The organism is Microcella alkaliphila, assembly GCF_004216855.1.
Lineage (GTDB): Bacteria > Actinomycetota > Actinomycetes > Actinomycetales > Microbacteriaceae > Microcella > Microcella alkaliphila.
In genome coordinates this window covers 56,035-112,693 of sequence record NZ_SGXT01000019.1, presented here as the reverse complement: position 1 = coordinate 112,693, position 56,659 = coordinate 56,035, and the positions used below count along the sequence as shown (strand labels likewise).

General features: G+C 68.7%; 55 protein-coding genes and 1 riboswitch (2 of these 56 running past the window's edge). Of the genes, 25 read left to right on the top strand and 30 right to left on the bottom strand.

The features are described 5' to 3' along the window. Both EV140_RS12825 and EV140_RS12820 read right to left on the bottom strand, forming a co-directional pair. On the bottom strand, positions 1–244 hold the 5' end (the start) of the coding sequence (locus EV140_RS12825) for a type II toxin-antitoxin system HipA family toxin (RefSeq protein ID WP_130284541.1). It extends 1,001 nt beyond the left edge of the window; only the first 244 of its 1,245 coding nucleotides appear in the window; the start codon lies at positions 242–244; the stop codon falls past the left edge of the window. Beyond that, positions 241–513, bottom strand: coding sequence for a helix-turn-helix domain-containing protein (locus EV140_RS12820; RefSeq protein WP_130284539.1), 273 nt, complete (start codon positions 511–513; stop codon positions 241–243). Before EV140_RS12820 ends, EV140_RS12825 begins: the two co-directional genes overlap by 4 nt. A gap of 167 nt (positions 514–680) precedes the next feature. Between EV140_RS12820 and EV140_RS12815 the strand changes: the two genes are divergently transcribed. Continuing rightward, the gene (locus EV140_RS12815) at positions 681–2,279 is read left to right on the top strand and encodes an acyl-CoA carboxylase subunit beta (RefSeq protein ID WP_130284537.1); all 1,599 of its coding nucleotides are present in this window, start codon (positions 681–683) and stop codon (positions 2,277–2,279) included. Continuing rightward, positions 2,276–2,554: an acyl-CoA carboxylase subunit epsilon gene (locus EV140_RS12810; RefSeq protein ID WP_130284535.1), complete on the top strand. Its 279-nt coding sequence runs from the start codon at positions 2,276–2,278 to the stop codon at positions 2,552–2,554. Before EV140_RS12815 ends, EV140_RS12810 begins: the two co-directional genes overlap by 4 nt. A gap of 479 nt (positions 2,555–3,033) precedes the next feature. Here the strand turns inward: EV140_RS12810 and EV140_RS12805 are convergent, their stop codons facing one another. The 4 genes from EV140_RS12805 to EV140_RS12790 form a co-directional block, all read right to left on the bottom strand. Continuing rightward, positions 3,034–4,071 (bottom strand): hypothetical protein, encoded by a 1,038-nt coding sequence (locus EV140_RS12805; protein WP_130284533.1) that lies wholly within the window; start codon positions 4,069–4,071, stop codon positions 3,034–3,036. Further along, a complete protein-coding gene (locus EV140_RS12800; protein ID WP_198674449.1) occupies positions 4,068–5,318 on the bottom strand; it encodes a sensor histidine kinase in 1,251 nt (416 codons plus the stop codon). The genes EV140_RS12805 and EV140_RS12800 overlap by 4 nt, the downstream gene beginning before the upstream one ends. Before the next feature lie 61 nt (positions 5,319–5,379). Then, positions 5,380–6,057, bottom strand: coding sequence for a response regulator transcription factor (locus tag EV140_RS12795; RefSeq protein WP_231923939.1), 678 nt, complete (start codon positions 6,055–6,057; stop codon positions 5,380–5,382). Positions 6,058–6,170: 113 nt separating this feature from the next. Continuing rightward, positions 6,171–7,427 carry a class I SAM-dependent RNA methyltransferase gene (locus tag EV140_RS12790; protein ID WP_130284531.1) on the bottom strand — a complete coding sequence of 419 codons (1,257 nt, stop codon included), beginning with the start codon at positions 7,425–7,427 and terminating at the stop codon, positions 6,171–6,173. 43 nt (positions 7,428–7,470) lie between these two features. Between EV140_RS12790 and EV140_RS12785 the strand changes: the two genes are divergently transcribed. Next, entirely contained in the window at positions 7,471–8,112 is a 642-nt protein-coding gene (locus EV140_RS12785; protein WP_241971449.1) for a Maf family protein, read from the top strand. A gap of 102 nt (positions 8,113–8,214) precedes the next feature. Next, positions 8,215–10,026 (top strand): acetyl/propionyl/methylcrotonyl-CoA carboxylase subunit alpha, encoded by a 1,812-nt coding sequence (locus EV140_RS12780; protein ID WP_130284527.1) that lies wholly within the window; start codon positions 8,215–8,217, stop codon positions 10,024–10,026. A 136-nt stretch (positions 10,027–10,162) separates the two neighbouring features. Here EV140_RS12780 and EV140_RS12775 read toward each other — a convergent pair whose 3' ends face one another. After that, positions 10,163–10,408: a hypothetical protein gene (locus EV140_RS12775; protein WP_130284525.1), complete on the bottom strand. Its 246-nt coding sequence runs from the start codon at positions 10,406–10,408 to the stop codon at positions 10,163–10,165. A gap of 984 nt (positions 10,409–11,392) precedes the next feature. Beyond that, positions 11,393–12,832: an NAD(P)H-quinone dehydrogenase gene (locus tag EV140_RS12770; protein WP_130284523.1), complete on the bottom strand. Its 1,440-nt coding sequence runs from the start codon at positions 12,830–12,832 to the stop codon at positions 11,393–11,395. A gap of 145 nt (positions 12,833–12,977) precedes the next feature. On the opposite strand from EV140_RS12770, the gene EV140_RS12765 reads away from it, so the two are divergent. The 4 genes from EV140_RS12765 to EV140_RS12750 are packed head-to-tail and all read left to right on the top strand — an operon-like array spanning position 12,978 to position 17,388. After that, positions 12,978–13,808 (top strand): purine-nucleoside phosphorylase, encoded by an 831-nt coding sequence (locus tag EV140_RS12765; protein WP_130284521.1) that lies wholly within the window; start codon positions 12,978–12,980, stop codon positions 13,806–13,808. Positions 13,809–13,859: 51 nt separating this feature from the next. Next, on the top strand, positions 13,860–15,548 hold the full coding sequence (locus EV140_RS12760) for a phospho-sugar mutase (RefSeq protein WP_130284519.1): 1,689 nt from the start codon (positions 13,860–13,862) through the stop codon (positions 15,546–15,548). Positions 15,549–15,579: 31 nt separating this feature from the next. Beyond that, entirely contained in the window at positions 15,580–16,788 is a 1,209-nt protein-coding gene (locus tag EV140_RS12755) for a hypothetical protein (RefSeq protein ID WP_130284517.1), read from the top strand. Between the two features lie 9 nt (positions 16,789–16,797). After that, on the top strand, positions 16,798–17,388 hold the full coding sequence (locus EV140_RS12750) for a hypothetical protein (protein WP_130284515.1): 591 nt from the start codon (positions 16,798–16,800) through the stop codon (positions 17,386–17,388). 66 nt (positions 17,389–17,454) lie between these two features. On the opposite strand, the gene EV140_RS12745 is transcribed toward EV140_RS12750, so the two are convergent. From EV140_RS12745 to EV140_RS12735, 3 genes are read right to left on the bottom strand one after another with little or no spacing between them, the layout of a single operon-like run. Continuing rightward, positions 17,455–17,727 carry a PTS sugar transporter subunit IIB gene (locus tag EV140_RS12745; RefSeq protein ID WP_130284513.1) on the bottom strand — a complete coding sequence of 91 codons (273 nt, stop codon included), beginning with the start codon at positions 17,725–17,727 and terminating at the stop codon, positions 17,455–17,457. After that, on the bottom strand, positions 17,724–18,206 hold the full coding sequence (locus tag EV140_RS12740; RefSeq protein WP_130284511.1) for a PTS sugar transporter subunit IIA: 483 nt from the start codon (positions 18,204–18,206) through the stop codon (positions 17,724–17,726). Before EV140_RS12740 ends, EV140_RS12745 begins: the two co-directional genes overlap by 4 nt. Next, complete coding sequence (locus tag EV140_RS12735; RefSeq protein ID WP_130284509.1) at positions 18,203–19,321, bottom strand: adenosine deaminase; 1,119 nt, start codon at positions 19,319–19,321, stop codon at positions 18,203–18,205. The genes EV140_RS12740 and EV140_RS12735 overlap by 4 nt, the downstream gene beginning before the upstream one ends. A gap of 41 nt (positions 19,322–19,362) precedes the next feature. Between EV140_RS12735 and uriH the strand changes: the two genes are divergently transcribed. Both uriH and EV140_RS12725 read left to right on the top strand, forming a co-directional pair. Next, positions 19,363–20,310 (top strand): uridine-preferring nucleoside hydrolase UriH, encoded by a 948-nt coding sequence (gene uriH, locus EV140_RS12730; protein WP_130284507.1) that lies wholly within the window; start codon positions 19,363–19,365, stop codon positions 20,308–20,310. 189 nt (positions 20,311–20,499) lie between these two features. Next, positions 20,500–21,354, top strand: a complete 855-nt coding sequence (locus EV140_RS12725) for a DUF3800 domain-containing protein (protein ID WP_130284505.1) — start codon at positions 20,500–20,502, stop codon at positions 21,352–21,354. 39 nt (positions 21,355–21,393) lie between these two features. On the opposite strand, the gene EV140_RS12720 is transcribed toward EV140_RS12725, so the two are convergent. The 7 genes from EV140_RS12720 to EV140_RS12690 all read right to left on the bottom strand — a co-directional run bounded on the left by EV140_RS12720 (position 21,394) and on the right by EV140_RS12690 (position 29,962). Continuing rightward, positions 21,394–22,692 carry a thymidine phosphorylase gene (locus tag EV140_RS12720; protein ID WP_130284503.1) on the bottom strand — a complete coding sequence of 433 codons (1,299 nt, stop codon included), beginning with the start codon at positions 22,690–22,692 and terminating at the stop codon, positions 21,394–21,396. After that, entirely contained in the window at positions 22,689–23,096 is a 408-nt protein-coding gene (locus tag EV140_RS12715) for a cytidine deaminase (RefSeq protein WP_096422852.1), read from the bottom strand. Before EV140_RS12715 ends, EV140_RS12720 begins: the two co-directional genes overlap by 4 nt. 25 nt (positions 23,097–23,121) lie before the next feature. Continuing rightward, complete coding sequence (locus tag EV140_RS12710; protein WP_130284585.1) at positions 23,122–24,399, bottom strand: ABC transporter permease; 1,278 nt, start codon at positions 24,397–24,399, stop codon at positions 23,122–23,124. Positions 24,400–24,404: 5 nt separating this feature from the next. Next, positions 24,405–25,754, bottom strand: a complete 1,350-nt coding sequence (locus tag EV140_RS12705; protein ID WP_422386125.1) for an ABC transporter permease — start codon at positions 25,752–25,754, stop codon at positions 24,405–24,407. Then, a complete protein-coding gene (locus tag EV140_RS12700; protein ID WP_130284501.1) occupies positions 25,751–27,265 on the bottom strand; it encodes an ABC transporter ATP-binding protein in 1,515 nt (504 codons plus the stop codon). The genes EV140_RS12705 and EV140_RS12700 overlap by 4 nt, the downstream gene beginning before the upstream one ends. A gap of 231 nt (positions 27,266–27,496) precedes the next feature. Beyond that, the gene (locus EV140_RS12695) at positions 27,497–28,600 is read right to left on the bottom strand and encodes a BMP family lipoprotein (RefSeq protein ID WP_130284581.1); all 1,104 of its coding nucleotides are present in this window, start codon (positions 28,598–28,600) and stop codon (positions 27,497–27,499) included. 240 nt (positions 28,601–28,840) lie between these two features. After that, positions 28,841–29,962 (bottom strand): mannose-1-phosphate guanylyltransferase, encoded by a 1,122-nt coding sequence (locus tag EV140_RS12690; RefSeq protein ID WP_130284499.1) that lies wholly within the window; start codon positions 29,960–29,962, stop codon positions 28,841–28,843. 434 nt (positions 29,963–30,396) lie between these two features. On the opposite strand from EV140_RS12690, the gene sdhC reads away from it, so the two are divergent. From sdhC to EV140_RS12670, 4 genes are read left to right on the top strand one after another with little or no spacing between them, the layout of a single operon-like run. Further along, the gene (sdhC, locus tag EV140_RS12685; RefSeq protein WP_277871117.1) at positions 30,397–30,789 is read left to right on the top strand and encodes a succinate dehydrogenase, cytochrome b556 subunit; all 393 of its coding nucleotides are present in this window, start codon (positions 30,397–30,399) and stop codon (positions 30,787–30,789) included. Between the two features lie 2 nt (positions 30,790–30,791). After that, complete coding sequence (locus EV140_RS12680) at positions 30,792–31,238, top strand: succinate dehydrogenase hydrophobic membrane anchor subunit (protein WP_130284497.1); 447 nt, start codon at positions 30,792–30,794, stop codon at positions 31,236–31,238. 3 nt (positions 31,239–31,241) lie between these two features. Beyond that, positions 31,242–33,047 carry a succinate dehydrogenase flavoprotein subunit gene (gene sdhA / locus EV140_RS12675; RefSeq protein WP_130284495.1) on the top strand — a complete coding sequence of 602 codons (1,806 nt, stop codon included), beginning with the start codon at positions 31,242–31,244 and terminating at the stop codon, positions 33,045–33,047. Continuing rightward, positions 33,047–33,802, top strand: a complete 756-nt coding sequence (locus EV140_RS12670) for a succinate dehydrogenase iron-sulfur subunit (protein ID WP_130284493.1) — start codon at positions 33,047–33,049, stop codon at positions 33,800–33,802. Before sdhA ends, EV140_RS12670 begins: the two co-directional genes overlap by 1 nt. Before the next feature lie 75 nt (positions 33,803–33,877). Here the strand turns inward: EV140_RS12670 and EV140_RS12665 are convergent, their stop codons facing one another. Then, positions 33,878–34,327: a magnetosome magnetite crystal formation protein family gene (locus EV140_RS12665; protein ID WP_130284491.1), complete on the bottom strand. Its 450-nt coding sequence runs from the start codon at positions 34,325–34,327 to the stop codon at positions 33,878–33,880. 152 nt (positions 34,328–34,479) lie between these two features. Between EV140_RS12665 and EV140_RS12660 the strand changes: the two genes are divergently transcribed. Continuing rightward, positions 34,480–35,121 (top strand): TNT domain-containing protein, encoded by a 642-nt coding sequence (locus tag EV140_RS12660; protein ID WP_130284489.1) that lies wholly within the window; start codon positions 34,480–34,482, stop codon positions 35,119–35,121. Positions 35,122–35,151: 30 nt separating this feature from the next. Here the strand turns inward: EV140_RS12660 and EV140_RS12655 are convergent, their stop codons facing one another. Next, positions 35,152–35,412, bottom strand: a complete 261-nt coding sequence (locus EV140_RS12655; RefSeq protein WP_130284487.1) for a hypothetical protein — start codon at positions 35,410–35,412, stop codon at positions 35,152–35,154. A 651-nt stretch (positions 35,413–36,063) separates the two neighbouring features. Between EV140_RS12655 and EV140_RS12650 the strand changes: the two genes are divergently transcribed. The 4 genes from EV140_RS12650 to EV140_RS12635 all read left to right on the top strand — a co-directional run bounded on the left by EV140_RS12650 (position 36,064) and on the right by EV140_RS12635 (position 40,146). Beyond that, positions 36,064–37,140, top strand: a complete 1,077-nt coding sequence (locus EV140_RS12650; RefSeq protein WP_130284485.1) for a YihY/virulence factor BrkB family protein — start codon at positions 36,064–36,066, stop codon at positions 37,138–37,140. Positions 37,141–37,204: 64 nt separating this feature from the next. Further along, complete coding sequence (locus tag EV140_RS12645) at positions 37,205–38,050, top strand: exodeoxyribonuclease III (protein WP_198674448.1); 846 nt, start codon at positions 37,205–37,207, stop codon at positions 38,048–38,050. A gap of 92 nt (positions 38,051–38,142) precedes the next feature. Beyond that, on the top strand, positions 38,143–39,147 hold the full coding sequence (gene trpS / locus EV140_RS12640; RefSeq protein WP_241971448.1) for a tryptophan--tRNA ligase: 1,005 nt from the start codon (positions 38,143–38,145) through the stop codon (positions 39,145–39,147). Positions 39,148–39,153: 6 nt separating this feature from the next. Then, positions 39,154–40,146 carry an HAD family hydrolase gene (locus tag EV140_RS12635; RefSeq protein WP_241971447.1) on the top strand — a complete coding sequence of 331 codons (993 nt, stop codon included), beginning with the start codon at positions 39,154–39,156 and terminating at the stop codon, positions 40,144–40,146. A gap of 90 nt (positions 40,147–40,236) precedes the next feature. Here the strand turns inward: EV140_RS12635 and EV140_RS12630 are convergent, their stop codons facing one another. The 4 genes from EV140_RS12630 to EV140_RS12615 form a co-directional block, all read right to left on the bottom strand. After that, positions 40,237–41,142: a type IV toxin-antitoxin system AbiEi family antitoxin domain-containing protein gene (locus EV140_RS12630; RefSeq protein ID WP_157985661.1), complete on the bottom strand. Its 906-nt coding sequence runs from the start codon at positions 41,140–41,142 to the stop codon at positions 40,237–40,239. A gap of 288 nt (positions 41,143–41,430) precedes the next feature. Further along, positions 41,431–42,945 carry a glycerol kinase GlpK gene (gene glpK / locus EV140_RS12625; protein ID WP_130284479.1) on the bottom strand — a complete coding sequence of 505 codons (1,515 nt, stop codon included), beginning with the start codon at positions 42,943–42,945 and terminating at the stop codon, positions 41,431–41,433. A 109-nt stretch (positions 42,946–43,054) separates the two neighbouring features. After that, positions 43,055–43,759 carry an MIP/aquaporin family protein gene (locus tag EV140_RS12620; RefSeq protein WP_241971452.1) on the bottom strand — a complete coding sequence of 235 codons (705 nt, stop codon included), beginning with the start codon at positions 43,757–43,759 and terminating at the stop codon, positions 43,055–43,057. A 223-nt stretch (positions 43,760–43,982) separates the two neighbouring features. Continuing rightward, positions 43,983–45,698 (bottom strand): glycerol-3-phosphate dehydrogenase/oxidase, encoded by a 1,716-nt coding sequence (locus EV140_RS12615; protein ID WP_130284475.1) that lies wholly within the window; start codon positions 45,696–45,698, stop codon positions 43,983–43,985. 123 nt (positions 45,699–45,821) lie between these two features. Here EV140_RS12615 and EV140_RS12610 point away from each other — a divergent pair, with 123 nt between their 5' ends. The 5 genes from EV140_RS12610 (at position 45,822) to ribH (ending at position 50,493) form a co-directional block, all read left to right on the top strand. Then, complete coding sequence (locus EV140_RS12610; RefSeq protein ID WP_338418555.1) at positions 45,822–46,817, top strand: sugar-binding transcriptional regulator; 996 nt, start codon at positions 45,822–45,824, stop codon at positions 46,815–46,817. A 37-nt stretch (positions 46,818–46,854) separates the two neighbouring features. Next, positions 46,855–46,997: riboswitch (FMN riboswitch) on the top strand. Positions 46,998–47,060: 63 nt separating this feature from the next. Continuing rightward, a complete protein-coding gene (gene ribD, locus EV140_RS12605) occupies positions 47,061–48,098 on the top strand; it encodes a bifunctional diaminohydroxyphosphoribosylaminopyrimidine deaminase/5-amino-6-(5-phosphoribosylamino)uracil reductase RibD (RefSeq protein WP_241971446.1) in 1,038 nt (345 codons plus the stop codon). 3 nt (positions 48,099–48,101) lie between these two features. Then, a complete protein-coding gene (locus EV140_RS12600; RefSeq protein WP_130284473.1) occupies positions 48,102–48,746 on the top strand; it encodes a riboflavin synthase in 645 nt (214 codons plus the stop codon). Then, positions 48,743–50,026, top strand: coding sequence for a GTP cyclohydrolase II (ribA, locus tag EV140_RS12595; RefSeq protein ID WP_130284471.1), 1,284 nt, complete (start codon positions 48,743–48,745; stop codon positions 50,024–50,026). The genes EV140_RS12600 and ribA overlap by 4 nt, the downstream gene beginning before the upstream one ends. Further along, positions 50,023–50,493, top strand: a complete 471-nt coding sequence (ribH, locus tag EV140_RS12590) for a 6,7-dimethyl-8-ribityllumazine synthase (protein WP_130284469.1) — start codon at positions 50,023–50,025, stop codon at positions 50,491–50,493. The genes ribA and ribH overlap by 4 nt, the downstream gene beginning before the upstream one ends. Before the next feature lie 144 nt (positions 50,494–50,637). Here the strand turns inward: ribH and EV140_RS12585 are convergent, their stop codons facing one another. The 4 genes from EV140_RS12585 to EV140_RS12570 all read right to left on the bottom strand — a co-directional run bounded on the left by EV140_RS12585 (position 50,638) and on the right by EV140_RS12570 (position 54,013). Further along, positions 50,638–51,297 carry a hypothetical protein gene (locus EV140_RS12585; protein ID WP_130284467.1) on the bottom strand — a complete coding sequence of 220 codons (660 nt, stop codon included), beginning with the start codon at positions 51,295–51,297 and terminating at the stop codon, positions 50,638–50,640. 141 nt (positions 51,298–51,438) lie between these two features. Continuing rightward, positions 51,439–52,239 (bottom strand): ABC transporter permease, encoded by an 801-nt coding sequence (locus EV140_RS12580; protein WP_130284465.1) that lies wholly within the window; start codon positions 52,237–52,239, stop codon positions 51,439–51,441. After that, the gene (locus EV140_RS12575; protein WP_130284463.1) at positions 52,236–53,090 is read right to left on the bottom strand and encodes an ABC transporter permease; all 855 of its coding nucleotides are present in this window, start codon (positions 53,088–53,090) and stop codon (positions 52,236–52,238) included. The genes EV140_RS12580 and EV140_RS12575 overlap by 4 nt, the downstream gene beginning before the upstream one ends. Then, positions 53,087–54,013 (bottom strand): ABC transporter ATP-binding protein, encoded by a 927-nt coding sequence (locus EV140_RS12570; RefSeq protein ID WP_130284461.1) that lies wholly within the window; start codon positions 54,011–54,013, stop codon positions 53,087–53,089. Before EV140_RS12570 ends, EV140_RS12575 begins: the two co-directional genes overlap by 4 nt. Positions 54,014–54,090: 77 nt before the next feature. Here EV140_RS12570 and EV140_RS12565 point away from each other — a divergent pair, with 77 nt between their 5' ends. Next, positions 54,091–55,956 (top strand): ABC transporter ATP-binding protein, encoded by a 1,866-nt coding sequence (locus EV140_RS12565; RefSeq protein WP_130284459.1) that lies wholly within the window; start codon positions 54,091–54,093, stop codon positions 55,954–55,956. A gap of 7 nt (positions 55,957–55,963) precedes the next feature. On the opposite strand, the gene EV140_RS12560 is transcribed toward EV140_RS12565, so the two are convergent. Together EV140_RS12560 and dacB are read right to left on the bottom strand one after the other, a co-directional pair. Further along, on the bottom strand, positions 55,964–56,554 hold the full coding sequence (locus tag EV140_RS12560; RefSeq protein WP_096422905.1) for an isochorismatase family protein: 591 nt from the start codon (positions 56,552–56,554) through the stop codon (positions 55,964–55,966). A 22-nt stretch (positions 56,555–56,576) separates the two neighbouring features. Further along, on the bottom strand, positions 56,577–56,659 hold the final stretch of the coding sequence (gene dacB, locus EV140_RS12555; protein ID WP_130284457.1) for a D-alanyl-D-alanine carboxypeptidase/D-alanyl-D-alanine endopeptidase. 1,414 nt of this gene lie beyond the right edge of the window; 83 of the gene's 1,497 nt are visible here — the last part of the coding sequence; its start codon lies off the right edge, out of view; it ends in the stop codon at positions 56,577–56,579.

The window sequence follows — 56,659 nt, the reverse complement described above, 5'->3', positions numbered from 1 at the left end:
CCATCGCGGCGAGTGCCGCGCGGTTGTCACCCTCGGGCAGCAACTCGACGAACACGTTGACCCTGCGGGCGGCCCGGCGGGCCGGCGGCCGTGGAACCAGGGGAAGCGACTCAGAGACCATCGTGCTCGCGAGCCCAAAGGTCTCGATCGCGCCAGGGTCGGCGCGGAAGTCTGCTGTTCGTGGGTCTACGCCCTCGAGCCAGCCGACACGGGTTCCATACAACTCAACTGCCAGCCGTCTCATGCGTGTGTCTCGTCGTCGGCCGCCCCCGCCAACGGCGGGTCGGGTTCAGCGAACTCAGCGCTCAGGGTGACGTTCAGCATTCGCAGTGCGCGAAACAGCCGCTCAGCGTAGAGAGTCGGCTTGCCCGCCTCGATCTCCCAGACATAGCGCTGTGAGATGCCGAGTGCGTCCGCGAACTGACGCTGCGTTAGTCCACGCGCCATCCGTGCCTGCTGCAGGATCGCGCCCAGCGTCGTTGCGTCGGGCACGCGCCCCCGATAGATCGGCATGGACACTCCTTCAGACGATTATTTCGTAGTCAGAGTATGTGATGTGAATATTGTCGTCAACTGCGGTGATGTGAATATCATCGTCACGGGCACCCACAGCGCAGGCCCGCGTTTTTGTGCGGAACCACCAACGGCACCCCGCCCACGGCGGTGGATAGGCTGACACGGTGACCGACGAGACCCCCGCCCCCGACCTGTCGACCACGGCCGGCAAGATCGCCGACCTGAAGCGTCGCTACCACGAGGCCGTGACCGCGGCCGGCGAGGCCGCGATCGAGAAGCAGCACGCCAAGGGCAAGCTGACCGCCCGCGAGCGCATCGAGCAGCTGCTCGACCACGGCAGCTTCGTCGAACTCGACGAGTTCGTGCGGCACCGCACGCACGCCTTCGGCATGGACGCCAAGCGCCCCTACGGCGACTCGGTCGTTACCGGCACCGGCACGATCCACGGCCGCCAGGTCGCCGTCTACAGCCAAGACTTCACCATCTTCGGCGGCTCGCTCGGCGAGGTCGCCGGCGAGAAGATCATCAAGGTCATGGAGCTCGCCATCAAGACGGGTGTGCCGATCATCGGCATCCTCGACTCGGGTGGGGCGCGCATCCAGGAGGGCGTCGTCGCGCTCGGCAAGTACGGCGAGATCTTCCGCCGCAACACGGCGGCCAGCGGCGTGATCCCCCAGATCTCGATCATCTGCGGCCCGGCCGCCGGTGGTGCGGTGTACTCACCCGCCCTCACCGATTTCGTCATCATGGTCGACAAGACGAGCCAGATGTTCGTCACGGGGCCCGACGTCATCAAGACCGTCACGGGCGAGGACGTCGGCATGGAGGAGCTCGGCGGCGCGCTCACCCACAACCGCACCTCAGGCGTCAGCCACTACCTGGCCCAGGACGAGCACGACGCGTTCGACTACGCGCGGGCCCTGCTCAGCTACCTGCCCGACAACAACCTCGCCGAGCTGCCGCAGTACGAGTCGCACGCCGAGCTCGAGATCACCGACGCCGACCGGCGCCTCAACCAGATGGTGCCCGACAGCCCCAACCAGCCGTACGACGTGCTCGACATCATCGACCACGTAGTCGATGATGGCTCCTTCCTCGAAGTGCAGCCGCTGTTTGCGCCCAACATCGTCATCGGCTTCGCCCGCGTCGAGGGCCGCAGCGTCGGCGTGATCGCCAACCAGCCGAACGCCATGGCCGGCACGCTCAACATCGACGCCGGCGAGAAGGCCGCCCGCTTCGTGCGCTTCTGCGACGCCTTCTCGATCCCGATCGTCACCCTCGTCGACGTACCCGGCTACCTGCCCGGCACCGACCAGGAGTGGACCGGCGTCATCCGCCGCGGCGCCAAGCTCTTGTACGCCTACGCGGAGGCGACCGTGCCGCTCGTGACGGTCATCACCCGCAAGGCCTACGGCGGCGCCTACATCGTCATGGGCTCAAAGCAGCTCGGCGCCGACATGAACCTCGCCTGGCCGACCGCCGAAATCGCGGTCATGGGCGGACAGGGCGCGGTCAACATCCTTTACCGCAACGAGATCAAGGCGGCCGAGGCGAACGGCGAAGACGTCGCCGCCGTGCGCACGAGGCTGGCGAACGAGTACACGTACAACGTCGCGAGCCCGTTCCTCGCGGCGGAGCGCGGCGAGATCGACGGCATCATCGAGCCGGCGGCCACCCGCGCGGCGATCATCAAGGCGCTGCGGGCCCTGAAGGGCAAGCGCGCGAGCCTGCCGCCGAAGAAGCACGGAAACATCCCGCTGTGAACGGCACCGGCGACACCACTCGGGATGCTCGGGGCAGAGCAGACGACGACGCTGCCGTCGCGCCCGCCCTCCGCTTCGTCTCGGGCCACCCGACCGACGAGGAGGTGGCGGCCGTGCAGGTCGTCATCTCCGCGGTCGCGGCCGAGCGTGCGGGGCGCGGCGCCGAGCGGGTTGCGCCGCCCGTCAACCTGTGGGAGCGCAGCGCCCGCGTGATGCGCGCGCCGCTCTTGGCTGGTCCCGGGCGCTGGCGCGAGTCGCGCAGCCTGCGCGGCTGACGACGGTTTCCGTCGCCCCACGATCCGCGTGCGAGCGGGATATTTCGGGCCCAAACGACGAATTCCGAAGGCTAGCGCTTCGGAATCAGTCGTGTTCCGTGGGAGCGTGCACACTTTCGCCCCCTGTGGAGAACTTTGTCCCCCGAAATCCGCGGCGAAGGGCCGGAAATGCCCCCTAACGGGGGGCTCTTGTCCCCCAATCAGCCGCAAAATGTCCCCCACATGTCCCCCCAAATGCCGACTTTCCACAGGGTGGCGGGCTTGGCACACTAGAGGCACTCGATAGTGCATTACGCACATCGCCCGTCTCGATCCATTGGGTATGAGATCGATGATTGGGGGGCGAGTAAGCGACGCATTCGGGTTGCGTCACTCACTCGATAATGAGGGGCCGGAGATGGGTACTCCGGCCCCTCAATCTTTTCCCGGGCGCAGCGCCCGCCGTCGGCAGCCGAGACATCGGCCACGTGCCGGAGCCTTCACGCCGGCTTCGGAATCTCCATCCAGAGGTCGACCTCGTCGTCGTCACCCTCTTCGTCGTCGCTACCCAACTCGCTCGCGCTCGAATCCCCCGCGGGGGTCAACCCGACCACGGTGATGGCCGTCGCCGAGTCGGCGGGAGCCGTACGGGCGATGATGCGCATCGCCTGCGTCTGCGCGATCGCCTCAGCCAACTCGGTGAGAGCGCCATCCATGCTCGCCTCGTCGACATCGTCCAGGCCTCCCTCGTCGAAGAGCGTCACGACGGCGCCGCGGCGGCGAGCATCCAGCACCGCCTGGCGAACGCTGTCGTTCAAAAGGCGGCGACCGCGAATCTCATCACGGATGCCCGCCTCCAGGTACTGGCATTCGCGACGCTCCTCGTCGGTGAGGTCGCCCTGGCGCTCGGCAATGAGTTGCAGCATCGGCAGGGCCCGGTCCGTCGTGGTGCTGAGGCGCACCTGCCGCTCCGTGAGGTGAGCATCTTGAGCCGCCTGCCAGTTGGTGGCCTCGCGCTCCGCCTCGGCAAATTGCAGGGCATCACGGCTTGCGGAGGCGAGCGCGCGCGACAGGATGTGCGAGATGGCGACCCACACCACGCTGCCGATCACGCCGATGCCGATCACGGCGCCAAAACCGCCCCACACGATCGTGTGGATCACCAGAGTGGCGATGCCCGCCCACGCGAACAGGTGACGGCGACGCGTCGAGGTGATCGTCATGAGCGTGCCCACCGCGGCGACGTACCAGGTGGCGTACCCGAGCCCACCCGGCCGTTCAAGATCGAGCACGGGCGCGATCAGCAACGGAAGCGCTGCGCACACCAGCACGTTGATGGCGGCCAGCCACGTCGGCATGCGCTCCGGTTGACCGGGCGACAGGCTGACGGCCGTCGCCGCCACGTAAAGCACCATGGCGGCGAGAACCGGCAGGGGGTTCGACGGCACGTCGATCGTGTACAGGCCGAGGATGACGTGGTAGCCCGAGAACACCGCCGCGAGCGACACGATGAGGGATCGAGGGACGCCGATTCTCATGCGTCGCCCCCGTCGCCGGCCGCCGCGCCGGAGTCGCCCGCGTCGGGATCGAATGGCACAGGGCGCGTCGCCGCGGGCCAGCGCAGCGTGACCGTCGTGCCCTGCCCGGGGGTGCTCACCACCTCGGCCTCGCCGCCCCCGCTCGCGGTGCGCTCGACGATTGAGCGACGCACGCCGAGTCGCTCCTGCGGCACGGCGGCCGCGTCGAACCCGGCCCCCGCGTCGCCGACGACGATCTCGATATGGCCGGCTCGCGCACCGGTGATATGCAACCAGCGCTTTACCTCGGGGCCGCCAGCGTGCTGGGTGCTGTTAACCATGGCCTGAACTGCGGCGGAGTAGATCGACTGCGCGGTTCCCGCGGGAATGACCCGAGCATCCACGCTGCGCAGCCGAACCGAGAACGTGACCGGCATGCTGCGCGCCGCCTCGCCGATGCGATCGGCCAGCTGGCGGAAGCGCACGGTCGAGCCGTCGTCAGGGGTCACGAGCGCGGCATCCTCGAGGTGGCGCATCGCATCGGCCGCCATGCGCCCGGCGAGCTTTTGCTCGCGCGCGCCAGACGCTCGTGCGGCCGTCAAAAGGGTCGTCAAGACGCTGTCGTGCACGATCGCATCCACCTGCACGCGCTCGACCTCGGTCGCGTGCTGGCGGACCGCGCGCGAATAGCGGCTGAGCGCGGTCTGCTGAGCGGAGTCGACGGTGGAGGCGGCCACCCGCAGCATCGTCACGATGACAAGCACGGCGGCGCCCAAAATGATGGCGTAGACCGCGTTCAAGAAGCCCAGCTCAACCGGGCCGGTGCCGCCCTGCGGGAACGCCCGAATGACGCCGTACATGAGCGGGACGACGACGAGGTAGATGGTCGCCGTGCGGGTGCGGAACCCGATCGCGGCGGCCGCGGTCGCCACCGTCGTGAGCTGATACAGCCAGTGGTCACCGGCCTGCACCTGCTCGGCGTCGGAAACGAACATCGGCCAGGTCACGAGCGCCGCGATGTAGACGAACGCGACGACGCGTGCCGCGCCGACCACGAAGCGCTTCGCGATGGCGCAGAGAAGTGAGAACACGAGCGAGGCGTAGACGAGCGGAATCGCCGTGGCCGCCCACGCCGGGTCGGCGTAGGCGTACTGCTCGAGCACGGCCGGGATCGCCTGCGCGCCGAACACGATGCCGAAGCCGGCGACCGCGCGCGACAAGATCGTGTCGACCCGGCGGCGGCTGAGCGGCGCGAGCGGCGCCTTCATGTCGGGCAGGGACCGTGGCGCCTGGACGATGGCCCTCGTGAGCCCGGATGGACGATCCGGGTTAGTCGGTGTCGTCGTCATCCGTGTCGAGCCCGGGCAGGATTCCGTCTTCGACCGCGCGACGCAGCAGGTCGACCTTGGTCGGCGCGGGGCGCCCCACCTCGACATACTTCTGACGGATGCGGTCGAGATACTCGCGTGCGGTCGCGTAGCCGATACCGAGCTGCTGCGCGGCGAGCTTCAGCGGCAGGCCGCTCGCGTACAGGTGCAGGATCTCGCGCTCACGGCGACCGAGCTGCGCCTTCGCGAAGTCGCGGTCAGCGTCGATGGCGCTCGCCCACTCGAGGTTGTTCAGCACCTCGCCGCGGGCGACCGTCTCGGCCGCCTGAATCACCGTGCGGGTACTCGACGCCTTCGGGATCACGCCCGCAGCGCCAGCGGCGAGCGCCTCGCGCACGAGCGCGACACGGTCGGCAATCGAGTGCACGAGCACCGCGGCACCGAGGGTCTGCACGTCTTTGACGTTCTCGGTGACGCTCGACCCGTCGCCGAGGCTCAGGTCGAGCACCACGACGTCGACCTCGCGCCCGGCCAGACCCTCCTGCAGCTCGGCCACCGTCGCGGCGGCGAGCACGAACTCGAAGCCGGCGTTCGTGAAGGCGGCCTGCAAGCCCAGACGCACCGATTCGTGGTCGTCAACGACCGCGACTCGATGCTGCCTATCGTGCGAACCGGCCACGCGAATTACCTGACTGTCGAAGATCCTGAACCGCGCGTCTGGAGTCGTGCGTACCCGGCGCGGTCGTTCGGGTCCGACGCCGCCATGGTAGCGGGGAGGTGCGTGTGCCCGCGTCAGGCGCGCACGAGCGTGGCGACCGCCTCCAGGTGATGCGTGTGCGGAAACAGGTCGAACGCCTCCAGCCGCGCGAGCGCGTAGCCGTGCCCGGCCGCGAGCGCCACATCGCGCGCGAGCGCCACGGGGTCGCACGCGACGTACACCAGCTGGGCGGGGGCGAGGCGACCGAGAGCATCCATGACATCGCGGCCGGCGCCCGAGCGCGGCGGGTCGAGCACGACCGTCGCGGCGCGCAGCCGGGCGCGGTCCGACGCCGATGCGCTCTGCTCGAGCGAGCGCAGCCAGCGGTCGACGCGCCCCGTCTCGGCCTGCGCCCCCAGCCACTCGGCGAGGTTCTCGGCGGCGTGGTCGGTCGCGCGCGCATCGGCCTCGACGGTCGTGATCACCGTGTCGGGGCCGGCGGCGTCGGCGAACGCGGCGGCGAGCAGCCCCACCCCTCCGTAGAGGTCAAGGTTCAGAGCCCTCGGGTCGACCAGGTCGGGCACGATTGCCCGCTGCACTGCCCGCGTCAGCGCCGCCGGCGCCTCACGGTGCACCTGCCAGAACCCCGAATCGTCGAGCCGAAACTCGCGCTCGCCCACCCGCTCACGAATCAGTGACGGCGCCTGCTCGCCCACGATCAGCCGAGGCTCGCCCACCGTCGGCGCGAGCACGTCCACGGTCGGGACACCCGAAAATGTCTCCCCGAAGGGGGTCGCGGACTGCACCGCCGGCGACGCGAGCGGAACCTCGTCGACGGGCACGACGCGGTGCGAGCGCGCCGCCATCGGGCCGAGCGCGCCGTCGGGCGCCACGTGCATCCGAATGCGGGTGCGCCAGCCCAGCCCGTTCGCCGCGTCGTCACCCGGCAGCGACTGCACCGTAACCCCGGCGGCGGGATGCTCGGAGCCGGCCTCGACATCCGCCTGCGCCATGCGCGCCAACGCCTCCACGAGCACCCGGCGCTTCAGCTCGCGCTGGTGCGCGAGCGCGATGTGGCCGAACTCGGCACCGCCCGCCCGCTCGGCCGGGTCGCGCTCCACGCTCGCCGCCTGCCACACGTGCGGGCGCCGGTGCTCGCTCGGCTGCAGCGCCTCGACCGTGTCGGCGCGCCAAAAACTCTTCTTGCGCGTGTCGGTCAGCCGCGCCCGCACCACCTCGCCCGGAATCGCGTCCGCGACGAACACGACGCGGCCCTCGTGCCGGGCGACCGCCACGCCGCCGTGCGCGATGCGGTCGACCGGCAGCTCGATCTCAGTGCCCGGGGACGTCATGCGAGCCAGCCTACGGGCGGGGCAACGCGCCTACGATCGGAGCGTGCGCCTCTACCTCGCCTCCACCTCGCCCGCCCGGCTCGCCACCCTGCGGAACGTCGGCATCGAACCCATCGCCATCGCCCCCGGCGTCGACGAGGAAGCAGCCGTCGCCACCCGCGAAGCAGAACTCGGGCACCCGCTCGCCGCCGCCGACATGGTGCAGCTACTCGCGCGGGCCAAAGCCGAAGCGATCATCGGCGCCAAACCCGGAGGCGAAGAGCTCGACGGGTTCATCCTCGGCGGAGACAGCGCCTTCGAACTCGACGGCGCCATCTACGGCAAGCCGCACCGGCCCGAGGTCGCCTTCGAACGCTGGCAGGTGCAGCACGGGCGTAGCGGAATCCTGCACTCCGGACACTGGGTCATCGACCACCGCGGCGGCCAGGTGCGGGCGGCCGTCGGGCGACCCTCCAGCGCCGTCGTGCACTTCGCCACCGACATCGAAGACGCCGAAATCGAGGCGTACATCGCCACTGGCGAACCGCTGAACGTCGCCGGAGCCTTCACCATCGACTCCAAAGGCGCCCCCTTCATCGACCGCATCGAGGGCGACCCGCACACCGTCGTCGGGCTCAGCGTGCCGCTCCTGCGCGTGCTCGTGCACGAGCTCGGCGGGCGGTTCACCGACCTCTGGAACCGGTAGCGGGCATCCCGGTCGCGTTGTCGGCTCGCGCAACGCACCGCGCCCCCTTTTGTGGATGCGCGCCAACCGCCGGGTGGGGCGGCGGGCCTAGGGTAGAGAACCATGGCCCGAATTACGAAGGTGCTCATCGCCAACCGCGGTGAGATCGCCGTCCGCGTCATCCGCGCAGCCCGTGACTCAGGAATCGGCACAGTCGCCGTCTACGCCGACCAAGACCGCGACGCCCGCCACGTCGTGCTCGCCGACGAGGCGTACGCGCTCGGCGGCACCACCAGTGCTGAGACGTACCTCGTCATCGACAAGCTGCTGTCGGTCGCGCGCCGCGCCGGCGCCGACGCCGTGCACCCCGGCTACGGCTTCCTCGCCGAAAACGCCGACTTCGCCCGCGCCGTCATCGACGCCGGCCTCACCTGGATCGGCCCCTCCCCCGAGGCCATCGACGCGCTTGGCGACAAGGTGCGCGCCCGGCACATCGCCGAAAAAGTCGGCGCCCCGCTCGCCCCCGGAACCCTCAACCCGGTCGCCTCGGCTGACGAGGTGCTTGAGTTCGTCGACCAGCACGGCCTGCCCGTCGCCATCAAGGCCGCCTACGGCGGCGGCGGCCGCGGCCTCAAAGTCGCACGCACCCGCGAGGAAGTGCCCGAACTGTTCGAGTCGGCCACCCGCGAGGCGATCGCCGCCTTCGGCCGCGGCGAATGCTTCGTCGAGAAGTACCTCGACAAGCCGCGCCACGTCGAAACCCAGTGCCTCGCCGACGCGCACGGCACCGTCGTCGTCATCTCCACCCGCGACTGCTCGCTGCAGCGCCGCCACCAGAAGCTCGTCGAGGAGGCGCCGGCACCGTTCCTGACTGCTGAACAGACCGCGTTGCTGTACGACGCGTCGAAGGCGATCCTCCGCGAGGCTCAGTATGTCGGCGCTGGCACCTGCGAGTTCCTCATCGGGGCCGACGGAACCGTCTCATTCCTCGAGGTGAATACGCGACTGCAAGTTGAGCATCCCGTCTCGGAAGAGGTCACCGGCATCGACCTGGTGCGCGAGCAATTCCGCATCGCCGAGGGCGAGGCGATCGGCTACGGAGACCCCGAAGCGCACGGGCACTCGATCGAGTTCCGCATCAACGGCGAAGACCCCGGGCTGGGCTTCATGCCGATGCCCGGCCCCGTGCACGCGCTGCGGTTCCCCGGCGGCCCCGGCGTGCGCGTCGACTCGGGCGTCACCACCGGCGACGTCATCTCGGGCGCATTCGACTCGCTGCTCGCGAAGCTCATCGTCACCGGCAAAACCCGTGAGGATGCTCTCGAGCGCTCGCGACGCGCCCTCGCCGAATTTGAAGTGGCCGGCCTCCCCACCGTCCTGCCCTTCCACCGCGCCGTCGTCGACGACCCCGCGTTCGCGCCGTCGAACGGCGAGCCGTTCAGCGTCTACACCCGCTGGATCGAAACCGAGTTCGCGGGCGAGCTCGAACCCTGGAGCGGCACCCTCACTGGCGCCGAAGTCACCGGGCCCGCAGCGCGCTCGACCGTCGTCGTCGAAGTCAACGGCAAGCGCATGGAGGTGTCGCTGCCCGAGTCGCTCGTCGGCGTCGGCGGGGGCGGCTCCGGTGTCGGAGGCTCGAGCGCTGGCGGCGCCGCAGCCGGGCAGGCCCCGGCACCGCGGCGACGCGGCGGCGGCGCGGCCGCCACCGGCGGGTCGGGCGACAGCGTGTCGAGCCCCATGCAGGCCACCGTCGTGAAGCTCGCCGTCGCCGAGGGTGACACGGTGGTCGCGGGTGACCTCGTCGTCGTGCTCGAAGCCATGAAGATGGAGCAGCCGATGACCGCCCACAAGGACGGTGTCGTGGCGTCGATCGGCGCGTCGGTCGGCGAGACCGTGGCCGCGGGCCACGTCCTGCTCACGATCGCCGACGCGTAGCCGCGCGTTCCCGCTTTCGCGGCCCCTCGCATACCCGGCCGCGGCGCCCCACAGCCACAAGATGCGGCAGTTTGAGCGCAATGCGGCACAACAAACTGCCGCATCTCGCCCAGAGTGCAGCTCCTCCGCAAGATGGCTACGGGAATACGAAGCCAGCAGCACGTAGTCGCCGCTCCAGGCGCGTCGGTGAGGCCGCAACACCCCAGTCGACCCGAGTCATTCCCCGCACCTGCGCACGGATTTCGTCCTCCCGGCGCTTCTCTTCGTACACGACCTCGCTGGCTGAGCGGCCCGCCATGTAGAGAGGATCGGTGTACTTGCCCTTGCCGTCGAACTCGAGCACAAAGTCCTGATCGGGCCAGTAGAGATCGACGTAGTACACGCGACCAGAGTCACCAACGAACCGCACCTGGGGCTCTGCTGGCGGAATACCCAATAGGTGAAGAGTTGCGCGAAGCAGCGACTCCCCTGCGCTGGCTGACCTCGGATCACCCATGCTGACGACTCGCAGCGCACGAGTCCTTCCCGCGTTCAGCGCGCGTGCCTGCGCCGTCTCGACGAGAAGCTCACGGGCGAGGGGCGGCCTTGCCCACGAGGCCTCCCGTTGCCCACGAAGAGCCGCGTCAACTGCGATGAGCCCGTTAGCAAGGCTCTCTGTCGACGCCACGTCGGTGACGGTGCGTGCGAGGGATGTGACCGGAAGCCCGTCCACCTCTGCGCCCGGGTCGGGCTGGGCCGATACGTGGCGAACAACGATGCCGTTACGGCGCCCCTGGCCTCTCGCCGGCCGAACCGTATGGACAGTTGCGGGCCACGGCTCGAACGACGGTAGACGCCAGAGCGCCGCTGCGCTGCGATGACAAATGAGCTCGTCGGATGCCAGGCGCCCCGTCGCCGCAGCGTGCACAATTGCCCTGTACCGCGCATCCTCATCGAGGCTTGCCCACACGTGCGAGGGAAGGTACGCCCCGCGTGCGACCCGAACCAGGCGCCCGCGAGCAACTTCGCGCGAGATGAGGCGTCGATGGCCCTCGTCTGTCACCGCCATGGCCCGCACGAGCCCACTCGGATCGGCGTACTGCCTGAGGATCTCCATCGTCGGATGATGCGGCACAGCGGCCGCACGACGATCCGTCGCGTGTGAACCGGGGAGATGGACCGACGAGCACCGGCTGTGGACGAGTGGCTCCCGCCAGACCGTGCTGCAGTTTGGGCGCTGTGCGGCAGAACAAACTGTCGCACCACGCCCGAACTGGCGCACCGCCCACAGACGAGGGCGCGGGGGTCGGAGAAGGGACGGCGCGGCCCGCGGGGCCGGCGCACGGCGCGCGGGCGGGCGCGGCGGGCGGGGGCCGGAGGCGCCCGCCTACTCGCGGCGCACGTGCATGGCGCGGGCGGCGTCCGTGATGCCGCCCGACAGCGACGGGTAGACGCTCATCGCCGAGGCGAGCTGGTCGACGGTGAGGCGGTGCTCGACGGCGAGCGCGATGGGCAGGATCAGTTCGGATGCTCGGGGCGCGACGACGACTCCGCCGATGACGGTGCCCGAGGTGCGGGAGGCGAAGAGCTTGATGAAGCCCTCCTTGATGCCCTGCATTTTGGCGCGCGGGTTCGACGACAGGGGCAGCTTGTAGACGGTGCCGCGCGCGACCCCGGTTTCGACGTCGAGCTGCGAGAAGCCGACGGTCGCGATCTCGGGGTGGGTGAAGATGTTCGAGGTGATGTTGCGCTTCTCGATCGGGTCGACCGCGTCACCCATCGCGTGGAACACCGCCGTGCGCCCCTGCATCGACGCGACGGAGGCGAGCGGCAGGTAGTCGCTGCAGTCGCCGACCGCGTAGATCGACGGGATGGAGGTGCGCGCGACCCGGTTGACACGGATGTGCCGCGACTCGGTGAGCTGCACGCCCGCCTCTTCGAGGCCGATTCCGGCCGTGTTGGGCACGGCGCCGACGGCCATGAGGCAGTGCGACCCCTCGATGACCCGCCCATCCGACAGGGTGACGCGTACTCCGTCGCCGACGTTCTCGACCGTGGATGCTCGCGAGGCTGACAGCACGTCGATCCCGTTCGAGCGAAACACCTTTTCGATGAGCGACGCGGCGTCGACGTCCTCTCCGGGCAGCACCTGGTCGCGCGACGACACAAGGGTGACGCGCGCCCCGAGCGAGCGGTAGGCGGAGGCGAATTCGGCGCCGGTGACGCCTGAGCCGACGACGATGAGGTGCTCGGGCACGTCGTCGAGGCCGTACAGCTGCTTCCACGTCAGCACGCGTTCGCCGTCGGGCTGGGCGCTCGGCAGTTCGCGCGGCGAGGCGCCGACGGCGACGATGATGGTGTCGGCCTCGCACTCATCGAAGTCGACGCGCTTCGTGCCGTGCCCCGTCGAGACGACGACGCGGTTCGGGCCGTCAAGCCGTGCATCCCCGTTGAGGATGCGCACGCCCGCCTTCTCAAGCTGCTCGTGCATGTCTTGCGACTGTTGGGCGGCGAGCCGCAGCAGCCGCTGGTTGATGGCGGTGAGGTTGACGGCGATTTCGGGCTTGACGGCACGGCCGGCTTCGGTGCGTGAGTAGAACTGCACGCCCACCTCGGCGGCCTCGGTGATGGCCTCGGCCGCTTCAGCGGTGGCGATAAGGGTCTTCGATGGCACAACGTCGGTGAGCACGGCCGACCCGCCCACCCCGCTGCGCTCGATGAGGGTTACCTCGGCGCCGAGCTGCGCGCCGGCGAGCGCCGCCTCGTAGCCGCCGGGTCCTCCGCCGAGGATCACGATCTGGTGTTTGCGTTCGAATTGGGTCGCCACCCGCCCATTCTTTCACCCGGCAGGGATGCCCGGGGCTGGCCCCGCGCGCACGCTGCGGCGGGCCGGCGGCGCGCGACCGCACGGCCGCCGCATGCGCGCAGATGAGCGTGAGCCCGCGCATCCGCGCGACTCTACGATGGTGTCCATGTCCCACGCGCAGAACCCGCTCGACGACCCGACCGCCGACCCCTTCGCCATCGCGCGCGAGGCGGCGGCCCAGCTGGCCGAGGCCACGGGCGTCGACCGCCACGACATCGCGTTGACGCTCGGCTCGGGGTGGGCGAAGGCGGCCGACCTGATTGGTGAGACGACGCACACGATCCCCGCGCCCGAGATCGTGGGGTTCTCGAAGCCGGCGCTCGAGGGCCACGTGGGCACCCTGCGCTCCGTGCTGCTGCCAAACGGCAAGCGCGCGCTCGTGATCGGCGCCCGCACCCACTACTACGAGGGCCACGGCGTGCGCCGGGTCGTGCACTCGGTGCGCACGGCGGCCGCCGCGGGCGCGACGACGATGGTGCTGACGAACGGCGCCGGCGGCATCAAGCCCGAGTGGCAGCCCGGCACGCCCGTGCTCATCAGCGACCACATCAACCTGACCGCCGACAGCCCGCTCGAGGGCGCGACGTTCATCGACCTCACCGACCTGTACTCGGCACGCCTGCGCGAGCTCGCCCGCACGATCGACCCAACGCTCGACGACGGCGTGTACGTGCAAAACCGCGGGCCGCACTACGAGACGCCCGCCGAGGTGCAGATGGCGAAGGCCATCGGCGGCCACATCGTCGGCATGTCGACGGCGCTCGAGGCGATCGCTGCCCGCCAAGCCGGCATGGAAATCCTCGGCCTTTCGCTCATCACAAACCTCGCCGCGGGCATCAGCCCCGAACCGCTCAGCCACCAGGAGGTCATCGACGCCGGCCGCGAGGCCGAGCCGGTGATCAGCGCCCTGCTGGCGAAGATCGTCGCCGCGATCTAGGCAACCACCCGCCCGCGACGCGCATCCCGAACCACGGAAGGAGACGCCCCGATGACGCACCTCGACTCCGCGAAGGCCTGGCGCGAGCAAGACCCCGACCCGGTCACGCGCGCCGAATTGGATGCTCTCATCACCGCCGCAGAAGACGGTGACGTCGCCGCCACTGCCGAGCTCGCCGACCGCTTCGACACGCGCCTCGCCTTCGGCACGGCGGGCCTGCGCGGCGAACTCGGAGCGGGGTCGAACCGCATGAACCGCGTGCTGGTGTCGCAGGCCGCCGCGGGCTTCGCGCGGTTCCTGCTGGGCCGCGAGTCGCACCCGAGCGTGGTGATCGGCTACGACGGGCGCGTGAACTCCGACGTGTTCGCGCGCGACACCGCTGAGATCATGGCGGGGGCCGGGGTGCGCGCGATCCTCCTGCCGCGGCTTCTGCCGACGCCGCTGCTGGCGTTCGCCGTGCGCCACCTCGGCGTGAGCGCCGGTGTCATGGTGACGGCGAGCCACAACCCGCCGCGCGACAACGGCTACAAGGTGTACCTCGGCGGTGCCGACCAGGGGTCGCAGATCGTCGCGCCGGTCGACGGCGAGATTCACGCCGCGATCCTCGAGGTCGCGAACTCGACGACGGTCGACCTGATCCCCCGCTCGACCCACTACGAGACGGCTGACGACGACATCGTCGAGGCCTACGTCGTCGCGACGGCGGCGATCGCGGTCGATCCGTCCGCGCCGGGCGCGACCCCGCGCATCCCGGTGCCGTTCACGTACACGGCGATGCACGGCGTCGGCTACGAGACGAGCGCCAAGGTGTTCGCGCGCGCCGGCTTCGCCGAGCCCACCGTGGTGGTCGAACAGCGCGACCCCGACGGGGCTTTCCCGACGGTGGCGTTCCCGAACCCGGAGGAGCCGGGCGCCATGGACCTCGCCGAGGCGACCGCCAGCGCCGCCGGCTCGCAACTGATCATCGCGCACGACCCCGACGCCGACCGGCTCGCCGTGGCGATTCCCGACGCGACGTCGGCGTCGGGCTGGCGCAGGCTGACGGGCAACGAGGTGGGCACGCTGCTCGGCTGGCGCGCCGCCGAGCGCGAAGTCGCCCGCGGCGGCACGGGAACGCTCGCGGCGTCGATCGTGTCGAGCCCCGCGCTCGCGGCCATCGCCGACCACTTCGGTCTGCCGTACCGCGACACGCTCACCGGCTTCAAGTGGGTGAGCCGCGTCGAGAACCTCGCCTTCGGCTACGAGGAGGCCCTCGGCTACCTCGTGAACCCGCAGTCGATCCGCGACAAAGACGGCATCTCGGCCTCGACCGAGTTCCTCGCGATGGCGGGCGAGCTCGCCGCGGAGGGGCGCACGGTCGCTGACCGACTGCGGGAGGCCGACGAGGTGTTCGGCGCCTTCGCCTCCAGCCAGGTCTCGGTGCGCGTCACCGAGCTGGCCGCGATCGGTCGCATCATGGCCCGCATTCGGGATGCTCGCCCCACCGCGATCGGCGGAATCCCCGTCACGCAGAGCGACGACTTCGCGAACGGCTTCGGCGACTTCGGGCCGAGCGACATCCTGCGGTTCTGGATGGACGGCGGATCGCGCGTCATCGTGCGCCCGAGCGGCACCGAGCCGAAGGTGAAGGTGTACATCGACGCGGTGTCGCACGACGGCACGGCCGAGCAGCGCCGCGCCGCCGCGGAGGCGACGGTGGCCGCGCTGACCGCCGGCGCGCGGGAGCTGCTCGCCGAGTAGCGCGCCGCAGCGCTCCACCTAGGCTGGATGCGTGACCGAGGCGCATCCCGACCCCCTGCTGCCGCGGCCCGTCGCGGTGGTCTGGTTCCTCGCCCTGCTGTTCTTCGCCGCAGGGCTCGTCGTCGGCGGGGTGATCGGTGGCGACGCCGCGGCGACGGGCACGAGCACCCTGTCGCTCGCCGCCGTGCTGCTCGGCATCACGGGGCAGGGTCTGCTGTATGCCCGCCGAGGCTACGACGCCCTCGACCGCCTGCAGCGCGTCGCGACGACGTCGATCGCGCTCGCCTCGGCACTCGCCACCGGGGGCATCGTCGCCCTGATCGTGTTCGGCCCCGACCGTCCGATTGGCCCGGTCACTGCGGTCGCAGCGGCCGCCGTCATGGCCGCCGCCGCGTCGGCTGCGGCCGCCACGAGCGTGCTGATCCGCCCGCACGTCGAAGCCATGCCCGCGCACATCTGGGCCGGCATCGGCGGGTCGGGCCTCGCGGTGCCCTTCATGGTCGCGGGCGTCGACCCGGCCCTCATCGTCGCGGCGACCGTCGGCCTCGCGACGTACGACCGGGTACGCGGCCGCCGCATCCACCGCGACCTGGAGCGCCGCCGCGCGCTGTCGGCGTCGATCGACGAGCGCGGCATCCCGGTGCGCGGGCTTCCCGGCTCCCCCGTCATCGAGCGCACCCGCCCACGCGTGCCGTGGAGCCGGCGCGAGCGTCGCCTCAGCCTCGCCCTCGGCGTCGCCGCCCTGCTCACCGTCGTCGGCGCGTGGGCGGGCGGAGTCCTCATCGCCGACGCCGCGCCCGGCCTCGTCTCAGCCGGACAGGGCCTCGCCGTCGTCACCCTCGGAGCGATCCCTCTCGTCGCACAGGTCGCCCTCCTCCTGCGCGTCGCCACTCGCGCCCGGCGCGTCATTGCGACGACGGGCGCGGTCATCGTCGCAGCATCCGCCGCCGTGCTCATCACCCCGTCCGAGTCGGTGGCGCTCGTCGCCTGGGCGGTGCAGAGCGTCGCCGTCGGGCTCGCCGTCTCCGCCGTCACCCGGATGCTCGTTCCCGGCACCGCTCTCGGCGCGGCCGCCATCGTGGTCACCGTCGCGACCGCGTGGTGGGTGGTCGTGGTCACCTCCGGCGGCATCGCGCTCGCGTTCGGCGCCGTGCTGACCACGCTGCTCGCGCTGCGTCGCCGCACCACCGACGGCGACCTGCCGCCCGCCGAGGGCGCAGCGCCCGCACCGCCCGCCTAGGCTGGAGGCATGAGCATCCTCGACCGTCTCGCCTCCCCACCGACCACCCGCATGTCGGGAGTGGCATGGGCATCGGCGGCCGCCGTCGGCTTCGTCATGGCGTCGTTTGGGCTCACCCTGTTCTCGACGCCCGGCGACTCGCAAGAGACGCTGCTACTCATCTCGAACCTGACCGGGCTGCTCGGCGTCGTCGCCTTCCTCGCCCTCCTGCGCGCCGTGCACGCGGCGGTCGGGCGTCGAGGTGTTCCCGCCTGGCTTATCCCCCTCGCCTACATCCTCCTGCTCGCCCGGGCCCTCGTGCTGCTGCCGTACTTCCTCGACGGTCCGGCCATCGCACTGCCTCCCGCCCTCGTGCCCGCCATCCCGATCGTGTTCTTCGCGCTCGCCGGAGCCGCGGCCGCGTGCGCCGCCATCAGCTGGATGCCCGCCACGCCCGAATCGCGCACACCGCTGCGCATCGCCGTCGTCGGCCTCACGATCGGCATCGTGGTGACGCTCATGCTGCTGACTGGCACGGGGCTCGTGCTGATCGTCGTGTCGCTCGCGCTCGCCGTCATGAACGCGTTCCGGAAGCCCGCGGCCGCCGTCGACGAGGAGTAACGCGAGCACTCGGCGCGGCACGCGCCTCAGCGTGCGCACCCCGCGGCGCGATCGCGCATGACGCGGTCAGCCGATCGCGGCCTCGATTTTGCGCGCCAACTCGTCCGTGTCGAAGTAGTTCTCGATGACGATCGTCTCGGCGCGCGTCGACCCTATGGCCTCGACGAACTCGGCGCTCGTCAGGATCACCTGCGCGTCGGCAGCGACCCGCTGCACGGACGACACGTCGGCGGCGACGACGGTGGCGCTCAAGCCGAGCCGCTGCAACACCCGCTCGGCGTTGACCTTCAGGATGCCGGACGAGCCGATGCCGGCCCCGCAGATGGCGACGATTTTCACGAGGCGGGCCTCCGAGCATCCAGGATGTCGCGCACCTGATCGCGCGACGTGGCGTCCGCGATCGCCTGGATGGCGGACGAATCGTTGAAGACGTTCGCGAGGGCCGCGACCGACGTGAGGTGAGCATCCGGTGCGTGAACGGCGAGGCCGATCACGACCCGGACGGGGTCGTTGTGCGCGTGCCCGAAACTCACCGGGGTGGCAAGCGTCACGACCGAGAGGCCGTCGCGACGCACCTCGGGGCCGGGGCGCGCGTGCGCGAGCGCGAGGCCCGGCGCGATGACGATGTACGGGCCGTGGTCGTCGACCATGCGCACCATCGCCTCGGTGTATTCCGTCGTCGCGCAGCCGCAGTCGACGAGGGCGTCGCCCGCGAGTCGCACGGCGTCGCGCCAGTCGTCGGCGCGCGCCTGCAGCACGATGGCGCGGTCGGCCAGCGGCGGCAACGCGGCGTCAGCCGGATCGAAATTGTCGGTCATCGGGCGGCGTCGAACCCTTCGATGATGGCGTCGGCGAGCGCCTCGCGGTCTTCCACCGGCAGGAACGCGGCCTCGGCGGCGTTCAGCTGGAAGGCGAGCAGGTCGTCGAGGTCGTAGGCGAACTCGTCGGCGACGAGGGCGAGCTCGCGGCTCAACGTCGTGCCGCTCATGAGGCGGTTGTCGGTGTTGACCGTGACGCGGAACCCGAGCTGGTAGAGCAAATCGAGCGGGTGGTCGGCGAGGGTGTCGCCCCACTGCGCGATGGCGCCCGTCTGCAGGTTCGAGCTGGGGCTCGTCTCGAGCGCGATTCCGCGGTCCTTCACCCACTCCGCCAGGCGTCCGAGCGTCGCGTACTGCTGGTCACCCTCACGGGTGATTTCGATGTCTTCAGCGAGGCGCACACCGTGGCCGAGCCGCAGGGCGTGGCCGTCGGTGAGTGCGCTGCGGATGCTGTCGAGCCCGTCGGCTTCGCCCGCGTGGATCGTCGCGGGGAAGAATTCAGCGGCGAGCAGGTCGAAGGCGTCGCGCATGCGGCTCGGCGGGAAGCCCGCCTCGGCACCCGCAATGTCGAAACCGACGACGCCCGAGTCGCGGTGGCGCAGCGCGAGCTGCGCGATCTCGAGGCCGCGGTCGGCGTGGCGCATGGCGCTCACGAGCTGACCGACGCGGATGCGGTGGCCGGCAGCGCGCGCGGCCTCGACTCCCTGATCGAGCCCCTCCTGCACGGCCTCGACCGTCTCGTCGAGGCTGAGCCCGCGGGTCAGGTGCTGCTCGGGCGCCCAGCGCACCTCGCCCCAGATGACGCCGTCGGCGACGAGGTCGTCGACGAACTCGCGGGCGACGCGGGTGAGCCCCTCGCGGGTCTGCATGACCGCGGTCGTGATGTCGAAGGTCTTCAGATACTCGACGAGCGAACCCGAGTTCGACTTCTCGGCGAACCAGGCGCCCAGCTCGTCGGCGTCGGTCGTGGGCAGCTCGACGCCCGCGTCGGCCGCGAGCTCGACGATCGTGGCCGGGCGCAGGCCGCCGTCGAGGTGGTCGTGCAACGACACCTTCGGCAGCTGCTCGAGCGCGATGTCGGTGCCGGGCAGGTGGTGGGGCGTCGCCGTCGTCATACCGTCAAATCTAGTGGTCGCCAGAGCCCTACGCTGAGGGGATGCCCGAGAAGATCATCCTCGACTGCGACCCCGGCCACGACGACGCCATCGCGATGCTGCTCGCGCACGGCAGCCCCGAGATCGAGCTGCTCGCCGTCACCACGGTGATGGGCAACCAGACGATCGAGAAGGTGACCAGGAACGCGCTGTCCGTGGCGCGCGTGGCCGGCATCACGAGCATCCCGTTTGCGCGCGGAGCGGAGCGCCCACTGGTGCGCGCCATCGAGACCGCGCCCGACATTCACGGCGAGTCGGGGCTCGACGGGCCCATGCTGCCGGAGCCCACCATCGCGCTCGATGAGCGCAGCGCCGCGCAGCTCATCATCGACACCGTCATGGCCGAAGAGCCGGGCACGGTCACCCTCGTGCCGACCGGCGCCCTCACCAACATTGCGCTCGCGGCCCGGCTCGAGCCGCGCATCGTCGAGCGGGTGAAGAAGGTCGTCTTGATGGGCGGCGGCGTGCACGTCGGCAACTGGAACGCGGTCGCCGAGTTCAACATCGTCATCGACCCCGAGGCCGCCCACATCGCCATGAACGAGTCGTGGCCGCTCGTCATGGTCGGGCTCGATGTCACCCACCAGGCGCTCGCGACGCCCGAGGTCGCCGCCGCGATCGCCGCCGTCGGAACGCCCGCGGCTCGCTTCGTCGGCGAGCTGCTCGACTTCTTCGGCCACACCTATCGTGACGCGCAGGGCTTCGACCACCCGCCGGTGCACGACCCGGTCGCCGTCGCCGCGGTCATCGACCCGACGATCGTGCGCACGATCGCGGCGCCCCTCACCGTCGAGCTCACGGGAACGTCGACGCTCGGGATGACCGTGGCTGATCTGCGCGCGCCCGCACCCGATGGATGCACGACCCACGTCGCCATGGACCTCGACGTCGACCGCTTCTGGGCGCTCGTGGTCGACGCGCTGGAGCGCATCGGCCACACCGACTTCTAGGCTGGCGCCCGGAGAGACGCCGCTATAGGAAAAACCAGTGGGAGTTGCTATATTGAACCGGTCGATAGGACTGCCAACGCGGTTCCGTTCGTTCAGCTGAGACTGCCCACGCGGTGCTCTGTGAACGAGTTGACTAGAGAACTGAGGTCTGACCCTAGGGTCAGACCTCGTTCCGTTTCTAGGCGGCTCATGTACCTGCTTTTCGTCGACGAGTCGGGCACTCATCCGGGGCAGCACCCCTTCGTCCTCGGTGGCATAGCCATCCATGAGAACGACGCCGCTACCCTTCAGAAGCGGATCGACGACGTCGTCGTAAAGAACCTGGGCCGCATTCCTCCGAATCTCGACGAGTACGAAATCCATGCTTCCGAGATGCGGAATGCCAAAAAGCCCAAGATCGATAAAGGGCAGAAGACGAGCATCTGGGCGAACGTCCCGAGAAGCACGCGCACCGCGATTCTGGAAGAAGCCTACGAAGCTGTCGCGAACTTTTCGCCGGCGGACCGCGACCTTCCGGCCGTTCTTTTCGGAGTGGCAGTGGAGAAAAACTTCCATCCAGACTGGTCGCCCTTTGAGCGGGAAAGATGGGCATACGAAGTACTACTCGGAAAATTCGACGTCATGCTCAAGTCGCTCCGGAACAACAAACGCCTACCCAACCGCGGCTTGGTGATTCACGACCGTCGGGTTGTGGCGGAGCGGGACATCCAAACCTGGGTCGCCGAGTGGCGAGTCACTGCTGAAAGAATCGGTCAACTACAGAACCTCGCGGATGTCCCACTATTCGGAGACTCTCGTGCGACACGACTCCTCCAAATTGCCGATCTAGTGTCCTACGCCGTATTTCGCAATTACAACCGGCAGTCACCGTCCAGTCACTATTTCTCAATGATCTGGGACTCGTTCCACAAGGAACGCACAGCGACCCATGGATGTGTTCACTTCACTCCCTCGTTCGGTCAAGGCGCTTGCACTTGCGCGCCATGCACAGAACGGCTTCTAGCGGAATCAGCAAAACGAGCTCGATCGCCGCGGACGCGCTGAACCGATTCCACCCGCGGCAGCTGCGCGCCGTGCGTCGGCCTACGCGTCGACGACGCCCGCGATCAGCGGGCCGCCCATCACGAGCTCGTCACCCGCCGACCCGATGCGGTAACCACCCTCGAGCGCCTCGAGCGCACGGTCGAAGCGTGCCGCCTCGTTCGTGTGCATGGTAAACAGCGGCTGCCCCTTCGTCACGGTGTCGCCCGGCTTCGCGTGCAGGTCGATGCCCGCGGCGTGGTCGACCGGGTCCTGCTTGCGGGCGCGTCCGGCTCCGAGGCGCCAGGCGGCAATACCGAAGGGCAGCGCCTGCTGCTCGACGAGCACGCCGTCACGGTCGGCGGTCACCACGTGGGTCTCGCGGGCGACCGGCAGCGGTGCATCCGGGTCGCCGCCCTGCGCACTGATCATGGCGCGCCAGGCGTCCATCGCCTGCCCGTTGTGGAGCGCTCCTTCCACGTCGGCGTCGGTGACGCCGGCGAGCTCGAGCATGTGGCGCGCGAGCGTCACGGCCAGCTCGACAATGTCGGCGGGGCCGCCGCCGGCGAGCACCTCGACCGATTCGCGCACCTCGTTGGCGTTGCCGATGGCAAGTCCCAGCGGCACGTTCATGTTGGTGAGCACCGCGCGGGTGGCGACACCGGCGTCCTCACCGAGGCGCACCATGACCTTCGCGAGTTCGCGCGACTGCTCGATGTCTTTCAAGAACGCGCCCGAGCCGAACTTCACGTCGAGCACGAGCGCTGCGGTGCCCTCGGCGATCTTCTTCGACATGATCGACGACGCGATCAGCGGGATGCACTCCACGGTGCCGGTGGTGTCGCGCAGGGCGTACAGCTTGCCGTCTGCGGGGGCGAGCCCCGACCCGGCGGCGCAGACCACAGCGCCCGCGCTCTCGAGCTGCGCCATCATGTCGTCGACCGAGACGTTCGCCCGCCAGCCGGGGATCGACTCGAGCTTGTCGAGCGTGCCTCCCGTGTGGCCGAGTCCCCGGCCCGACAGCTGCGGCACGGCCACCCCGAACGAAGCGACGAGTGGCGCGAGCGGGAGAGTGATCTTGTCGCCCACTCCGCCAGTGGAGTGCTTGTCGGTGGTCTTCTTCGTGAGGCCTGAGAAGTCGAGCCGCGTGCCGGAGGCGACCATGGCGAGCGTCATGTCGCGCACCTCGTCGCGCTCCATGCCGTTCAGGAAGATGGCCATTGCCATGGCCGACATCTGCTCGTCGGCGATGTAGCCGCGGGTGTACGCGTCGACCATCCACTGGATCTGCTCGGTCGACAGCGTGCCGCGGTCGCGCTTGGTGCGAATCAGGTCGACGACGTCGAACGGTTCGATGCTCACGAGTGGTACTCCTCCAGGGTGCGCGGCCCGAACGCGTCGGGAATCACCTCGTCGATGGTCTTGATGCCGCTGACGGTCTCGAGCAGCATTCCCTCGGCCGAGTGTTCGTACAGCAGCTGTCGGCAGCGGCCGCACGGCATCAGGGCCCCACCGTTGCCATCGACACACGTGAAGGCGATCAGCTTGCCGCCACCGGTCATGTGCAGCGTCGACACGAGCGTGCACTCGGCGCACAGCGTCAGGCCGTACGACGCGTTCTCGACGTTGCAGCCCGAGATGACGCGACCGTCGTCGACGATCGCGGCCACCCCCACGGGAAACTTCGAATACGGAACGTACGCCTTGCGCATGGCGTCCATGGCGACGGAACGCAGGGCATCCCAGTCGATGTCGGTGCTCGTCATCGCATGCTCCGGATGCTCGTGACGGTCACGATGTTATGTACGGTTTGCCGGTCGCGGCGGGCGGCCGGGAGTAGCCGACGAGGCCGGCCACGGCGAAGATCGTGACGATGTAGGGCAGCATCAGCATGAACTCGCTCGGCACGGGGGAACCGACGATCGACAGGGTCGATTGCAGGTTCGTGGCGAAGCCGAAGAGCAGCGCCGCGAGCGTTGCGCGGATCGGGTCCCAGCGGCCGAAGATGACGGCGGCAAGGGCGATGAAGCCGGCACCGTTCGTCATTTCCTTCTGGAAGGAGCCGACGGCGGCCAGCGAGAAGAAGGCGCCTCCGCCGCCGACGATCGCGCCGGCGAGCAGCACGTTCCAGAAGCGGGTCGCGCGCACCTTGATGCCGACCGTGTCGGCCGCCGTCGGGTGCTCGCCGACGGCACGCAGGCGCAGGCCCCAGCGGGTCTTGAACAGCGCGAACCACACGGCGACGACCGCGATGTACATGAGGTACACGATGATCGACTGGCGGAACAGGATCGGCCCGAGAATCGGAATCTCGCTGAGCAGCGGGATGGCGATGCGCTCGAAGCGGGCCGGCGCGTTGAAGGCCGCCGAGTTGCCCGACATGAGGGTCGAGAACAGGAAGCTCGTGAGGCCGATGACGAGCACGTTCAAGACGACACCGACGATGATCTGGTCGACGAAGTACTTGATCGAGAACGAGGCGAGGATCGTCGACACCAGCGCGCCGGCGAGCATGGCGCCCGCCAGCCCTGCGAACGGGTTGCCGGTAATGCTCGCGACGAGCGCCGCGACGAACGCGCCCGAGAGCAGCTGGCCCTCAATCGCGATGTTGACGACACCCACGCGCTCGCTGATGACGCCGCCGAGCGATCCGAAGATCAGCGGCGTCGATACGGTGAGCGCTCCGGCGAGCAGGCCGATCATGGGCAGCGTCGCCCCGGCCGCCGCCCAGGTGAGGAACGCGGTGAGGAAGATGACCGCGAACAGCGTGGTGACCCACAGCGGGATCTTCTTCGCCTCGCGCGCGCGGAGGAAGGCGTACACGGTGATGGTGGCCATGGCGGCGGTCGCCACGATGCCCGTCGCGAGCGCCGGTAGCGGGATCTCGGGCAGCTGAATGAGGTCGCTGTTCGTGCTGAGGCGGAAATTCGTGACGCCGTCACGCCCGAGGCCGATGAACAGCACCGCGGCGATGACGACGAACGCCGAGAAGCCGATGGGGGCCTTCCAGCTGCGCACCGCGATTGTCGCGGGCGCGGATCCGCCCGCGGGGACGGGGGTGGTCTTCACGTCGATCACTTCGCTACCTCCGCCTTACGGTCGAGCTTCGGCTTTCGCCAGTGGAAGTTCGGGTCGGGTGTCGGCAGTCGGAAGATCGAGCGCACGAGCGGGGGTGCCGCGATGAAGAGCACGATGAACGACTGCACGACGAGCACGATGTCGACGGGGATTCCCTCGGCGGCCTGCATCGTCACGGCGCCCGCCTTCAGGGCTCCGAACAGGATGCCCGCAAAGAAGACACCGACGGGCTTCGAGCGGCCGAGCAGGGCGACGGTGATGGCGTCGAAGCCGATTCCGGCGTCGAGGCCCGCGGCGATACCGCCGGTGAAGTTGCCGAGCGCCTGCTGCACGCCGGCGAGGCCCACGAGGGCGCCGGCGATGACCATCACCTTGACGTACGTGGCCTTCACGTTGATGCCGGCAACCCGCGCGGCGTGCGGGTTCTCACCGACGGCCCGGAACTGGAAGCCCATCGCCGAGCGGTTGAGCAGGTACCAGACGTAGATCGTCGCGACGATAACGAGGATGAACCCGAGGTTCAGGTCATACGCGTCGCCCGCGATCTTCGGGAATTGCGCGGTCTCGAGCATCGGGGCCGAGCGCGGGTTCGACTGACCCGGCGCCTGCAGGGCACCCGGGGTGCGCAGCAGGAACGAGATCAGGTAGAACGCGATGTAGTTCAGCATGATCGTCACGATGACCTCGTGGGCACCGGTGCGCGCCTTCAGGAGGCCGACGATGCCGCCCCAGATCGCGCCGCCGATGAGGCCGACGACGAGGGCGACGATCAGGTGGATGACCGGGGGAAGCGGAACGTAGGCTCCCACGTATCCGGCCGCAGCGGCGGCGATCAGGATCTGACCACGACCACCGATGTTGAACAGGCCCACGCGGAACGCAAGCGCCACACCGAGGCCGGCCGCGATCAGCGGGGTCGCGTTCGCGAGCGTCGCCGTCAGGGGGCGGATCGCCGCCGCAAAGTCGTCGGCGCGCAGGTAGTTGAACACCGAGCCGCGGAAGAGGGCAGCATATGCGCCACCCACGGCGTCGGCGATGGCGCCGATCATGTCGCCAGGTCGCGCGAAGAAGTAGGTCGCCGTCTGCTGCACCACGGGGTCGGTCAGCGCGATGAGGATGCCGCCGAAGACGAGCGCCAGCACGACAGCGAGCAGCGAGATCATCGCCGAGCCGCCGACGATCTCTTTCACGATCTGGTTCTGGCGTGGCGCCTCCTGCGTCTCCGCGGGTGCGGCCGCCGGGGCCTCCGTCACCGTCGCGGGTGCTGCCGCCTCGGGGCCGGTTCCGGCTGCCGAGAGCTGGTCGGGCTTGTCGGGCGTCGCCTTGTTGTCGTTCGTGTCGCTCACGCCGCCACCTCCGCGGGGGTCTCTCCAGCCATCATGAGTCCGAGTACGTCGCGCGGGGTGTCGCCCGGCACGATGCCGATGATGCGCCCGCGATACATGACCGCGATGCGGTCAGCGAGCGCCGCGACCTCGTCGAGCTCGGTCGAGACGACGATCACGGGAACCCCCGAGTCGCGGGTTTCGACGATGCGCTTGTGCACGAACTCGATCGATCCGACGTCGAGGCCGCGCGTCGGCTGCGCGGCAATGAACAGTCGCAGTTCGCGGCTGAGCTCGCGAGCGAGCACGACCTTCTGCTGGTTTCCGCCCGACAGGCGCCCGACCTTCGTCGCGATGCCCTGGGCGCGCACGTCGAACTCGGCGACCTTCTCGGTGGCGAATTTTGCGAGCGCGTCGAGCTGCAGGGTGCCGGCCTTGACGAAGGGCTCGCCCGTGTAGCGGTCGAGCATGAGGTTCTCGGCGATGGTGAACTCGCCGACCAGGCCGTCTTCCTTGCGGTCTTCGGGAACGAAGCCCACGCCCGAGTCGAGCACCCCGCGAGGGCTCTTCCCGACGAGTTCGGTGCCGTCGACCACGATCGAGCCGAGCACGCGGTGCTGCAGGCCCATGATCGCCTCGGTGAGTTCGGTCTGCCCGTTGCCCTGAACGCCCGCGACGCAAAGAATCTCGCCGCGCTTCAGCGTGAACGAGACGTTGTCGACGAGCACCTGACCGATCGGGTCGGTGACCGTGAGGCTGTCGACGACGAGGGCGTCGTCACCCGGGGTCGCCGCGGCCTTATCGACGGTGAGTGACACGGCACGGCCGACCATGAGCGATGCGAGCTCGGCGTTCGAGGCGGTCGGTTCAGCTTCGCCGACGACCTTGCCGAGACGAATGACCGTGATGCGGTCGGCAACCTCGCGCACTTCGCGCAGCTTGTGCGTGATGAAGACGATCGCGGTGCCCTCCGCCTTGAGCTGGCGCATGATGTCCATGAGCTCGTCGGTCTCTTGCGGGGTCAAGACGGCGGTCGGCTCGTCGAAGACGAGAACCTTCGCGTCGCGCGAGAGCGCCTTAATGATCTCGACCCGCTGCTGCACGCCGACCGGCAGGTCTTCGATCTTCGCGTCGGGGTCGATGTCGAAGCCAAAGCGTGCGCTGATCTCGCGCACCTTGGCCCGTGCGGTCTCGAGGTCGAGCACGCCAGCTGCCTTCGTGCTCTCGTTGCCGAGCATCACATTCTCGGCGACCGTGAAGACGGGAATGAGCATGAAGTGCTGGTGCACCATGCCGATGCCGGCGTTCATCGCGTCACCGGGGCCCTCGAACTTCTGCACGACGTCGTTCAGGAGGATCTCGCCCTCGTCAGCCCGGTACAGGCCGTAGAGCACGTTCATGAGGGTGGACTTGCCGGCACCGTTCTCACCGAGGAGACAGTGGATCTCGCCGGGTTCGACGGTCAGGTCGATGTGGTCATTCGCCGTGAGCGCGCCAAAGCGCTTGGTGATGCCACGAAGCTCGAGCTTCATGATCTGGGCCTTCCTGCGCCGCCGGGGTCGCGGCGCTGCTTCCGAGATTCACTGTACTGGGGGCACACGGCCGGATTTTGAGCACGTGAGCGCTCATGTGAGCAGGAGGGGCGGGATGCACGCGGCGCGCGTTCGTCGCCCGTCGCGCCCCGCGCATCCGTCGCCCCGTAACGGGCTGAGGGGGAGGCCGACTTTCGTCGACCTCCCCCTCAGTGAGGTGCTTGTCTGTCGTTACTGACCGGGCGTTGCCGGCGACTCGACGACGAGCTCACCCGAGATGATCGCGGCGATCAGCTCGTCGATCTGCGCCTGCAGCTCGGGGTCAACCGATGCCTCGAAGTCGTGGAACGGGGCAAGGCCCACGCCGTCGTTCTCGAGGCTGCCGATGTAGAGGCTGTTGTCGAAGTTGCCTTCGGCCGCAGCGGTAACGACGTCGTAGACGGCGTTGCCGATGTTCTTCAGCACCGAGGTGAGGACGAGGTCGCCCAGGTCGGGGTCGGAGACGAAGATGTCCTTGTCGACGCCGATCAGCGTGATGTCTTCACCCGAGTCACGGATCGCCTCTGCGGCACTGAAGTAGATCGGGCCACCGACGGGCATGAGCACGTCAGCGCCCTGGTCGATCAGGTTCTGCGCCGAGGTGAGCGCCTCGGTGCCGGGGGCGAAGCCACCGGTGAACGCGCCGTCCTGTGCGTCGAAGTCCCAGCCGAGCGTCTGCACCGAGGTGCCGTTCTGCTCGTTGTAATAGTCGACGCCCTGCACGAAGCCGTCCATGAAGATGGTGACCGGCGGGATCGGAATGCCACCGAAGGTGCCGACGATGCCCGACTCGGTGTAGCTCGCGGCCGCGTAGCCGGCGAGGAACGCCGCCTGGACGGTGTCGAACAGGAGGGGCTTCACGTTGTCGGCCTCGACGAAGTCGTCGATGATCGCGAAGTTGACGTCGGGGTTCGCGGCCGATGCGGTCGCGGTCGCCTCGTTGAGGAGGAAGCCGACCGTCACGATCAGGTCGCAGCCCTGGTCAACGAGCGCCTGCACGTTGGGGGCGTACGCGTTCTCGTCAGCCGACTCCACCGCGACGAAGTCGACGCCGAGGTCGTTCGCGGCCGTCTCGATGCCGTCGTAAGCGGCCTCGTTGAACGAGCGGTCGTCCCAGCCACCGGCGTCGGAAACGATGCAGGGCAGGAAGTCGAGCGCGGGCTCGGTCGGGGTGTCGGTGCCAGGAGCCGTCGTGGGCTCGTCGTCGGGGGCCGCGGCGCAGCCCGAGAGCACGAGCGCGCTCGCGCCGAGCAGGGCGAGACCGGCGAGGCCGGACTTGCGGGTAGTGATCGTCAAGGTGTCCTCCAGAAAAGGGGTTCCCACGCGGGAGCGCGTGAGCGATTTGGCTCCACGTTAGCGCCCGATGGGGCCCAGTTCATTCGGACTGTGGTCCCGGAGACCGAAGCGTTACGAATCCGGAACGCACGCGGAATCCCGCGGAAATTCGGGCAACTTACGTAACGGAGCGCATCCCACCGCTCAAAAGAGCACGCGCTGCTCAGTCGAAATCGGCCGAGAGCGGGATGCTCACACCCCCTACAAGAGGTCGCTGCGGCCCGCCTGCTTGATCGCGTCCACGACCGCCTTCACGCGTTGCGCGTTCTCGCGGGTCGTGACGAGGAGGGCATCCGGGGTGTCGACGACAACGATGTCGGTCACGCCGATGAGCGAAATCAGCCGCGGCGACTGCGACACCACCACGCCGCTCGCCGAGTCGGCCAGCACGCGCGCGCCCTCGCCCAGAATCGCGAGGTCGCCGACGCGGCCGCCCGACAGAAGCTTCGCGAGCGACGAGAAGTCGCCGACGTCGTCCCACGCGAAGTCCCCGCGCACGACGGCGAGACGCCCCCGCTCGGCGGCGGGCTCAGCAACCGAGTAGTCGATCGCAATTTTCTCGAGCAGCGGCCACGTGGCGTCAACGATGTCGTCGCGATCGTCCGTGTCCCACGCCTCGGCGATACGCATCAGCCCGTGGTGCAGCGTCGGGCGCGTCTCGGCGAGCTGGGCGAGCAGCACGTCGGCGCGGGCGATGAACATGCCCGCGTTCCAGCAGTGGTCACCCGACTCGACGTAGGCAGTGGCCGTCGCCAGGTCGGGCTTTTCGACGAAGCGTTCGACGAGTTGCGCGTGCGGAGCCCCGTCCACGGCGAGCGCCGCACCCGTCTGGATGTACCCGAAACCCGTCGCCGGTTCCGTCGGCTCGATGCCGATCGTCGTGATGTACCCCTCGCGGGCGACGGCCACCGCCTCGGAGACGACGTCGCGAAAGCGCTGCGCATCCCCGATCACATGGTCGGCTGCGAACGACCCGATCACCACATCGGGGTCGCGGGCGTGCAGGATCGCAGCGGCCAGCCCGATCGCGGCGGAAGAGTCCTTCGGCTCGCTCTCGAGCACGATGTTCGCCTCCGAAAGCTCGGGCAACTGCTCGATGACGGCGACGCGGTGCGCGCGGCCCGTGACCACCATGATCGCGTCGTCGCCGGTGAGGGGCTTCACACGGTTCCAGGTGTCGCGCAGCAGCGTGTGACCGCTGCCGGTGAGGTCGTGCAAGAACTTCGGCGTCTCGGCCCGCGACAGGGGCCACAGTCTCGAGCCGACCCCTCCGGCGGGAATGATCGCGTGGAAGTGCGGCAGCGTCTCGTCGGGCGCGGTCATGCGCGTCACCCTATCGCCCGACCGTGTCTACCGGGGGTTCTCACCGTCGACCGACAGCGTCCTAAACGACCGGCGACGGCGTCACGACCTCCGTCGCCCGGGCTTGCGGGCGGGCCGATCGATCTGATTGCGCACGTGGGAGGCTTTCGGAAACCAGCTGATCGGTCACGACGGGCGCGTCATCGACGCCGCGCGCGCCCGCGTGGGCGAGCGATTCGCCCTCGCCGGGGTGTGACAGGCGAATACCCACCGCGTCCGGGCAAAGCACTCAGAAAAGTGCGCCTACACTGAACACACATCGGCGGCCACCAGTCGAGAACAGCAATCACCGGAGCCGACGCCGCGCGCGTCGACCATTCCGCCCCTGAGGAGGGTTTCTCGTGCCAGCGAAGGTTACGGGAGCTGAGGGCACAGAAGCCTCGGCGACCACGTCCATACCCGAACCCCGCCGATCGGTCTTATCGACCGGCACCCTGTACCGCGGCCGCGAGGGCATGTGGTCGTGGGTCCTGCACCGCATCACCGGTGTGGCGATCTACTTCTTCTTGCTCGTCCACATTCTCGACACCGCGCTGATTCGCGTCAGCCCCGAGGCGTACAACGCCGTCATGGAGTCGTACAAGAACCCCGTCATGGGTGTCGGCGAGTTGTTCCTGGTGGGCGCCGTCGGGTTCCACGCCCTCAACGGCTTGCGCATCATCCTGGTCGACTTCTGGAAGGTCGGCACGCGCCACCACCGGACGATGTTCTGGGGCGTCCTCGGCGTGTGGGCCGTGCTGATGATCGGCTTCACCCCCCGCCACCTGATGAACGTGTTCGGAGGCTGACCATGACTGCAACCATCGACGCACCCCGCAGCCCGTACGCGCAGACGAAGCGCGGCGTCAACTGGGAGAAGTGGGGCTGGATCTACATGCGGGCCTCGGGCATCATGCTCGTCGTCCTCATCTTCGGCCACCTGTTCGTGAACCTCATGACGGGCACGGGCATCAGCCAGATCGATTTCGGCTTTGTCGCCGGAAAGCTCGCCGACCCGTTCTGGCAGATCTGGGACACGCTGATGCTGTGGCTCGCCCTCATCCACGGCGCCAACGGCATGCGCACCCTCGTGAACGACTACGTGTCGCGCCCCGGCACCCGCCGCCTCCTGCACGGTGCACTCGCCGCCTCGACGGTCGTGCTGCTCGTGCTCGGCACCCTCGTCATCTACACCTTCGACCCCTGCCCGGCCGGCGCTGATCCGTCGTTGGTCGCATCCTTCTGTGAGGGCCTGTAAACCATGAGCATCACTGACACGGCTCCGGCGACGCCGGAGGTCTCTACGCACCACCATCAGTTCGACGTCGTCATCGTGGGCGCCGGTGGCGCCGGGATGCGCGCGGCCATTGAGGCCGGACCGAACGCCAAGACGGCGGTCATCTCGAAGCTGTACCCGACGCGCTCCCACACGGGCGCGGCGCAGGGCGGCATGGCCGCCGCTCTCGCGAACGTCGAGGAGGACAGCTGGGAGTGGCACACCTTTGACACCGTCAAGGGTGGCGACTACCTCGTCGACCAGGACGCGGCCGAGATTCTCGCCAAAGAGGCGATCGACGCGATCATCGATCTCGAGAACATGGGTTTGCCGTTCAACCGCACGCCCGACGGCAAGATCGACCAGCGCCGGTTCGGCGGTCACACGCGCGACCACGGCAAGGCGCCGGTGCGCCGCGCCTGCTACGCGGCCGACCGCACGGGCCACATGATCCTGCAGACGCTGTTCCAGAACTGCGTGAAGCTGGGTATCGAGTTCTACAACGAGTTCTACGTGCTCGACCTCGTCATGAGCGAGGTGGGCGGCGAGCGCGTCGCCTCCGGCGTCGTGGCCTACGAGCTCGCGACCGGCGACCTGCACGTGTTTCACGCGAAGAGTGTTGTGTTCGCCACCGGTGGCTTCGGCAAGATCTACAAGACCACCTCGAACGCGCACACGCTCACCGGTGACGGCGTCGGCATCATCTGGCGCAAGGGCATCCCGCTGGAAGACATGGAGTTCTTCCAGTTCCACCCGACCGGGCTCGCCGGCCTCGGCATCCTGCTCACCGAGGGTGCCCGCGGCGAGGGCGCGATCCTGCGCAACGCCAGCGGTGAGCGCTTCATGGAGCGCTACGCGCCGACCATCAAGGACCTCGCCCCGCGCGACATCATCTCGCGCTGCATGGTGCAGGAGGTTGCGGAAGGCCGCGGTGCGGGCCCCAACAAGGACTACGTGCTGCTCGACTGCACGCACCTGGGTGCCGAGGTGCTCGAGACGAAGCTGCCCGACATCACCGAGTTCGCCCGCACCTACCTCGGTGTCGACCCCGTGCACGAGCCCGTGCCGGTCATGCCGACGGCGCACTACGCCATGGGGGGCATCCCGACCAACATCAAGGCCGAAGTGCTCAGCGACAACGAGACGGTCGTGAAGGGCCTCTACGCCGCCGGCGAATGCGCGTGCGTGTCGGTGCACGGCTCGAACCGCCTCGGCACCAACTCGCTGCTCGACATCAACGTCTTCGGCAAGCGTGCCGGCACGTACGCCGTCGAATACGCCAACTCGGCCGAGTTCGCTCCCCTCCCCGAAGACCCGGCCAAGGAGGTGCGCGAGATGGTCGAGCGCCTGCGCGTCGCCAACGGCCCCGAGCGTCTCGCCGAGCTGCGCAAGACGCTGCAGGAGGAGATGGACAAGAACGCCCAGGTGTTCCGTACGGAAGAAAGCCTCGGCAGCGTCACCCAGACCATTCAGGAGCTGCGTGACCGGTACCTCAACGTCGGCATCCAGGACCGCGGCAAGCGGTTCAACACCGACCTGCTTGAGGCGATCGAGCTGGGCTTCCTGCTGGACATCGCCGAGGTCGTCGTATTCTCGGCGCGCAACCGCAAGGAAAGCCGTGGCGGCCACATGCGCGACGACTACCCCGACCGCAACGACGCCGAGTACATGCAGCACACGATGGCCTACCTCGTCGGTGACCTGCACTCGGCGAACCCGGAGGACCACATCCGCATGGATTGGAAGCCCGTCACGATCACGCACTACCAGCCCATGGAGAGGAAGTACTGATGGCGACTGCAACCGCAGAGGCCCCCTCGCAGGACGTCGGCGCCGTTCAGGCCTTCACCGTCACGCTCATCGTTCGCCGGTTCGACCCCGAGAAGGACGCCGAGCCGTACTGGGAAGACTTCGACGTCGAGATGTACTCGACCGACCGTGTGCTCGACGCGCTGCACAAGATCAAGTGGGACCAGGACGGCACGCTCGCGTTCCGCCGCTCATGCGCCCACGGCATCTGCGGCTCGGACGCCATGCGCATCAACGGCCGCAACCGGCTGGCGTGCAAGACCCTCATCAAGGACCTCGACGTGACGAAGCCGATCTACGTCGAGGCCATCAAGGGTCTGCCGCTCGAGAAGGACCTCATCGTCGACATGGAGCCCTTCTTCGAGTCGTATCGTGCGGTGCAGCCGTTCCTCATCGCGAGCGACAAGCCCGAGAAGGAGCGCATCCAGTCGATCGAGGACCGGGCGCGATTCGATGACACGACCAAGTGCATCCTGTGCGCCGCGTGCACGTCGTCGTGCCCCGTGTTCTGGACCGACGGGCAGTACTTCGGCCCCGCCGCGATCGTGAACGCGCACCGCTTCATCTTCGACAGCCGCGACGAAGCCGCCCAGGTGCGCCTCGACATCCTCAACGACAAGGAAGGCGTGTGGCGCTGCCGCACAACCTTCAACTGCTCGGAGGCCTGCCCCCGCGGCATCGAGGTGACGAAGGCGATCGCCGAGGTCAAGCAGGCGATCCTGTCGGGCAAGCCGTAACGGCACCACCCGATCAGCGCACGCGAGGGGCCCCGACGAGCGATCGTCGGGGCCCCTCGACGTTGTCGGGCGGCGCTAGCGGGACCGGATGAACGGGATCGCGATGCGGGGGTTCAGCACGCGTCCGTTGCCGGCGACGACCGTGCCGGCGATGGTCAGGATGCCGTGGGCGACCGCCAGTGCCAGGTAGCCGATGACGGCGAAACCGATCGGGAAGAAGCCCTGGCGCGCGTCAGGGACGGCGACGGCGAGAACGGCCACGTAGAGCGCCAGAGCCACGAGCATGATGAGCACCGTAAGCGCCCAGTTCGCCGCGTGACGCGCGTTCTCCGCGGCGACTGCGTGCCCGCTGCGCTCCGCCGAGGGCCGCACCGCCATCATCACGATCGCCGCCCCGATGAGCGGGAGAACCGGCAGGGGTGCCCACGCGATGAAGCCGAGGGCCCATGACTTCTGGCCGGTGGGCACACGGGCAGGCGGCGGGGTGTAGGGCTGGGAGCTGGTGTGCGGGCGGGCGTCAGTCACGGATTGATCCTTGCAGTGGGGGCTCACGTTCGGAGCGTCGATTCGGATCGACGGCGGGTCGACCCTACCGACCGCAGCTGCTGCGAGGAGCGCGATAGGCCGCGCCTGGGGATAGTCGCACCTGCACCCGAAGCCCCGCTTAGGTTGGGTGAGTGCCCGACTTCTCTGCACTCCGTTCCCGGCTCAATGATCGTGGCTTCACCCCGCAGCACGTCATCGTGCCCGGAGATGAGGCGACCGAACCGCCACTTGAGGGCGCGCTGCGCCTCCGCGAACACGGCAACGGGTTCGTCATCGAGTCGGTCGACTACGGATCGGGGTTACCGGTCGCGACCGCGCCGGATGCAGAGGGTGCCGCGGAGGCGCTACTCGCATACCTGAGCCGGCCGCTGCCCGAGCCCACCGCGCTTCCCGAAGCGACGGTGCACGCGTGGGTGACCGACGTGGCGAAACACTATTTCGAGCTTCGCGACCGCGTCGCGGCCTCGGGGCCCATGATCATCGACCTGCCGCCCCATCTGCCGCTGGACCGCATCGGCGGGATCGATGGGTGGCGTCTCACACCGCTGGACACGCCCTTCGAGCTGCGGTCGCTCCCGCCGACGGCCATCCTGCCCCCCGCGGAGGTGCACCGTTTCGTGACGCGCGCCGCTATTCGCGTGAGTGTACGCATCGTTGAGCCGTGGTTCGGACGCCCGGGTGGCGCGCTCGTTCTCTTGATGCAAGAACCCGGGTTCGCGATCCGCGACGCGCTCGCGTCGGGTCACCTTGAGCGCATCACAATCGAGCGGTGACGCGCTGCCTCCGATCACAGGGCACCTTTGTCATGATGCCCGACCGAGCAGCGCCCTCCACCACCCGGGTGCATAGCTCGGATTGCGCTCGGTGAACGCGCTCACGGCGCCCGCCACCTGATTCACGCGCACTCGCTCACCTCCGTAGAGGGCAAACGCGAGAAGTTCGTCAGGACGCATGCCTTCCGTATGAGCGACGTACGAAAACCCGCCCCCCGTTCCGCCCACCGTTGTCGCGACCTCAGCGCCCGCACGCGACAGATAGCCCACACCGTCAGCGGCGCGCGACATCCACGGCTCTGGAAGGGGGTCGATTCGAGTTCGGTGACGATCGTGCGACTGCCAGAACTCGCCTCCCCGACCCGCGCATGGGACAGTGCACTGCGGCTCGTACCCACAGTCCAACTGAGCCGGAAGACGGCAAACCGAGACAGAGCGTCGATGTCCGTCGTCGAGAAGGTGTCGGGCCAGGGCACCCCTGCTGGATGTCGCTCTCGTGGTTCACGAAACACCCAGCGGTCGGCCACGCGCGCGAATTCCGCGCACCAGGTTTGCGGAATCTCGATGAGGAGCGTCTCCGCACCCGCGTGGTACACCGTTTCGGGGTCGCCGAGGCGTAACCATTCAAGCTCCCGGAGGGCCGCAGGCCATTCGGCCTCGGGCGCGGAGTCACTCACCGCGGCAGCGTTCCCAAGACATCGATCGTCAGCGGGAGCTGTACCGCCTCAGCCCTCATGACGGGCCCTTCGCGTTCGACTCGCGTTTTCGACTGGGTGGCAAGACAGACACGGAACCACCCTCTCGCGGAATCGCCGAAGCAACAACCGACACGTCAATGCTTGGGCGGTGCGCAGGCTTGCGGGCGAACTCGCCACGCGCATCGCCCTGCGTTCGCGCTGAGAACCCGCTCGCTGTCGGACCGGCACTCGTTAGGGTCGAGGGATGCGCGACGAACGAGACGACACCGTTCACGACAGCGACCCCGATACTGACGCCGCCGGCGGACTGAAAGCGAAGGTCATGCCGCTTGTCGAGAAGGTGAAGGGCTCGCGACCGGTGCGCGCGTTCCAGCGGTACCTCCGCGCATCCGGGCCGATTCTGGCCTCCGGCCTCGCCTACCAGGCGCTGTTTGCGGTGTTCGCCGGGCTGTTCGTCGGCTTTGCGGTCTTCGGCACCATCGTGGCGGGCAACATCGGGCTGCGCGAGGCGGTCATTGGCGTGATCTCGGACTCCGTTCCCGGACTGATCGACAACGGGGACGGTAACGGGGCGATCAGTCCCGACGTGCTCATGAACGCGCGCGTCTACGGCGGGATCGGCGTGATCGCGCTCATCGGCCTGCTCGTGACCGCGCTCGGATTCTTGAACGCCGCACGCGGGGCCACCCGCCAGCTGTTCGACCTGCCGCCAGCCCCCGAGAACTTCCTGAAGGCGCGACTGCGCGACCTGGGGCTTGCCGCGGGTTTCGGCGTCTTGATCATCGTGTCGGCGGTGTTGAGCGTCGTGGGCACGCAGGCGACCGACTTCCTGCTCGACCTCGTCGGCATCGACGACTCCACGCTTGCGCGAGTGCTCGGACGGATCGTGACGCTGAGCATCATGTTCGCGGTCGACGCGGTCGCGCTGGCAGCCTTGTTCCGCATCCTGAGTGAGGTGCGCATCCCGTGGCGGCACCTGCGCGAGGGGGTGCTGATCGGGGCCGCGGGCCTCGGCGGGCTCAAGATCGCCGGTGGTCTGCTGCTCGGCGGTGCCTCGTCCAACCCCCTCATCGCATCGTTCGCCGTGATCCTCGGTTTGCTGATCTGGTTCAACTTCGTGTGTCAGGTGATCCTCATCACGGGCGCGTGGATCGCGACCAGCGTGAAGGACGACGACATCATCCTCGACGAGGCAGTGTTCGCCGCACGCCTCGAGGCTGCCCGCGCGCTCGTCCGCGAGCACGGCATGGGGGACGAGGAAGACGAGGATGCTCGCGGCGGCATATTCGCGCGGCTGAAGCGACGCCTCTCGCGCCGCTAGACCCCCGCGCCCCGGCCGTAACGAGCGCGGCGCCCTGTCAGTGGGCGCTCGTAGGATGGCGGGTATGCCGAAGATTCGTGTCGCTAGCGTCAACGCCAACGGTGTTCGCGCCGCCTACCGCAAGGGCATGGGCGAGTGGCTGGAGGCTGCCGACGTCGACGTGCTCGCCCTGCAGGAGGTGCGCGCCGAGACGACCGACCTCGTACCGCTGCTCGGCGAGGGGTGGCACGTGCTGCACGACGCCGCCACCGCCAAGGGCCGCGCGGGCGTCGCGATCGCGACGCGCGAGCCCGTCGACGTGCACCGCATCGACATGGGCCCGCCCGACTTCGACTCGGCGGGGCGCTGGCTCGAGGCGGACGTCGAGGTGGCGGGCGTCTCGCTGACGGTCGTCAGCTGCTACGTGCACTCGGGCGAGGCCGACACCCCCAAGCAGGAAGAGAAGTGGCGCTTCCTCGACGCCATGGAGGAGCGCCTGCCGCAACTCGCCGCGCACTCCGAATACGCCGTCGTCGTCGGTGACCTGAATGTCGGACACCGCGAACTCGACATCAAGAACTGGCGGGGCAACCGCAAGAAGGCGGGCTTCCTGCCCCGCGAGCGCAGCTACTTCGACCGCTTCCTGGCACCCGCAGGCGAAACGATTGAGTGCGTCGACGGCACCACCGGCACCGGCCTCGGCTGGGTCGACGTCGGGCGGCAGTGGGCCGGCGAGGTCGACGGGCCGTACACCTGGTGGTCGAACCGTGGCCAAGCGTTCGACAACGACACCGGCTGGCGCATTGACTACCACCTCGCGACCCCCGCTCTCGCGGCGACCGTCAGCGCGTACCGCGTCGACCGGGCGCCCTCGTACGACACGCGGTGGAGCGACCACGCCTCCGTCGTCGTCGACTACGAGCTGCCGTAGGCGCGCCGCACGCGCGCGGAGGCGCAAGCGCCCACGGGCGATGCGTATTCCCCGTGACGTGAGCCGTGCATCCGAATGAAAGAATCGAGACCATGAGTCTTCCGCGCCTGTTTTCCGGCATGCAGCCGTCCGCGTCGAGCCTGCACCTCGGCAACTACGCCGGGGCCCTCTTGCAGTGGCGCGCGATGCAGACGACCCACGACGCCGTGTTCTGCGTCGTCGACCTGCACGCGATCACCGTGCCTCAAGACCCGGCCGAGCTGCGCGAGCGCACCCGCCGCACCGCCGCCCAGTACATCGCCGCGGGCATCGACCCCGAGCACTCGACGCTGTTCGTGCAGTCGCACGTGCGCGCGCACGCCGAACTCGCCTGGGTGCTGAACACCATCACGGGCTTCGGCGAGGCGTCACGGATGACGCAATTCAAGGACAAGTCGGCTCGCGGTGGGGTGGAGGCCGCGTCGGTCGGGCTCTTCACGTACCCGATCCTGCAGGCGGCCGACATCCTGCTGTACGACGCCGCCGTCGTGCCGGTCGGCGAAGACCAGCGCCAGCACATCGAACTGACTCGTGACCTCGCGAACCGCTTCAACTCGCGGTTCGGCGACACGCTCGTGGTGCCCGAGGTGCGCATTCTGAAAGAGACGGCGAAGATCTACGACCTGCAGAACCCGGGGTCGAAGATGTCGAAGTCGGGCGAGAGCCCCGCGGGCATCCTGTGGTTGATGGACGACGACAAGGCGCTCACGAAGAAGATCAAGTCGGCCGTCACCGACTCGGAAGGGATCGTGCGCTACGACGCCGCGTCGAAGCCGGGGGTGTCGAACCTCCTGTCGATCCTCGCGATCGTCACCGGTCGCACGGTGGCCGATGTCGAGGGCGACTTCGACGGGCTGCAGTACGGCGCGCTCAAGGGCGCCGTCGCCGAGGCGGTCGTCGAGGCGTTCCGGCCCATCCGCGAGCGCACGCTCGAGTTGCTCGACGACCCGGCCGAGCTCGACCGGCTGCTCGCGATCAACGCCGGGCGGGCGGAAGAGATCGCCGACGCGACGCTCCGCCGCGTGTACGACGCGGTTGGCTTCCTGCCGCGCGGGTGAGGGCGCGTGTCAGGACCGATCGAGGTCGTGCTGTTCGACCTCGACGACACCCTCATGGCGCACACGCGCTCCGTCGACCTGGCGATCGAGCGCGCGCAGGCTGTTGCGGGGCAGCTCGCGGCGTCGGGCATCGCGGGTGGTGATGCGGCGGGGTTCGCAGCGTTCTCCGCGGCTGACGCGCGGTTCGTGCAGGAGCGCTGGCGGCACCTCGAAGAGCTGCACTACGCGCGCTACCTGAGCGGCGAACTCGACTACCTCGGTCAGCGCGTCTGGCGCGCGCGAGACCTGCTGCTGCCCTACGGCGTCGAGCTTGACGACGAGGCAGCACTGCGCTGGTTCGCCGAGTACCTGCACGGCTACCGCGACAACTGGACACTCTTCGACGATGTGCTGCCGACGCTCGACGAACTCGAGGCGGTCGTGCCCGGCGTGCGCTTCGGCATCATCACGAACGGTGAGCTCACCTTCCAGACGGACAAGCTGCACCGCATCGACCTCCGGGATCGGCTCGACCTCACCCCGGTGCGCGCCGACGGCTCGGTCGATGAACCCGATCGACGCGGCAGGCTGGTGGCCTCCGGCGAGCTGGGGGTGACGAAGCCCGACCTGGCCATCTTTGCGGCGGCGGCGGGCGCGTTCGGGGTGAGAGTCGCATCCTGCCTGTACGTCGGCGACCGCCTTGCGACCGACGCGGTCGGCGCGCAGAACGCCGGGATGCGCGGGGTATGGCTCGCGCGCCCCGACCGCAACGAGACGGCGGCCGCCGCCGACGCCCGCGATGCGCGGGTCGCCCGCACGCTCGTCGCCAGCCCGGGCGAGCTGAGCGCGGACCGCGACGAGCTGCCACCAGGCGTCACCCGCATCGCCTCACTCGCCGAGCTGCCCGCCCTACTCCCTCAGCTGCCCGCGCCACTTCCACCGCGCGACAACGCGGCCTCGCCCCACGCTGCACCCTCCACGCCGCCACCCGGCCAGCCACTCGGGGTCCGCGCTCTCTAGCCGGCCTTGCCCGGCGCCGCCTGTTCACATTTCAGGTAGCCCCTCGACTTGGCCGCAGGCTTTGACGACTAGGGTCTGCCATTTCCTGAATTATGAACGGGCGACGCGACGCCGTGATCGGACGACGGTGCCGGTCGAGCGAACCGCAGCCCACACTGCCGCAACAACCTGGGCACGCTGACTCTCGGCTTGCTGGTAGTTCGGCCGAACCACGACGTACCCCCTCTCGTGCAGCGCGAGACCGCGTCGGGCGTCGTTCGCGCGCTGGGCTGGAGTCGAGTGCCACGACTCGCTGTCTACTTCAACGACCACGCTCGGGCCCACCAGCAGGTCAACTCTGCCAACACCGGCGATCGTCACCTGGGGTCGGACGTGCAGGCCAGCATCCTGCAGCGCAAGACGGACGAGGGTCTCGGTTCCGGACTCCGCGCGACCGTCGGCGCGAGACACCCACCACCGCCGTGTGGGCGAGAGGCCCCGAGACAGCGACTCGAAGTCGTGAGGCTGAACGACACCGAGCTGTAACGCGCTGTCGAGCACCGCGACCGCGTACTCCGGTGGCAGGCAGCGCAGGCACTGGCGGAGCGCATCGCGCGGCCCGACGCGCCACGACTTTGCGAGCTCCGGCTCACGCAGCGCGCCCCAGTGCGTGCACAGCTGGTGAGGCGGTGTCGTCCCTATCGGAGCAGAACGCTGCATCGGGTTGCGTAGTCGCGAAGCGTTGGCGGGTAGCCAGACCGCCGTCCGCCTGCGTTGAGGTACCCAGAGTCCGTAGGTCTCGGCGGCGGTCACGCAGGCGGCCAGTCCGCCGACGCGAAGCGCCCGCACCACATGCGGCGGCGCACTCGGGTGGCAGTACACCCCGCGACGGGCGCGGATGAGGTGGCCGCTGGAGACAGCGGTGGTGATCATCCGCGACGTCACACCGGCCGCGTCTAGGTCATGGCGCGTGAGACACCACGTCGCGCGGGCAGAAAAGAGAGATAGGTCGACCATGGGCGCAGTGTCGACTCCGCCGGACACCCGTGGTCGCCAAGGTTTGTCGTGGTCATCTTTGCGGGCCGGGTCGACCCGTGTGAGGGAGGGGACGGTTCACAACTCAGGTATCCGAGGCGGACGGCGTTCGACCACGCACGACTCAGGGTCGATTTCCTGAATTCTGAACGGGACGCACGAGTTCGGGCAGAAACGGCAGCGGGCGGGGTGCCGAAGCACCCCGCCCGCCGTGCCCCGCCGCTACCACCACAGCGGGGCGATGTGACGTGCCAGCGTCACGCGTGACGACTAGTTGACGTCGTCGTCGACCCAGTCGAAGGTCTTCGTCACGGCCTTCTTCCAGTTGCGCAGCTGGCGGTCGCGCTCGGCGTCGTCCATGTTGGGCGTCCAGCGCGAGTCCTCCTGCCAGTTCTGGCGCAGCTCATCGAGCGAGCCCCAGACACCGGTGGCGAGTCCGGCAGCGTACGCCGCACCGAGCGCCGTCGTCTCGGCGACGACGGGGCGCACGACGGGCACGCCGAGGATGTCGGCCTGGAACTGCATGAGCGTGTTGTTCGCGATCATGCCTCCGTCGACCTTCAGCTCGGTGAGGTCGACGCCCGAGTCGGCGTTGACCGCGTCCAGCACCTCGCGGGTCTGGAACGCCGTGGCCTCGAGCACTGCCCGCGCGATGTGACCCTTGTTGACGTAGCGTGTGAGGCCGACGAGGGCACCGCGCGCATCCGACCGCCAGTAGGGGGCGAACAGACCCGAGAACGCCGGCACGAAGTAGGCGCCACCGTTGTCGTCGACCGTCTTGGCGAGCTCCTCGATCTCGGGAGCGTCCTTGATGATCCCCAGGTTGTCGCGCACCCACTGCACGAGCGAACCGGTCACCGCGATGGCGCCTTCCAGCGCGTAGTGCGGCTTCTCGTCGCCCAGCTTGTAGCCGAGGGTGGTGAGCAGCCCGTTCTTCGAGTGGACGATCTCCTCGCCCGTGTTGAAGATCAGGAAGTTACCCGTGCCGTAGGTGTTCTTCGACTCGCCCGGATCGAACGCCGCCTGACCGAAGGTGGCCGCCTGCTGGTCGCCAAGGATGCCCGCGACGGGAACCTCGCGCAGGAGCGACGACGAGTGCACGTGGCCGTACACCTCAGACGAGGACCGGATCTCGGGCAGCATCGACGCCGGGACGTCGAACGCCTCGAGGATCGAGTGGTCCCACGAGAGCGTCTCGAGGTCCATGAACATGGTGCGCGACGCGTTGGTCACGTCGGTCGCGTGCACGCCACCGTCGGTGCCACCGGTCAGGTTCCAGAGCACCCAGGTGTCGGTCGTGCCGAACATCAGGTCGCCGGCGTCGGCCTTCGCGCGGGCGCCCTCGACGTTCTCGAGGATCCAGACGATCTTCGTACCCGAGAAGTAGGTCGCGAGCGGCAGGCCCACGGTCTTCTTGAAGCGCTCGACGCCGCCGTCGGCTGCCAGGCGGTCGACGATCGGCTGCGTGCGGGTGTCCTGCCACACGATCGCGTTGTAGACGGGCTCACCGGTGTTGCGGTCCCACACCACAGCGGTCTCGCGCTGGTTGGTGATGCCGACCGCGGCGATCGAGTGACGGGTCAGGTTCGCCTTCGACAGCGCCGACCCGATGACCTCACGGGTGTTGTTCCAGATTTCTTTCGGGTCGTGCTCGACCCAACCGGCTTTCGGGAAGATCTGCTCGTGCTCCATCTGGCCGACCGAGACGATCGAGCCCTTCTTGTCGAAGATGATGGCGCGAGTCGACGTGGTTCCCTGGTCGATTGCGAGTACGTACTCAGCCATAACTGTTCACTCCTTTGTTGACGTTCTTCATGGCGGGTGACCGACGACGCGTCGGTCCGATGGGGGACGGGCGCGCATCCCCCTGGTGGTCGGATGCGCGCCCCGACTGTTACAGGACGGGCAGCAGCGCCGTCGCGGCGACACCGGCGATGGCGCCACCGATGAGCGGGCCGACGACCGGCACCCACGAGTAGCTCCAGTCGCTCGACCCCTTGCCCTTGATGGGCAGCAGCGCGTGGGCGATGCGGGGGCCGAGGTCACGAGCTGGGTTGATGGCGTATCCCGTGGGACCACCGAGGGAGGCACCGATACCGACAACGAGCAGGGCGACGGGCAGGGCGCCGAGCGCGGCGAGGCCGGCCGGTTCTGCACGGCCGAAGCCGATGACGACGAACACCAGCACGAACGTGCCGACGATCTCGGTGAAGGTGTTCCAGCCGTAGCTGCGGATCGCCGGGCCGGTCGAGAACACGGCGAGCTTGGTTCCCGCGTCGGGCTCCTCGTCGAAGTGCTTCTTGTAGGCGAGGAAGACGATGACCGCACCGATGAAGGCACCGATCAGCTGAGCAGCCCAGTACAGCAGCACCGAGGTGACGCTCACGGCAACGCCGGGCGCAAACTCGGTGAGGCCGCTCGTCACGAGTCCGATCGTGACGGCCGGGTTGAGGTGAGCGCCGGAGGCGTACGCGACGGTCACACCGGCGAAGACCGCGAGGCCCCAGCCGAAGTTGATCATCAGGAAACCGCCGCCGAAGCCCTTGTTCTTGGCGAGGATGACGTTCGCGACGACACCGCCACCGAGAAGAAGCAGCATCGCCGTACCGACGATTTCTGACACGAATACTGTTAAGAGATTGTCCACGTTGACCTGTCCTCATCGTGTGTTGGGGGGGGTGAACCTCTCCAGACCCTGTCCGCCTGGCGAGGGTGCGGGTGTCAGTTCCTCCTGACGCACCGCCCCGCTGCTGCGCCGGCGCAGCCTCGGGAGATCGGGGGATGCTCGCAGCGCTCCGCGAGCATCCGGTTGCGGAATGCGCTCATGTCGTGCTCGCCGTCTCGACCGACGTGTGCACTCCGTGCACGTCGGCGAGGTAGTCAGCGGCGCACGCGATCTGATCGCGCCGCTCGTCGGCACTCCAGCCGAGCACCTCGCCCGCGATGTCGGCGAGCTCTTCGAGTACCTCACCGGTGACCGCTCCGACGAACGCCATCGACGTGCGGCGCAGGACGATGTCGGTGAGGCGCACGACCTGCTCGGTCTCGACGAGGTGGGCGATCTCGGCGCGGGTGTACTCGGGGGCCGAGGCGAGCGGGGTGTCGTCGGCGGTCGCGAAGCTTGCGATCATCGCCTCGGCGCTCGTGCCGTAGCGGTCGAGCAGCGTTGCCGCACGCTCACGACCGATGACCGCGCCGTGCTGGGCAAGCCACGCCTCACGTTCGTCGTCGGTGGTTGGGTAGCCGACGGCACCCCCGATGAGCCGACCGTCGGTCGACACGACCCGGTCAACGCCGAGCACGTCGAGCACCTGGTTCGAGAGCTGCTCGCCGAGCGCGCGGAACGTGGTCCACTTGCCGCCGACGAGACTCAGCACCGGGGTTCCGTGGAGCTCGCCTTTTTCGACGCGGTAGTCGCGCGAGATCTGTCCGGTCGAGTCGGCGTCCTGGCGGGGAAGGGGGCGCACGCCCGAAAAACGGAAGACGATCTGTGAGCGGTCGACGTCGATGGTGGGGAACACGTGGTTCACGAGGTCGAAGAAGTAGTCGACTTCCTCTTCCGTGCAGCGAATCGGCTCATTCATGTCGTGCGCGAGGTCGGTGGTACCAAGCAGTACACGGCCCTTGAGCGGATAGATCAAGACGATGCGACCGTCGGTGAATTCGAAGAAAATCTCGCGGCCGTTGCAGGCCCCCAGCAGCTCGGGGTGGTCGAGCACGATGTGCGAGCCCTTTGTTCCGCCCATGTACGCGCTGTCGTTGCCGAGCGCCTTGTTCGTGAGGTCCGTCCACGGCCCCGAGGCGTTCACGACGAGGGTCGCCTTCAGGTCGAACTCGTCGCCGGTCGCGACGTCGCGCAGGCGAACGCCGTCGCCCGTCATGTCCACAGCCTCGACGTAGTTGGCGGCGCGAGCGTTGTCGCCTGCTGCGAGGCCGTCGTTGAGCACGTCGAGGGCGAGCCGCTCGGGGTCGTGCATGGACGCGTCGTAGTAGGTCGCCGTGTACTTGACGTCGTCGCGCAGCTTCGGCAGCAGCTCTTTCGACGCCTTCGCTCCGCGGAACTGGTGGCGCGGCACGCGCCCGCCGTCGCGCGAGAACGTGTCGTACATCGTCAGACCCGCCTTGATGAGAACGGCGCCGCGCTCCTTCTTGGCGCCGCCCTTCCAGCCGAGGAACCGGAACGGCGCAGACAGCACGCTCGAGAAGGTCGAGAAGATCGGAATCGTCGTGGGAAGCGGACGCACGTAGTGCGGAGCGAGCCGCAGCAGCGCGTTGCGCTCGTGTACGGATTCCTGCACGAGCCGGAACTCGCCATTCTCGAGATACCGGATGCCGCCGTGGATCATGTGCGAGGAGGCCGCCGAGGCGCCCGACACGTAGTCGTCACGCTCGACGAGCACCAAGTTGATTCCTTGCAGCGCCAGGTCGCGGAAGGTCGCGATTCCGTTGATCCCTCCCCCGATGATGAGGACATCGGCGCTGGGCTGCTCGCGCAGGGCGGCAACTGCTGCTCGGGGGGACGACGACGGCGTCGGCATGCGGATCGACCTCGAATCTGCGTTGGTGGCGGCGCTGGTACACGCGGCCTTGCATCCATGCTCACGAGAGCACAGACTCGATACCAACCCATCTGCACAAACGTGCAACTGAGAGGTGACTGAGTGAACACCACCATGGGGCCCAGCGCACGGGCACGTGCCGCCGTGCGGGCCGCCCACCTGTACTACCTGCAGGACTGGACGATGGATGCCATCGCGACCGATCTGGGCACCTCACGATCGTCTGTTTCCCGGCTACTTTCTTATGCTCGGGAGGTAGGACTCGTCGACATTCGCGTGCGCTCGCTCGCCGAAGTAACCGCTCGCGACGAGGAACAACTCGGCAGACGATTCGGCGTCACTGCACGCGTCGTCTCGATGCCGTCTAGTGTCACTGGCGCTGACCGTCAAGAAACAGTTGCCGCGTACGCTGCACGTTTTCTCAGCACGGTTTTCGACTCCAACATGGCCCTGGGGGTCGCGTGGGGTTCCACGATGGGTGCCATCAGCCGTCATATCGTGCCGAAAGAGACCCACAACAGCGACATCGTGCAGCTGAACGGGGCCGGGAATCCGCACACGACGGGCATCGACTACGCGAGCGAGATCCTGCGTCGATTCTCGGAGGCGTACTCGGCCAGGCTTCAGCAGTTTCCCGTTCCGGCCTTCTTCGATTCGGCGGCAACTCGGGAGGCGTTGTGGCGCGAACGCTCGACCAAACGGGTGCTCGAGATGCAGTCTCACCTCGACATCGCCCTATTCGGTATCGGCTCGCCATTCGCCAACATCCCCAGCCACGTCTACATCGGCGGATACCTCGATGAGGCTGACTACCGACTGCTCGAGAAGCAGGGAGTCATCGGCGACGTCGCGACGGTGTTCTTTCGGCCAGACGGCTCGTCGGACAACATCGACCTCAATCGACGTGCGACCGGGCCCGACTTTGACACTCTGCGACGCGTGCCCCGGCGCATCTGCGTGATCGCTGACGCCTCCAAGCTGCCGGCGCTGCACGGCGCCCTCCGTGCCGGGCTCATCACCGACCTCATCGTCGACGACGGGAGCGCGAAGGAACTGCTCGAGAGGCCCGACGAGTTCCCAGCCACTGTCCGGGAATAACCCAGGGCTCACGCTGTTGACTACGCTGATACACAAGTACGTGCTCCGGGGTAGGTGTAATTCCTAGCCGGCGGTGAGAGTCCGCGACCCGGCACCAGACATCCATTCGGATGCGCGGTGGCGGTTGAGCCGGTGAAATTCCGGCACCGACGGTGATAGTCCGGATGGGAGGAGCGCGCGTGCCGCAGGCGTGCCTGCGCGCGCACGCAACCCCGGATGCGCCCGACATGAGAAGGCCCCGGGATGACCGACACCGCGCACCGCGCCCCCGACGCCGCCATCGAGGCGGCGATGCGGCGCGCGCTCGCGATCGCGGTGCAGGGCCCCGCGACGGGCGCGAACCCGCAGGTCGGCTGCGTTCTGCTGGATGCTCGGGGCGAGCAGGTCGCGGAGGGCTGGCATCGCGGCGCCGGCACCCCGCACGCCGAGGCCGATGCGCTCTCGCAGGTCTCCGACGCGTCGGGCCTCACGGCCGTCGTGACGCTGGAGCCCTGCAACCACACCGGCCGCACCGGACCCTGCGCCGAGGCGCTGATCGCCGCCGGCGTCGCGCGCGTCGTGTACGCGGTCGCCGACCCGGGCGAGGTGGAGGGCGGCGGCGCTGACCGCCTCCGCGCGGCCGGCGTCGAGGTCTCGGGTGGCGTACTGGCCGACGAGGCCGAAGAGTTCTTGCACCCCTGGCTTACAAGCGTTCGCCTGGGTCGCCCGTTCGTGACCGTGAAGTGGGGCTCGACCCTCGACGGTCGCGCCGCCGCCGCCGACGGCACCAGCCAGTGGATCACCGGCGCCGCCTCCCGCCAGCGCGTGCACGAGCAGCGCGCCGCCCACGACGCGATCGCGGTCGGCACCGGCACGGTGCTTGCCGACGACCCGAGCCTGACGGCGCGGGGCGACGGCGGCGAGCTCCTGCCCACCCAGCCGATCCCCGTCGTGTTCGGCGAGCGCCCGGCGCCGGCCGACGCCGCGCTGCGCCAGCACCCCGCCGGGCTCATCGAGCTCGGCCACCGCGATATCCCCCGGGCGCTTGACGAGCTGTACGCCCGCGGTATCCGCCGGCTGTACGTCGAGGGCGGGCCGACGCTCGCGAGCGCGTTTATCCAGGCCGGCCTCGTTGACGAGTACCTCATCTACCTAGCACCGATGCTGCTCGGCGGCCCGAAGACGGCGATCGGCGACCTCGGAATTGGGACGATCCACGACGCGCGCCACCTGAGCATCCACCGCATCGAAACCCTGGGCGACGACATCCTCGTTGTGGCCCGCCCCGCGAAGGAGCAGTAACCCATGTTCACGGGAATCATCGAAGAACTGGGCGAGATCGTCGCGCTGACCCACGGCGACGACGGCTCGGCCCGCATCACTGTGCGCGGGCCCCTCGCCGTCAGCGACGCGAAGAGCGGCGACTCGATCAGCGTGTCGGGCGTGTGCCTCACCGCCGTCGAACTCGACCCCGAACACTTCAGCGCCGACGTCATGGGCCAGACGCTCGCCATGTCAAACCCCGACCAGTGGGCCGTCGGCCGCACCGTCAACCTCGAGCGCGCCGCCGCCGTGGGCGACCGCCTCGGCGGACACATCGTGCAGGGTCACATCGACGGCACGAGTCGCGTCATCGAGATCCGCGACGAGGGCAGCTGGCGGGTGCTGCGCTTCAGCCTCGACGCCGCCCACGCCCCCCTCGTCGTCGACAAAGGGTCGATCGCGATCGACGGAATCTCGCTGACCGTGAGCGCCGTCGGCGACGACTGGTTCGAGGTCTCGCTGATTCCCGAGACCCTCGTGCGGACAACCCTCGGGGCTCGCCACGTCGGCGAATTTGTGAACATCGAAACGGACATCCTCGCCCGGCACGTCGCGCGTCTCGCGCGGTTCGGCTTCGGCGAGAGCGCCGGCGACCACGCCGACGCGAACGGAAGGAGCGGCGTATGAGCATCGCGAGCATCCCCCAGGCCCTGGCAGAACTGCGCGCGGGCCGTCCCGTGCTGGTCGCCGACGACGAGAGCCGCGAGAACGAGGGCGACGTCATCATCTCGGCCGAGCTCGCAACGCCCGAATGGATCGCGTGGACGATTCGGAACACCAGCGGCTTCCTCTGCGCCCCGATGACGAACGCGATCGCCGACCGACTCGAGCTGCCGCTCATGGTCGAGCGCAACGAAGACTCGCTGCGCACCGCGTACACCGTCACGGTGGATGCGGCGAGCGGCATCACGACCGGCATTAGCGCGCGCGACCGCGCCCACACGCTGCGCGTTCTCGCGAACGCGGAGGCGACGCCGGCCAGCGTGATTCGCCCCGGGCACATCCTGCCGCTTCGCGCCGTCGACGGCGGCGTTCGTCAGCGCCCCGGACACACCGAAGCGGCCGTTGAACTGATGCGCCTGGCCGGCCTCAGCGAGGTCGCCGCGATCGGCGAGCTCGTCAGCGACGACGGCGACATGATGCGCCTTCCCGAAATGATCGCGTTCGGCCGGGCCGAGGGCGTCGTCGTCATCACCATCGCCGACCTCATCGACTACCTCAATTCGGGCGCCACCGGCGACGACGTCGAGGACGTCACGCCGATCGACGAGGGCAGCTCCGTGCGGTTCGAGGTCGCGACGACCGTGCCCACCAACCACGGTCCGTTCTCGATGCGCGCCTACCGCGACCGGAAAACCGGCGCCGACCACGTCGCCATCGTCTCCGGCATGCCCCGCGACGACATGGTCGTGCGCGTGCACTCGGAGTGCCTCACCGGCGAAGCCTTCGGCTCGCTGAAGTGCGAGTGCGGCCCCCAGCTCGACGCCGCGCTGGACGTTATCCACCGCCAAGGCGGCGCCGTGTTGTACATGCGCGGACACGAGGGGCGTGGCATCGGCCTCATCAACAAGCTGAAGGCGTACCGCCTGCAGGAAGACGGCTACGACACCCTCGACGCCAACCTCGCCCTCGGCCTGCCCGCCGACGCCCGCGACTACCAAGCGGCCAGCGACATGCTGCGCGACCTCGGCGTGACGAAGGTGCGGCTGCTGTCGAACAACCCCGAGAAGATGCGCCAGCTCACCCAGTACGGCATCGAGGTCACCGGCCTTGTGCCGCTCGTCGTCGGCGTCGGCGCCGACAACGAGGGCTACCTCAACGCCAAGCGCGACCGCATGGGCCACCAGCTGCCCGACTCGATCACCTCCGCCCCCGTTTTCACCACCCTGGAAGGACGCACCGCATGAGCGGCCACGGAAGCCCTACCCTCTCCATCGACGGCACCGGCCTTACGGTCGCGATCGTCGCCGGCCTCTGGCACACCGAGATCAGCGACGGTCTGATCGCCGGCGCGCGCCGCGCCCTGGAGGCGTCGGGCGCGACGATTGTCGAGTACCGGGTTCCCGGCTCGTTCGAGCTGCCGGTCGCCGCGAAGGCGGCGCTCGACGCGGGCGCGGATGCCGTGGTCGCGCTCGGCGTGATCATTCGGGGCGGAACTCCCCACTTCGAATACGTGTCGGCCGCCGCAACCGACGGGCTCACCCGCGTTGCACTCGACACCGGCAAGCCGGTCGGATTCGGCGTGCTGACCCTCGACAACGAAGAGCAGGGCATCGACCGCGCTGGCCTTCCCGGCTCGAAGGAAGACAAGGGTGCCGAGGCGGCCGAGGCCGCGCTCGCGACGGCCCGGCTACTCGCCGAGATCCGCGGCTAGCGCGCACCGCGCATCCAGCGCCGCTCAACCGGCGGCAGGACGCTCGGCGCACCCGCGGCGGATCGACTGTGCAGTTGTGGTTGCCAAGCTGCAGTCGCAACAGCCACAACTGCACACTCGCAGGCGGCGGATGCGCGGCGGCGGCTAGCAGCGCACCCAGCGGGCGGCGGCCCGCGTGAAGCTGTACGGCTCGTTCGGCACGCCGCCGTGGGTCATGGCAAACAGGATGCACGTGCTTTCCATGCTGCCCTTCGTGCCCGGCCGGTACAGCGACGCCCGGTGGCCCGTCGACGCCCACCACTTCTCCGCGGCCGTCGCGCCCGTGTTGCCGCTTCCTCCCGACAGATTGCCGTCGCAGCCGACGTCGGGCGCGCCGTCGCTGCGCTTTGCCTGCCCGCGGTGACCCCACGCGCTCATGGGGTTCGTGCTCGGGTCTTCGGCCATCCAGAACAGGCGCCGCTCCATGCAGGCGTCGTACCGCACGTTGCGGAACGGGATCGGCGGCAGGCAGTTCGCCACGCGGATCTGGTTCATGCGGGTGGCGAAGGATTGCAGGTCAGTCGACGTCGTGCCCGTCACACCCCCCGGTGAAACAATTCCCGGAGCCTTCGGCGTTGAGCCGCGGATCGCCGACGGGCACTTCGTGGATGTCCCGGCGATGAGCGCCGGAGCCGCTGCCTTCGCGGCGCCGAGCGACAGCGTTTGGAGCACTCCCGACACCGTCGGGGCGACGGGCGCGACCACCGCGAGTGGTGTGACCAGCGCGAGAATCATCGCGCTCCAGAGCATTCGTGACAGCAGCACGTGACCCCCCGATCCTGTGTGCACCCAGCCCCCCAGCTGAGATGCCGCAACGGTACGCCCGGCCTCCGGACACAGCAACACCCCACTCTCGGGGACAGTCGCAAAGCGAACGCGACCGACGACTCGGGATGCGCGAAGCGGCTAGTTCAGGAACAGTTTCCGAAGGCGGCGGGTCGTCACGAGGATCCCGATGCCGATCATGAGGCCGAAGTAGCCGAGGTGCACCCACACCATGGCGTCGAGCGACCCCGTGGTGAAGCCGCGGATCAGCTCGACGCCGTGCCAGAGCGGCAGCGCCTGGATGATCCACTGGATCGCCTGGGGGTACACGCTGATCGGGTAGAACGTCGCCGAGAACAGGAACATCGGCAGCATCACGAAGTTGACCCAGTCCATCTGCTGGAAGGTCTTCAGGTAGCTCGTGATCGCCATGCCGAGGCTTGCGAAGCCGAACGCGATGATCAACACGGCGGGCAAGGCGAGGATCGCCGTCCACGAGAGGTTCAGCCCGAGCACCTGCATGATGATCATGAAGCCGGAGGCGTAGAGGGCTCCGCGCAGAAGCGCGAGCATGATTTCGCCGAGCGCGACATCGAGCGGCCCGAGCGTCGTGGTGAGCATGCCCTGGTAGAGCTTCGCGTAGTGCAACTTGAAGAAGACGTTCCACGTGGAGTCGTACACGGCGCCGTTCATGGCAGAAACGGCCAGCAGGGCGGGCGCGATGAACGCGGCGTACGGAACCTCGGCACCCGTCGAGGTCTGAACCGTGCCGACGATCGCTCCAAAGCCGATGCCGAGAGACAGCAGGTAGAACACGGGCTCGAAAAAGCCCGAGACGATGATGAGCCAGTTGTTGCTCTTGGTCGCCAAGAGCCCGCGCGCGACGACGGCACGGGTGTTGCCCGCGTAGAGCCCGCGGGTGCGGCCAGCGAGGGCGGTCATCCGGCGAGCCTCCTCGTGACGGTGCGGCTCGTCGACCAGAGCCCGATCACGACGATCGAGACGAGGTAGCCGATGTGCACGGCGATCAGCCACGGCGCGATGTCGTGGCCGTAGGCGGCGAGACGACCCAGCTCGACTCCGTGCCAGAGCGGCGAAACCCATCCGATCGGCTGCAGGTAGATCGGCAGCTGCTCGAGCGGAAAGAAGGTGCCCGAGAAGAGGAACATCGGGGTGAACCCGAAGCGCATGACCATCGCGAGTTGTCCGCGTTCATCTTTTAGCGTCGCCGAGTACGACGAGATGAGCAGGCCGATCGCCATGCCGGTGAGCACCGCGATGGGGACGGTAAGAATGCCCCACACGCTCGGAACCGCACCGAAGGCGAGGATGACCGCGTAGTACACCGCGACGGCGAACGTCATGCGCAGCGCGATGAAGAGCATGATGCCCTGCACGATCTGGTTTCCCTGAATCGGAGAGGCGTTCATCCCGTGGAAGATGGGGTTCCATTTGAAGCCGGCAACGATCGGGTAGGTCGTCTCGTTCGCGGCCACCGTCATGGCGGCGGCGCACAGCAGCGCGGGGGCGACGAACTCGAGGTAGCTGACGCCACCGATGCCCTCCGGCACCAGGCTCGCGAGCCCCACCCCGAGCGCGAACAGGTAGACGATCGGGTTGCCGAGACTCGTCAGGATCGCCGAGCTCGCGTACCCGCGCAAGGCCCGGATGCGGTGCTCGACGATGTACAGGGCGCCGTACCTGCGGGGCGCAACGCCCGCGGCGAGTGCGCGCCGTGCATCCTCATTGTCCGGCCCGGATGCACGGGCCGATTCGGGAACGGTCGCCGTCATTCGATGAGGCTCCGCCCGGTGAGGCGCAGGAAGACGTCCTCCAGCGAGGACCGGCGCACGAGCGACGTGATGGGGTGCAGCCCGAGCTTGGTGATCTTCTCGAGCTCGGCCTCGCCGTTGTTGCTGTAAATCAGCAGTCGATCGGGCAGCACCTCGATGCGTTCGCCGATGCCGGCGACCCGCTCGGCGGCCTCGGAGTTCTTGTCGCTGCCGAACCGCACCTCGAGCACTTCGCGGCTCGAGTACTCGCGGATCAGCGATGCTGGCGAGCCTTCGGCCATGATCTGACCCTTGTCGACCACGACGAGGCGATCGCAGAGCTGCTCGGCCTCGTCCATGTAGTGGGTGGTGAGCACGAGAGTCGTGCCGCGCTCTTTCAGCCGGAACAGCCGGTCCCAGAGGATGTGCCTCGCCTGCGGATCGAGGCCCGTCGTCGGCTCGTCGAGCAGCAGGATGCGCGGGTCGTTGATGAGGGCACGGGCGATCGTGAGGCGCCGCTTCATACCGCCGGACAGCTCGTCCACCTTCGCCGCCTTGCGATCGGAGAGCTGTGCGAACTCGAGCAGCTCGTCGGCGCGCTCGGCGATCTGCGTGCGGGGCAGGCCGAAGTAGCGGCCGTAGACGAGGAGGTTGTCGCGCACGCGCAGGTCAAGGTCAAGGTTGTCCTGCTGGGGCACGACGCCGAGCTGGGAGCGAATGTCGGGGCCGTGGAGGTTCGGGTCGAGGCCCAGGATCGACAGCTCACCGGAGGTGCGCGTCGACACCGCACCGATCATGCGCATCGTCGTCGACTTGCCGGCCCCGTTTGGGCCCAGGAGCCCGAACGACTCACCGGGGGCAACGTCGAAGTCGATGCCGGCGACGGCGGTGAAGTCGTCGTACTTCTTGACGAGCGACGATGCGGTGATGACGGGCGCTGGCACGAGAGTTGAGCATAGACCCGTTCGGCCGTGAACGACCTCCGGCCGGCCCCAAGCCGCCCTCGGGCAGGATGGGGGGCATGAGCACCGCCTCCCCCGCCCGCGCGCGCCGCGGATTCGGCCGTCCGGCAGACGACGGGCCCCGCGCCAGCTTCCGACAGCTGCTGCCCTACCTCCTCGAGCACCGGAAGGTGCTCGCGTGGGTCATCGTCATCTCCGTGCTCGGCGCCGCCGCATCGCTCGCGCAGCCGCTGCTCGTCAGCCAGGTGATCACCCGAGTCGAGGCGGCGGAGCCTCTCGGCAGCCTCGTTATTGTGCTCGTCGCGCTGGTCGTGGCGAGCGGGCTGCTGAGCGGCTTCGGTCACTACCTGCTGCAACGCACGGGTGAGGGCGTCGTGCTGTCGAGCCGGAGGGCGCTCGTGCGCCGCATGCTGCACCTGCCCATCAGCGAGTTCGATCAGCGCCGCACGGGTGACCTCGTCAGCCGGGTCGGCAGCGACACGACCCTGTTGCGCGCCGTGCTGACGCAGGGTCTCGTCGAGGCGATCGGCGGCAGCCTCGTGTTCGTGGGCGCCCTCATCGCGATGCTCGTCATCGACCCGCTGCTGCTCGGGATGACCCTGCTCGTCATCACCATCTCAGTGGTCACCGTCGTCATGTTGTCCCTGCGCATCCGTGTGGCGAGCCGCAAGGCGCAGGAGAAAGTCGGAGACCTGACCGCCGCCGTCGAACGGGCCATCTCATCGGTCCGCACCGTTCGCGCGGCCAACGCCACCGACCGCGAGATCGCGGCCGTCGACGAGGATGCTCGGGGCGCCTGGCGTCAAGGAATCACCGTCGCGAAGATCTCGGCTCTCGTCGTGCCGATCTCATCCATCGCGCTGCAGATCTCGTTCCTCGTCGTTCTGGGGGTCGGCGGATTCCGCGTGGCATCGGGGGCGATCGGGATCGCGGACCTGGTCGCGTTCATCCTGTTCCTGTTCCTGATGATCGGGCCGCTCGGCCAGGCCTTCGGTGCCGTGACGAGTGTGAACAGCGCGCTCGGCGCTCTCGGCCGCATTCAGGAGATCATCGCGCTGCCGAGCGAGGAGGAAGCCGATGCGGGGCTGACGCCCGCCGCAGCGTCAGACGACCGCGCCGCGATCTCGTTCGAGGGCGTGCACTTCCGCTACCCCGAGGCCGCCCACAAGACCGAGGCCGAGAAGGCGATCGCCGAGGTGGTCGGGGAGCAGCCGCGCGACACGACGGTCCTGCGGGGGGTGTCGTTCGCCGTTCCGCAGGGGTCGCGCACCGCGCTCGTCGGCCCGAGTGGCGCCGGTAAGTCCACCGTGCTGGCGCTCATCGAGCGGTTCTACGACCCCACCGAGGGTGTTATTCGCATGGCCGGCGTCGACATTCGGGCGCTCGACCGCACCGAGCTGCGCAGCCGCATCGGCTACGTCGAGCAGGACGCCCCCGTGCTCGCCGGCACCCTGCGCGACAACCTGCTGCTCGGCACGCCCGGCGCGAGCGACGAGCAGTGCATCGAGGTGCTGCGGCGAGTCAACTTGAGCGCGGTGCTCGACCGCACCGAGGCCGGGCTCGATGCGCAGGTCGGCGAAGACGGCGTCATGCTGTCGGGCGGCGAGCGTCAGCGCCTCGCTATCGCCCGGGCGCTTCTGGCGGCTCCCCCGATCCTGCTGCTGGACGAGTCGACGTCATCGCTCGACGGGGTCAACGAGCAACTCATGCGCGATGCGATCGACGCCGTCGCGCACAACCGAACCCTCATCGTGATCGCCCACCGGCTGTCCACCGTGATCGACAGCGATCAGATCGTCGTGCTCGAACACGGCCAGGTCATCGGCACCGGAACCCACACCGAACTCGTGCGCGACGTGCCGTTGTACCGCGACCTGGCGCAGCATCAGCTGCTCGTGCCGAAAGACGAGGCGACCGACGACTGAGGGCTCGCTACGAGCGCCCGGCCACCTCGACACGGCCGCCCGCCTGCGCGATCTCGTGCAGCGCGGCCTCGCTCGACTCGGCGGCGACGCCGGCGACCAGGTCGCGCAACACCCGAACCTCCCGCCCGGAGCCGAGCGCGTCGAGCGCTGAAGCCCGAACGCAGTAGTCGGTTGCGATACCGACCACGTCGACCTCGGTGACGCCGAGGGCATCGAGCGCCGCCGGGAGGGGTCTGCCGTCATCCGTCGTCCCCTCGAAGATCGAGTAGGCGGGAACCCCCTGCCCCTTGCGCACGTGAATGTCGATGAGGCCCGTGTCGATGGCCGGGTGGTACTCGGCGCCGTCGGTGCCGGCCACGCAGTGCGGCGGCCAGGTGGCGACGAAATCGGGTTCAGCATCCGGCTTCGCGAAGTGGCCCCCGTTGTCGTTGTCCTCGTCATGCCAGTCGCGGGATGCGATGACGACGTCGTACAGGTCGGGATGCGATCGCAGGTGGCGGGTGATCGCAGCAGCAACAGCGGCACCGCCGTCGACACCGAGCGCACCGCCCTCTGTGAAGTCGTTTTGAACGTCGATGATGAGCAGTGCGCGGGACATGACGCCTCCGGGACGGTGGGGATCAGATGTTGGCGAGGTTGTCGCCGCAGCCGTGGATGGCGGTGGTGACAGTGTCGAGAGCCTCCCGGGCGCTGAAGTTCACGG

Excerpts from the sequence above, each read along its gene's own strand:
- EV140_RS12820 (WP_130284539.1), bottom strand. The coding sequence starts at position 513 with ATGCCGATCTATCGGGGGCGCGTGCCCGACGCAACGACGCTGGGCGCG.
- EV140_RS12805 (WP_130284533.1), bottom strand. The coding sequence starts at position 4,071 with ATGAGAATCGGCGTCCCTCGATCCCTCATCGTGTCGCTCGCGGCGGTG.
- EV140_RS12800 (WP_198674449.1), bottom strand. The coding sequence starts at position 5,318 with ATGAAGGCGCCGCTCGCGCCGCTCAGCCGCCGCCGGGTCGACACGATC.
- EV140_RS12790 (WP_130284531.1), bottom strand. The coding sequence starts at position 7,427 with ATGACGTCCCCGGGCACTGAGATCGAGCTGCCGGTCGACCGCATCGCG.
- EV140_RS12780 (WP_130284527.1), top strand. The coding sequence starts at position 8,215 with ATGGCCCGAATTACGAAGGTGCTCATCGCCAACCGCGGTGAGATCGCC.
- EV140_RS12765 (WP_130284521.1), top strand. The coding sequence starts at position 12,978 with ATGTCCCACGCGCAGAACCCGCTCGACGACCCGACCGCCGACCCCTTC.
- EV140_RS12760 (WP_130284519.1), top strand. The coding sequence starts at position 13,860 with ATGACGCACCTCGACTCCGCGAAGGCCTGGCGCGAGCAAGACCCCGAC.
- EV140_RS12750 (WP_130284515.1), top strand. The coding sequence starts at position 16,798 with ATGAGCATCCTCGACCGTCTCGCCTCCCCACCGACCACCCGCATGTCG.
- EV140_RS12740 (WP_130284511.1), bottom strand. The coding sequence starts at position 18,206 with ATGACCGACAATTTCGATCCGGCTGACGCCGCGTTGCCGCCGCTGGCC.
- EV140_RS12735 (WP_130284509.1), bottom strand. The coding sequence starts at position 19,321 with ATGACGACGGCGACGCCCCACCACCTGCCCGGCACCGACATCGCGCTC.
- uriH (WP_130284507.1), top strand. The coding sequence starts at position 19,363 with ATGCCCGAGAAGATCATCCTCGACTGCGACCCCGGCCACGACGACGCC.
- EV140_RS12725 (WP_130284505.1), top strand. The coding sequence starts at position 20,500 with ATGTACCTGCTTTTCGTCGACGAGTCGGGCACTCATCCGGGGCAGCAC.
- EV140_RS12715 (WP_096422852.1), bottom strand. The coding sequence starts at position 23,096 with ATGACGAGCACCGACATCGACTGGGATGCCCTGCGTTCCGTCGCCATG.
- EV140_RS12700 (WP_130284501.1), bottom strand. The coding sequence starts at position 27,265 with ATGAAGCTCGAGCTTCGTGGCATCACCAAGCGCTTTGGCGCGCTCACG.
- EV140_RS12690 (WP_130284499.1), bottom strand. The coding sequence starts at position 29,962 with ATGACCGCGCCCGACGAGACGCTGCCGCACTTCCACGCGATCATTCCC.
- EV140_RS12680 (WP_130284497.1), top strand. The coding sequence starts at position 30,792 with ATGACTGCAACCATCGACGCACCCCGCAGCCCGTACGCGCAGACGAAG.
- sdhA (WP_130284495.1), top strand. The coding sequence starts at position 31,242 with ATGAGCATCACTGACACGGCTCCGGCGACGCCGGAGGTCTCTACGCAC.
- EV140_RS12670 (WP_130284493.1), top strand. The coding sequence starts at position 33,047 with ATGGCGACTGCAACCGCAGAGGCCCCCTCGCAGGACGTCGGCGCCGTT.
- EV140_RS12655 (WP_130284487.1), bottom strand. The coding sequence starts at position 35,412 with ATGTCGCGCGCCGCTGACGGTGTGGGCTATCTGTCGCGTGCGGGCGCT.
- EV140_RS12650 (WP_130284485.1), top strand. The coding sequence starts at position 36,064 with ATGCGCGACGAACGAGACGACACCGTTCACGACAGCGACCCCGATACT.
- EV140_RS12645 (WP_198674448.1), top strand. The coding sequence starts at position 37,205 with ATGCCGAAGATTCGTGTCGCTAGCGTCAACGCCAACGGTGTTCGCGCC.
- trpS (WP_241971448.1), top strand. The coding sequence starts at position 38,143 with ATGAGTCTTCCGCGCCTGTTTTCCGGCATGCAGCCGTCCGCGTCGAGC.
- EV140_RS12630 (WP_157985661.1), bottom strand. The coding sequence starts at position 41,142 with ATGGTCGACCTATCTCTCTTTTCTGCCCGCGCGACGTGGTGTCTCACG.
- glpK (WP_130284479.1), bottom strand. The coding sequence starts at position 42,945 with ATGGCTGAGTACGTACTCGCAATCGACCAGGGAACCACGTCGACTCGC.
- EV140_RS12620 (WP_241971452.1), bottom strand. The coding sequence starts at position 43,759 with ATGCTGCTTCTTCTCGGTGGCGGTGTCGTCGCGAACGTCATCCTCGCC.
- EV140_RS12615 (WP_130284475.1), bottom strand. The coding sequence starts at position 45,698 with ATGCCGACGCCGTCGTCGTCCCCCCGAGCAGCAGTTGCCGCCCTGCGC.
- ribD (WP_241971446.1), top strand. The coding sequence starts at position 47,061 with ATGACCGACACCGCGCACCGCGCCCCCGACGCCGCCATCGAGGCGGCG.
- EV140_RS12600 (WP_130284473.1), top strand. The coding sequence starts at position 48,102 with ATGTTCACGGGAATCATCGAAGAACTGGGCGAGATCGTCGCGCTGACC.
- ribA (WP_130284471.1), top strand. The coding sequence starts at position 48,743 with ATGAGCATCGCGAGCATCCCCCAGGCCCTGGCAGAACTGCGCGCGGGC.
- ribH (WP_130284469.1), top strand. The coding sequence starts at position 50,023 with ATGAGCGGCCACGGAAGCCCTACCCTCTCCATCGACGGCACCGGCCTT.
- EV140_RS12580 (WP_130284465.1), bottom strand. The coding sequence starts at position 52,239 with ATGACCGCCCTCGCTGGCCGCACCCGCGGGCTCTACGCGGGCAACACC.
- EV140_RS12575 (WP_130284463.1), bottom strand. The coding sequence starts at position 53,090 with ATGACGGCGACCGTTCCCGAATCGGCCCGTGCATCCGGGCCGGACAAT.
- EV140_RS12565 (WP_130284459.1), top strand. The coding sequence starts at position 54,091 with ATGAGCACCGCCTCCCCCGCCCGCGCGCGCCGCGGATTCGGCCGTCCG.
- EV140_RS12560 (WP_096422905.1), bottom strand. The coding sequence starts at position 56,554 with ATGTCCCGCGCACTGCTCATCATCGACGTTCAAAACGACTTCACAGAG.